This is a genomic window from Gilvimarinus gilvus (genome assembly GCF_030518155.1).
Classification (GTDB): domain Bacteria; phylum Pseudomonadota; class Gammaproteobacteria; order Pseudomonadales; family Cellvibrionaceae; genus Gilvimarinus; species Gilvimarinus gilvus.
In genome coordinates this window covers 1-57,671 of sequence record NZ_JAULRU010000430.1, presented here as the reverse complement: position 1 = coordinate 57,671, position 57,671 = coordinate 1, and the positions used below count along the sequence as shown (strand labels likewise).

The window sequence follows — 57,671 nt, the reverse complement described above, 5'->3', positions numbered from 1 at the left end:
GTGCGATATCTTCAGCAGACGACCCTGAACCGCCATGGAAAACAAAATCGACTGGATTGCGCCCCAAGCCAAGACGTTCACTAAGGTGGTCTTGTGAGTTTTTCAAAATTTCAGGGCGCAATGAAACGTTACCAGGAGAGTATACGCCGTGAACGTTACCAAACGAGGCCGCAATTGTGAACTTATCGCTGACTTCACTTAGCTTCTCATAGGCATATGCGACCTCAGAGGGCTGTGTGTAAAGACGAGAAGCGTCGACTCCAGTGTTATCGACACCATCCTCTTCTCCGCCAGTAACACCTAGCTCTATTTCCAGTGTCATTCCCATAGTGCTCATGCGCTTAAGATAGTGACAGCAGGTTTCGATATTGTCCTCTAAGGACTCTTCTGATAAATCAATCATATGGGAGGAGAAAAGCGGCATTCCGTGCTGTTGGAAAAAGTCTTCACCGGCATCAAGCAACCCATCAATCCAAGGTAAGAGCTTACGAGCTGCATGGTCTGTATGCAGCATTACATTGGCTCCATAGGTAGGCGCCATAGCGTGAACATGTAATGCCGCCGAAACTGCACCTTTAATTGACCCATGATGATTCGCATTCGAAACAGATTTACCGCCGTAAAACGCCGCGCCACCATGGGAAAGTTGAATAATGATTGGCGCACTGATTTCAGCGGCAACTGCCATAACGCTGTTCGCCGTACTAGAACTGGTAATGTTAACGGCTGGTAGAGCCATACGCTGACTCTTAGCATAAGAAAACGTTTGCGTAACCGCATCACCAAGAATTACGTTATCTGGTAGCGTTAGTTTGTTGATCATGGACAAATCTCTTGTAAAAAACTGGATGCGTAAAGCTTAATTAACTAAAAGCTGGGCATATCACTTTCAGCAATAATGGCGCCTTTATGCTGTATCACAGTAGAAGCCAGGGTGTGGCCATTCTGTGCAGCAACAACATGCTCTGCGCCTTGTGAGCGATAGTGCAGGTAAGCTGCGTTAAATGAGTCACCGGCTGAGGTTGTGTCGACTACGGAGACCTTTCGGCCAGTTACCATGAAGCGTGATTCACCACTATCGATACAACAACCCTCAGCACCCATTTTTAGAATGATTTCAAGGGCGCCACATCGTCTAATTCTTTCGATTACAGCATCCTTGTCAGACTCGCCAAAAAGTAGCGATTCATCATCAATGGTGGGCAGGGCTATGTCGCTGATGGCGTAAGCCCGACTGAACGCCTTTTGAGCAAGATCAGTGCTTTCCCATAAAATTGGACGGTAATTGCCATCGAAAACGATCTTCTTTCCCTCAGATCGTAACTCTTGCAGAATCGTAAACAGGCGATCTTGTGATGGAGCATCTAAAATTGCGAGGCTAATACCAGACAAATATATGCAGTCGAACTGTGTAAGCTGAGATTTTAGCTCAGTCATTTTGGCGTCCGAATCCAAGATGTACTTAGCTGCGGAGTCGTTGCGCCAGTATATGAAATGACGCTCACCATTCTCATCATTGCTGATATGATACACGCCCGGTCGCTTGTTAGAGTCGATTTTGACCAAACTAGTATCCACTCCATTGTGACGCCATTGAGATGTCATCCAGCGACTTGCTTGATCTTCTCCCATTACAGTCACAAAGCTAGGCTGTGAACCTAGCCGGGCCAGATACACTGCTGTGTTAAGTGTATCTCCACCATAACCAAGATGAGCGGGAATTTTAGCTTGGTCTGGTGACAAGCTACCACTGGACATCTCCAGCATGCACTCCCCAATTGCCGCAATTTTCACAAACTACCTCGTCAAAGAAATGGCCGGACTTGTTGCCGACCGAATAACTAGAGATTAAGAGAAGAGTAACCCGCCGTTAATATCCAAATTAACGCCCGTTAAGAATGATGCTTCGTCGCTGGCAAGATAAGCGACCGCATCTGCCACTTCACCAGGCGCCCCCTCTCTTCGAAGCGGTGTCGATCCTGCGACGTTTTTCCGCGCCTCGTCTTTGGTGAACGTATCGTGAAATGTGGTGCTGATCATACCGGGGCACAATGAATTGACACGTATTCCTTTAGGACCGAGCTCTTTTGCCATAGAGCGTGTGAAAGTCATCACAGCACCTTTGGCTGTTGCGTAGGCAGACGCACCTGGGCCACCGCCATCGCGACCGGCCTGCGAGGAGAAATTAATAATGACACTCCCACTGTCCATATGGGGTGTTACATATTTGGTTAACAGGAAGGTACTGGTAAGGTTGAGCCGGACGACAAAGTCGAAGAAATCGGGATCCATTTCATCTACTGTTTTGCGTGCAACCAAGCCCCCGGCCACATTGACCAGAATGTCAATTTTTTCACCGAAGGTCGCCTTGGTCTTTTCGACCAATGCCTGAACCTCTTCAGGTTTGCTCATGTCGCCACGAAATAATATGGCTTCGGCGCCTATTGCTTTAACCTCAGACAAGGTCTGCTCTGCGCTTTCTTGGCTACCATAATAGTTAATCACTAACTTCGCTCCCTCTTGCGCGAGCTTGAGAGAGATTGACTTACCTATATCTCGGCCACCGCCAGTGATAACACACACTCGGTTTTCTAATTTCATACTACGCCCACCTGTCATTCAGGATTACATTAATAAAGAGGACCGTCTATTTATTAGCCTTTTTCTGATCTGAAAACTATTGTTAGCTGATAAAATCTGCGCGAATTGGGCTAAAAATATCAATCAGTATGCCGGCCTCAAGACAAACAGCGCCATGTTCTTCATTAGGCGGAACATAAAAACAGTCGCCACTTTTGAGGACTTTCTTTTCGCCATCAATCATGACTTCAAACTTTCCTCGCTCAACATAGGCCACCTGAGAGTGAAAGTGGCTATGCACGTAGCCTTCGCTTCCCTCGTCAAAGGTAACCCGAACAACCATTATCTGCTCGTTGTACCCCATCACACGCCGTTTTACTCCGGGGGCTACCACTTCTTCTTCGATGGTTTCCATTTCAATAAATTTCTTCGATTCAACTAGCATTCAAATCACCTATACAATTTTTAAGGGTGGAATCGTTTACTCAAGCTGTCCGATTAACTACTCATTGATGTCTCGCACAACTGTTGCCTGATATGGTCCTGACCCAGAACTTTTAGTAGTCATAATCAATATGTATTTACCAAACTCTCCCATATCAACAATGAGTTTAGAGTTCAACTTTGAAGCCTGAAACTCCAAATTCTTTACTTTGCTGGATGAGTCTCGAACGTATTCATGAGTGCCGTTGTACTCTCCATGTGGTTCAACGACGGAATAGAAAACAGCATTGGTTGACTTGAGGCGCCTAAGTAGACCTTGCTCGCGTCGTAAGTTATGGTCGGGATCATTTGCACCTAGCTGGAAAAACAGTGTTTTTCCGGAAACTTCGGCTTGCACTGAATGCCCAAAGGTATACGAATAGAAACGATCGTCTAGAAGCCACGTTAAGCGATTATTGCTGACGGCACTCTTGCCTTCGCTGCGCAACAGCATATGCTGATAACCGCTGCTTTCCCCCATGACCTTCCAGGTATCAAAGGCCTTATAATGCGTCAGATTGTGGTCGATGATTTGACCACTGAAGTGAAAAGGTAGATCGTATTGATGAACTTTGTCTGACTCAATGGTCACCACATCTATAACGAAGGGGTTAGCCAGTTCCGGTTTAACCAGAGCCAGCACTCGTGTCAGCATGACGCCTTGGTACGCCGTATTCAAACGGCCAATACTAATATCCGCCACTTTGCTGGATTCAAATGCTACCTGCTCTGCAGGTCTTGCATTAGCCAGCATGAGGTCAGCACCGAACTGGCTTGCCTGATCCACTACCACGGCATTGTGAGCAACGGTTTGCTTGGCCCACGTATCGTTCTCACGCAAGTAGTGGCCGCCATATTTCGCCTCGACATTAAGGTATCGAGCTGCGCCGTAGTCGGTAACCACCTCTTGTCCGTTGTCGTAGAACTGCCAACCTAAACGATCGAAATGGCCGTGCCCCATTCCCTGACTCGTATTTTTTGCGACCACCAACGAACCCGTTTCATTGTCGCCGGAACGCATCAATGCCAGCCCGCCCTGATCTCCATCAGCGCCATCGCTGTATACTTTTGACTGGTACGGATATGGTATGACTTGATCACGAGCAATAATGTTGGATAGAGCTACACCTCCGGCACTGAGACTAACACGCTCTTGTTGACGTGCAACATCACTCAATGATCGGTCGGATGTTATATCGTAGGCAATCGCCAGGGCCTGAACCAACTCTTCCGTTTTAATCCCCTTGTCTTTGATCGCGTCGTTAATAGGGATAAACAGACCGTTGTAGCTTAATTCAATAGTGGTTCTTATGGCCTTTAGCAAAATTCCGTCGCGGTACCCAAAAATGTTTTCATCTGGTTCATTGGTATCAATTGCCTTTGCAAACCAAACAAACGGTAAAAGCGCATAGCGCTGGTAGTATGGCCCCTCTGTATAATAGCCATCGGGTGAAAAAAGCTTGTCCAATTGCTGATAAAAGCCAGACTCTCCGCTCCGATTCAGCCCGGTCAACGCTTGTGCAACGTAATCTTCACGATTCGTCGCATATCCGACCATGCCAACCGCAGCAACGGCCCAAGTACCATGGTTGTGAATTTTGTCGAAAGTCTGCGGCTGGCCAATTGAAAGATAGTCAGCAACCGGGTACAAAAGATCGTTTAATATGCTCTGATTTTGCCCTTCACTTAATGTCTCCGCGATAAAATCATAGGCTTGAACGGTATAGACCAACCAAACTGCTTCATTAAGGCTTTGCCAAAACAACTTTCCTGGAGTTTGCTCTTTTTTCTCTGGATGCAAGCCAAGCTTTGGATACATTTCAGCATAGGCGATTAGCATTTCAACTACGTAGTCACTGTAAGCCTTATCTCCACTTAGCTGATACTGCAGACCCGCCGCATACATCGCTTTGTAATTGCGTTTGTGTTGCTCATGAGTGTATCCCCCCCCTGCGTCTTCCGGCCAGGGTACGATTATACCTTCCCCCAAAGCCATATCAGCCACCCGCTTGTTCTGAGCCAAAGACTGCCCGAGAAGTCCTCCACCAGCACCTTGTAGTGCAGTAATGTCTTTCTCGCTGAGCACCAGGGAGGGTGCGGCAGACGAGAAAGCTGACACACTAGCCAACAACAAACAGACCGCAGCAATGGTTTTTACGACCAAATGGGATATTTTCATGGTTGATCACCCAACAAGGAATTGTTGTTTGCCGTGAATGTGGATTCCATACCAGACACAACACTTTCGACCTTATACAGAGGATTATTTTTGTAGACGTTGTCTTCAATTCGAATTACCGGTCCACCCACTGTGTGTCTTACAAGTATTGGCGCGCTATTATCGAATTTACTATTTTCAATCAAACCACGTTGGACACCGTGCAATAGAATACTGCTACTTGTGCTACTCGCAGCAGGAGAAGATTCCAAGCTAACCCTGTCGACGTGTACATGCGGCCCAAAAGTACTCTCATCAGTGCCACCGCGATAGACCGCCATCAATCCACCCGTTACATTACTGAGCTGACTGTTTTCTACATTTATATACTCTGCGTTATACATTCCGTAGTCGTCTTTTTCTGTATCGAGCTTCAGAACCGTGCCTTTAATATTCACAAAGCTAGATGCTTTAACAACAACATTGTCGGCGAAAGTGCTTTTACGCAATTTGATGACATCAAAGTCTTTGTTTATGTCCAGATCGCGAATTTCCACGCCCAGCAGTTCCAACTGCATATTTTTGTTCATAGGTTTACTGTCAGAGCGAATAACCGCATTGGCTTTGTCGTCTGGTGCACGAAGACCACTCACACTCAAATCCTGCAAGCGCAATGCGCTACCGTTTAACATATCAACCAGAGACTTACGGGCAAAAGTGAGGCGAGTTTTTCCCTTCCCGGCGCCGCGAATTACCAATGCCTTATCTAACATTAGCGTTTTGGAGAAATGATAGTCACCTTCATCGAGCAGTAGTTCGCCTGCACTACTGAGCTCACCGTAAGCCTCAATTACAGTATCTGTACCCGGCGCTACGCTGACGCTTTTACCGTTTATAAATCGATCTGATTTCTCGTATTTCGGGTACCACGCGACACCGACTTCACTCTTTTTCACCGGCAACTCAGGCACTGCAAGTTCAACATTAGAAATTTTTGCAAATCCGCCCTGTAACGCTTCCTCCACCTCGAAGTTGACTCTGTTTTCAGCGAAGTCAATCCCCTTAACACTGTCATGCAATTCAAAAGGCGACATCATCGATTCGTTTATAATGGTGTTGCCAATAAAACGGCTATTGGATGGCACCGCACTGCGCTCTTCATCGCTTCCTGCACCGAAGATGATTCGCTCTACATTTACCAAAGTGTTGCCAGTAATCATAGCGTTATCCACTTGGTGATAGCGGTTGATTGGCGAGTCTGGCACACCATTCATTACCACCAAGCCGCCACCAAAGCGCGAACCCGCCAGCCCTGATAAATAGTTATTCCTAATGACTTGATCGGCATTAATGACACGAATTCCACCGGTATGGTCGACACCATTGCCTATGAAGGCATTCCCCTCAACCAGATTGCCGTTGCCGTGCCTCAGCGTTAGAGTACCTCGTGACTCAAAAAAGACATTATTCTTGAGAACATTTTTACCAGACTTATTTGAGATTATTTCAACTTCACCATCGCAGTGCTCAAAATAGTTGTGCGCCACCGTAGTGAGTGAGTCACTCAGTGAGAAGTGACTGGTCCCAATCCGCAGAGTCTCGCCTCCATTGGAGCCAAGAACTGGGCGCGGCCCGAAATAGTTGTAATCAATAACATGATTATTTTCGCGGCTGTGTACAGTGTCCAGCCTAACCGCCATAGTTACGCCCTTGTTGCGCTTAAAGCTAAAGTGGTTGTGATCAATACGATTGTTTTTTCCATACACGCTCACCCAGTAGTCTGTCTCATAGCGGTCTGGGTTACTGAAGTCATCAATCACTACTTCAGTGAGACGAGTATTAACGGCAACCGTCGAGTAGTCTTCTGCACTCTTGGGCTTCGCTGTACGAAATGAAATTACCGAATCCGTTGGTGTATAGCCGTCTTTGAATACAAGTCCGCGCACAACCAAATGCTCGCCGGCCAACTTAAGATTGGAACGACCACTTATAATCGCTTTGCCAGGGTTGGCTGCCGCAAGAGTAATGGGGTTTGTTTGGGTACCTCTGGCAGAGAAAACAAACTCGACATCGCGCCAGTGGCCATCCTCTAAAAGCACCCGGTCACCCGGCTCAAGTTTAGCTACCACACTCTGATACTCAGCGAAGTCGGCGACCTCATAATCTTTCGCAGAACTCGCCGCACAAATAAACGACAAAACAAGTAAACCAGATATAACCGCAATATTATTATTCATCTTAAGCACACCAAGAATTCATTCAAAAAGTCGGTTGTTCCGCACCACCACGCTTCGACTCAACCCAAAAAGAACAAGGTCGCAACTAAAAACAACAGCCCTTTACCACGCCAGACTAACAGCAGCACTACAATTATGTCAACCAATTATTATTACAGATCCGGTTACCATGAATCACCTGCGCACTAATGTTGCCCACAGCTGATTCGGAGATTTAGGCGTCACAGAAGGAGATTCGGTATCTAGCCAGCCTAAAGAGGCAGAAATCCACGACAATTTGATCAATTTAACACTTCAGATTGACCACTGAAGACATAGCGACACTCTACGGTAGTATTAACCCCCAAAAAAGTTTACCAAAGTGTATTACCAATTGGTAATCTTTGTGCTAGGATTAACGTTATAGCTATAAACATAAGCGATTTCGGCGGAGATAGACCATGACCAAACCCGGCGGCAATAAAAACCAGCGTAGCTACCGCAAGGTTGCCCAAAAGATGCTGGTAGCGCTCGACTCTGGCGCATTCCCTGCTGGCGCACGCCTGCCGCCAGAGAGAGAGCTTTCAGAACGTTACAGCGTGAGCCGACCGACGATCCGTGAAGCGATCATCGCCCTTGAGGTCATGGGGCGAGTGGAGGTTCGAACCGGATCAGGTGTATATGCACTCAAGTCCTTCAAGGCGAGCGGCGGCAACCCAAGAGAGTACAGTCCATTTGAAATTACCGAAGCCCGGGTATTAGTTGAGTGCGAGGCAGCGGCGCTTGCGGCCTCCACCATTACCGCGGATGAGCTAATTGAGCTAACGGACGCGCTCGGTGAAATGATTGCAGAAAATGACAGCGGCAACCTCACCTCTGAAGTGGCCGATAGAAAGTTTCATTCAATTATTGCACATGCTACCCAGAACCGGCCTTTGATAAGCATAATCCAGCACCTCTGGGACATACAGGCTAATTTACCGGAGATTAAAACGGTACACCAGTCAGTGTGCAAAACCGATGGATCGAAACGAATTGAAGAGCATCGTGACATTCTCAATGCACTCAAAAACCAGGACTGTCATGCAGCCAGGGTAGCGATGCGCAATCACTTTTCGCGCTCACTGGATGCTCTGCATACGATGACAGAACAAAAGGCAGTAGAGGAAATTCAGAGACAACTTGTAGAACGAAGAGAGCGGTTCTCACTGAGCCGAATTAAATATTCATCCGAATAATTGCGATGCACGCACTCTAAGTGAGTTAATTTTTCGTATCGCCAACAATAGATGCACAACCTTAATATGGGAGCGGCTGCACAATACTCCCGCACTTAGACGCACCGAATTCGAAAACAACCTCTGATGGAGTAACAATAATGAAGCTTAAGAACTTACGGTGGTGGGTGATCTCGTTAATCGCTTTAGCCACTATTATTAACTATATAGACCGGCAAACAATGAACGTGCTTTGGGCAACAAGTATGGGCGAAGAGCTCTACCCTGATTTAGATGCTGATGGCCGTAAAGCGATTTACGGGACAATCTCTGGATTTTTTATTCTTGCATACGCTATAGGTCAGGCAGTTTTTGGCAAAATCTTTGACTGGATTGGCACCCGTATTGGTTTTGCTCTGTCAATTGGCGTATGGTCTATAGCCACAGCGCTGCATGCGTTTGGCCAAGGCGTCGTCTCTTTAAGTATCTTTCGAAGCCTTCTTGGTGTTGCGGAGGCCGGCAATTGGCCCGGGGCCGCAAAAGGCAATGCCGAATGGTTTCCCTCAAAAGAGCGTGCGCTCGCTCAGGGAATCTTTAATTCTGGGGCTGCTATTGGCGGCCTGGTATCCATTCCCATCATCGCGTTTTTAGCTGTATATTTTAGCTGGCAAGCGATCTTTGTCATCGTGGGCCTTATCGGCTTGCTGTGGCTGATTCCCTGGATGGTACTGGTAAAAGCGCCTCCAGGTAGCCACCCCTGGATCACCGAAGAAGAGCGCGATTACATTCTAACCGGTCAAAAAACAACGCCCGCTACGGACGACAATAACGTCGAAACCGAATACGCCCCCAATACCAAAGAAATGCTATCTCGAAAACAAAGTTGGGGCGTTATTATTGCGTCAGCGGCCATTGATCCAATCTGGTGGCTGTTCGTCTTTTGGATTCCAACGTATTTAGCTGAAGTTTATAGTATGGATGTTAAAGGCATTGCCCTTTACGGCTGGGTCCCCTATGTAGGCGCTATGTTCGGTGCTTGGTTTGGTGGTCTTTTATCACAAAATCGAATTGGTGCTGGCTGGAGCATTAATAAGACTCGTAAGTTTGTTATCACGCTTGGGTGTCTGCTAATGCTGCCCTGTCTTCTAGCTATGGCGAACCCGGGTGGACCAGTCACAGCTGTACTTCTGATGGGCGTCATCTTATTCGGCTTCCAGACCACTATCAGTAGCGTGCAAACTCTCCCCGCTGACATGTTGAGCCAAAAGTCGGTGGGCTCCTTATCTGGCTTTGCCGGTATGGCGGCTAAGTTCTCTGCATGGGGACTGACGGTTTTCGTTCCCTGGTTAACTCAAGGTGGAAATTACACGCCCGCTTTTGTGATTGGCGCATCATTGGCACTAATCGCCCTGGCCGCCATTTGGATTCTTATTCCTACCGTCGAACCGCTCAAAGCTAAGGAGTAAATCTTAACTTTTAGGAGAGCCGGTTATTCCCCCTAAAACCTTTCGCCAAATGCCAGGCATTATGACGAAAGGTTTTTTTAGCGCTTTAATAATCCTTCCTACTTGCAGCCAGCGGTGCATCCGCCACGATCTTCCCTTTAGTGTATTACCATTCCTCTACCCGCCAAACCAAGTACAATCATACACAGGCCTTAGCGGGACAATAGGACAATAGCCATCATCGCACAAGAATGTGGACAGGACGTTAAATATGGGCCAAAAAGTTTACTGTAGGTGGAACGGCAAGGAGAGAGAAATATGCCAACGGACGCGAATCTAACCTGTTTGAAAAGAAATACAAGACATAAAAAAACCGCGCTTCGTACGGTGCCGAAACGCGGTTTTTGTATTCAATACTACCTCAACTCATTTTTCTAGCTTGAGATAATAGTCGAATATTTCAGGCACATTGCCATTACCCATGCCCGCATCATAAGCCGCTTGCAGGCCAGCGGATGTGCCCTCTGCAATGGGTGCTTTACTGCCCAGGTCATCCACCATCTGAATGAAGTAGCCCAAATCTTTATTTGCATTCGCAATTGAAAATCCCAAATCACTAACGCCGTCAACCGCGTAGTTTTTGCAAAAATTCATAAACGGTGACGCAGAAGGGCCAGTCGACATAATGTCAAACAGTTGCTGCCGATCCACACCGGCGCGATCAGCAACTGCGAATGCTTGCGACATAGCACAAACGGTGGTCATTCCCATAAAATTATTGATCAGCTTCGTAGTATGTCCTGCCCCCAACGCGCCTAGGTAGAACACGTTTTCGCCCTGCTGCTCTAGTATCGGCTTGACTTTTTCAAAGGTCTCTTTGTCTCCAGAGGCCATAATGTTAAGCAATCCATCTTTGGCATGAGCTGGTGTTCGCCCTAGTGGCGCATCAACCATTCCAGCTCCCTTCTCGGCTAAATCAGCACCAATCTTGCGTGTAGAGGCCGGTATAGACGTACCAAAGTCAACGAGTACTGCACCTTTTTTGATGCCAGCCAATATACCATCATCACCGTACACGAGCTTTTCAACAACAGTCGACGTAGTGAGACAAAGCATAATAATATCGCTCGCTTCAGCGAGCTCTTTGGCTGTTTTTGCTTGTTTTGCACCACGCGCCAAAACGGCGTTTACAGCCTCTTGATTTAGATCCATAACAACGGGCTCAAAACCTTTTTTTTGCAGGTTTTCAACCATGTTACCGCCCATAAGACCTAAGCCAATAAATCCGATGACAGGTTTGGTCATATCCGACTCCTAAAAAGTGTATATCAATCTCAACTAATTGATTAAACCCAAGCCCCACAGGCCTCAGGTAAATTTGAGCAACAACCGCCTATAAACTGTGCTCTTAAAGTAAATTCGCAACTGGGTAGTTTGTTTCTGCGTTAGCTTAGGAAAACGATAAATATATGATCTCTCAGATCACGTTTTTATTTTCATATCCTTCAAACTACAGCTCTTCGAAAAATCGGCCGAACCCCACTCGCACGCGAGGTCCGGCCCAAGGAGAGCCACACACTAGAACTCAGCGGATCAGCTAATTTCCAGTAAAGTCAGCGTAAATGAACAGCCAGAACAAAAGCCCCTTGTTACGCACCATTTAACAATGCCCAAAGCCAAGCTCAACCGTCACTCATGCCTGAGATTTAAGATTACCAACGGTGCACCCAAAATGTCAACCAATTATTATTACCGGATTGTCTGGAGGGGCGAATGAGTTACCTGCGAGATAAATAACACCGCAAAATCGTGGCAAGTCAACGTACAATGCCGGGCAACCACCCCCGGGGATGATTTATGTGCCAGAAAGCTAGGTGAACGAGGTCAGAGGGTAAGCGTCGACCAAAATGTATTACCAATAAAATGATTTGTGTTACTATTGAGCGCGTATTAGTTAGTTAAAATTATTATCAGGAGCATGCAAATGAGCGATAGTACTAACGGCGGCAACAGACGTACCTATCGTAAGGTAGCGCAGAAAATGTTGGCAGCTCTCGACTCCGGCGAATTCCCCGCGGGTGCTCGACTCCCCCCTGAACGTGAGCTTTCGGAAAGATATGGTGTCAGTCGCCCAACAATTCGCGAAGCAATCATTGCTCTCGAGGTTATGGGGCGGGTTGACGTGCAAACTGGCTCAGGGGTGTACGCGCTCAAATCATTTAATACCAATAGCAACAACCCTCGCGAGTACAGCCCCTTTGAAGTCACCGAGGCTCGGGTGCTGGTTGAATCCGAAGTGGCCGCTCTAGCGGCCTCGACTATGTCCAATGAAGAGCTCGAAGAGCTTCAGGCTGCCCTGGAAGACATGATCAGCGAAAACGAGACCGGCAACCTCACCTCAGAAGTTGCAGATAGAAGGTTTCATATGGTCATTGCCAACTCTACCCAAAACCGTCCGTTAATCAGTATGATTCAGCACCTTTGGGATATTCAGGCAAACCTCCCGGAAATTAAAACCGCACACCAGTCTATCTGTAAGACTGATGGAGCGACGCGTATTAACGAGCACCGAGCAATACTTGAGGCGCTAAAAGCCAAGGACCCGCATGCTGCTCGCGTATCCATGAGAAACCACTTCTCTCGCTCCCTTGATGCCCTGCATGCCACAACAGAGCAACGCGCCGTTGAAGAGATACAGAAGCAGCTCACCGAAAGACGCGAGCGCTTTTCACTCAACCGCATACAATATATGGCCGATTAACTGCAGCGAGCTGGAATTGCCCTTCCCTTACGTGAACAAGGCTGTCTTACCCGCAGCCTTGCTTACTATTTTCACGTCACCCAAATAACCTAGCAGGCTTATGGTAAGCCAATACCAGATAAATCGAATCACTTTTAGATAATGTCGTTTTTGAGGTGATTGTTAACCAATTTTCTCCTAACATCCTCAGCCAATCGCTTAGCCATGTATGAAGGTCAATGGCTAATGTTGCTTTAATGAATTAACGGCTTTCTTAAAGTTGAGGAAATTGACAGATGAGTAAACGCGCTCCTTTTGTAATCGCCAACTGGAAACTTAATGGCGGAATAGATCTAACCTGCACATCTGTGGCGTCGATGCTAAACAAACAATTTGAAGTCAAAATTGGTATAGCGCCTCCTTATGTCTACATTGGTGACATGGTGAGCTTTCTTCGCAATTCCAACATCATGGTAGGCAGCCAGAATGTCAGCAAGTTTGCCTCCGGTGCTTACACAGGTGAAACATCAGCGCAAATGCTCACTGAGGTAGGTTGTCAGTTTTGCTTGATCGGCCACTCTGAACGACGACAGGTTTTTCTGGAAAACGATCACTCTTGTCATACCAAGCTAGAAAAAGCCCTCGCAAACAACCTCATGCCCATTTTGTGTATAGGTGAAAACTTGCAGCAGTACGAACTTGGTCTTACCAACGACATTCTCTATCGTCAGTTACATCAAGCCTTACCGGGCCTGGATCTTAATGGTAAAGAGCTGTGTATTGCTTATGAACCGGTTTGGGCGATAGGTACCGGAAAAGCCGCCAGTACGGAGCAAGTCGAAGCCGTACATAGCTTTATATATCAGGAGCTTGTCGAAATCCTAGGTGTAGAAAAAGCCAACCGAGTGCACGTCCTATACGGTGGTAGTGTTAGCAAAAATAATGTTGCAGAGCTTTTGTCGACACCTCACGTCAACGGCGTTTTAGTCGGCGGCGCTAGTTTAGACCCTGAACATTTCTCAGAGATTTGTACTATTGCCGACAACACTGTTCGGTAACCGGCGAGAGCATCTCCCTTGTGTAGCTCCGTTTTTAGATTCATCAGTCTAGCAGGCTGCCTTTCGAGACTTAAGGCAGCTTCAATCTCCCGGTAATCCCCCCACATTTTTAACCAAGCGAAAAGTAGAAGGTTATGCAGATATACCTGTGCCCCTCCTATCGATTCCCTATTCGGGCGAGCCGATAACGCTTTGCAAGGCCATTCTATCTTCCCAAAGCGCGCGCACCCGAACATTGGTCTGTATTCGGCTGTCTCCCCAACCTTCCCCCCTCCATAAAGCCTGAGACTCCCAGTCAGCATTGATATAGGCAAAAGCACCAATGATGTCGGCATACTGTTCGATATGGGCAAACACCGGACGATACCAGTTATCCCATAACTCGAGCGACTGAGCTTCAGAAAGCTCATCCAGTTGATAACCGCGCGGCGCAGCTTCGGCGATAAACACCGGTTTTTGTTTGTTTCGGGCAAACTGCACAGTGGCGGGTTCAGACATGCCCGAAACCAAGCCTGCATCAAACACCGAGTACCCCACCCACTGCACATACGCATCGCCGGGCCAGTAGCGTTCCCACGCCGCCGCAGAGGTCGCTGGTGTCACGGAACTCATCACGGTGTTGAAGTTGGTCAACTCGTGGGCCAGAAAGGTATCCACGATTCGGCGGAAGGCTTGTTTGAAAGCAGCGGCGTCGTAGTGGTTGTGGGGCCCGTCAAACTCATACCCCGGACGCACAAAGAAAAACACCTTCGGATAATCGCCCATGAAACGGGCCACCTGTTCAATACAGGCGCCTTTGCTGCCATTGGCGGTGGCCACTTCCGAGTCGTTGTAGGCCATATCGATGGACAAGTGTATCCGCACCCCATCGAGGGTGCTCGAATCCAGATAATGCTTCAGATTAATGGGGCCGGCGCCATAGTCTACGGTGGTGGCCAGGCCGGGCAACTCTGGCAGGCAGTCAAACCCAAAGCCGACATACGAGGTGATCCCTGCTGGTACGCCCAGGTGGTCTACATAACCGTTTTCATAGGTGAAGTTGCCCCCGACAGAAGCGTTGTCCTGGCCGATAAACAACCAGGTTTTGTCGATTTCCGGACGATTTAACGGGGGCAGGTCCGAAACCGGGGCCGGCTCCAGCGGAGCGGTGGGCTCGGGTTCAGTGGGCGACGGGGCAGGTGAGCCGGAAGACGGCTCAGCAGAACCACCTCCGGAGCCACCACAGGCAACCAGACTCAGTGCCAACAAGACCAACAGGATCGAGGCGGTTTGGGTAATCATTCTACGCATCATCGGCAAACGCCTCCCGAATCATGGCCATTTGGCGTTGAATGGCCAAGCTGTCCCGCGCGGTCACCACCGAAGAGCCTGCCCTGCCCGCCAGTAGATCATTTGTCATCGCCTGAGCTTCATAATGAAAGCCGTCTGTCGCCCGTTCGTCCACAAAATGATCGACCCGGTCATCCAGAACATGCAAAGAAGCTTCGCGTGCACGCCAAAAATCAGGAATAGCTATATAGCCTTCGTCACCAATAATGTAGGCCCAGTTTTGTAGCTTGCAACGAAAAGAGGTACCGAGGATTGCAACCGACTCTGGATAATTAAATAACACTGACAAGTCGTCCTCAACACCATTGGGCGCGAAGCGTGCCATTACCTGGATGTCAGTCGGGTCCTGCTGCATAAACAACCACGCTAACGCCACTGGGTATACGCCCATTTCCAGTAAGCAGCCGCCAGCGAGACTGGCGTCATAAACACGCTTTTTGGAGTCATAAGGAAACTGGGGGTAACCAAAGTCCGCTTTGATATGACAAACACGTCCAATACGGCCCTCTTGCACCCAGCGCAACGCCTTCTGCACCGGCGGCAGAAAATAAGTCCACATGGCCTCCATCAGGTAGCCGCCTCGATGTTCGGCCACACTCTGCAGCTGCTCGCACTCCTGAGGCGTTACCGTCATAGGTTTTTCACACAACACCGCTTTTCCATGCTCTAAGGCAACTTTCGCATGCTCAAAATGCAAATTGTGAGGAGTACCGATATAAATCGCGTCGATCTCCGGGTCGGCCAGCAACGCCTCGTAGCCTTCGTAGGCGTTGGCGATACCATGCTCTCGGGCGAAGGCGCGCGCGTTTTCACCGTTTCGCGCAGCCACCGCGTGAATCACGGCATTTTCCACAACGCTAAAATCTCGGGCAAACTGACTGACTATATTGCCCGCACTCAACAGCCCCCAGCGAATAACCCGGCTCATGATTGCGCCCCCCGAGTAAAGTCCGCTTCCAGTTCCTCCAAGGTTTTGCCTTTGGTTTCTGGCAGTAACCAATACACCAGCACCAGACCAATCACCGCAAATACACCGTAATTCAGGAAGGTGATCGCGGAGCCCCAGTTGGACAACTGCCACGGAAAGATAAACTGCACCAAAAAACTGACGGCGCTGTTAATCACTCCGATAAGCGCCATACCGACGCCCCGCAAATGATTGGGGAAAATTTCCGACAACAGAACCCACATTACCGGGCCAAGAGAAACCGCAAATGATGCTACAAATCCGAGAATGCCGATCAAAATAAGTGTCGGCTGCATGTCGATAGCGGCCTTGATAATTTGCCCCTGTTTCTCGCGCAGCTCACTTTCACTGAGATGCTCTCGGAGCGCATTCTTGAAAGCCACATCCGTCTCATAAACCACGCCCTCCAGTGGTGCCAACCGAGATTTCAACTCAACATCTTCAATTTCAATAGCCTGGGCATCTCCTAGTACAAAGGTGGCCTGCTTAAATCCATAGGCACACACCACCATACTGAGAATAACGCCAAATAAGCCCACCAAAAGTAGAGGGCGGCGGCCATACCGGTCAATGCAAAACATTGCAACCAAAGTAAATACGACATTGGTCAACCCTACCCATATTGCTTGCGCGAATGCTGCGTTGGTACCCACGCCACTCTGCTCAAAAATCGTAGGAGCATAAAAATAAATAGCGTTCACACCCGTAATTTGCTGAGCGACCCCCAATACCAGCCCCACAACTAACGCGAGCCGAACACTCGGCTTCATTAGCTTCGCGAGTCGCTTGAAAAACGGCTCCAATGCACTTGCATGGCTCGCCCGGATCTCTTGTACTTCGCGCTCAGCATTCACTCCCGGCGTCAGTTTGCGAATGACCTTTAGGGCACGATCTGTTTGGTTGTTCAAGACCAACCACCGAGGGCTCTCGGGAATACGTAACAACATCAACACGTATAAACTTGCTGGTATCAACTCGATGCCCAGCATCCAGCGCCAAGTGTGCGAATTTAAACCGATCGAGCTCACCCAGCCGGCGTCGGAAGCCGCCGTCGACAAAAGAGCGTAGTTGGCAAAATACGCCGCAGAAAAGCCCACAACGATATTCAACTGGTTAATGGACACCATACGTCCACGCTGTGAAGGGTGGGAGATCTCAGCAATGTAAATCGGTGCCAACGAGAGCGAGCCAAAACCCAAGCCGCCGATAAAGCGTGCAAGAGTAATGGTGAGGAAATCAGGTGCCAGTGCCGAAATAGCCGCAGAAACGGTATACAGGATGGCAATCAGCAAGAGAATCGGTTTTCGGCCAAAACGATCACTGAGCGGCCCCGCCGAACCGCCCGCGATAATGCCGCCCAAAGTGGGCGATGCAACCACCAAGCCCATTTCCCAATCCGACAGGGCAAAATCAGCTGCAATGGCATTAATCGCCCCGGAAATAACCGATGCGTCAAATCCAAAAAGAAAACCGCCCAGCGCCACCACAATAGCCAAGCGAAAAGTTTGAGCTGTACCACCTGTGGGGGCGTCGGGTACAGTGGCTGAAAGCTGGCTCATTTAATACCTCCCGCAAGCCGATCTTCTACCACCGAACTGGTTGCGAACTTGTACCGCATATTGCGATAAACACACACATCGGTAATGTCTTCCGGTGTGCCCTGAGGGCAACAGCGGTAATTAGTGGAGACTCGATAGCCGCCGACCACAGGTCGCACCCGATGCCAAGTATGCCCATGAAGCATTACCAGCGTGCCTTTCTTGGGTGTCAGCACCACCTGGTCTGCAAACTCTTCGTTCACCTCGCCCACAGTAATAGTACCCCTGCGATGCGAACCGGGAACGACCAAAGTCTGGCCACCGACTTCTTCGCGAATATCGTCGGTATAGATCAGACGGTTGACGTTGAAGCGTGATGCGCTTTCTTCCGGGTCACAGTCTTGGTGCCAGGCCTGGCCTTTGGTACCTTTGCGAGAAAACATCGTCATGCAGTACAGCGAGTACCAGCCTTCTCCCAGTAGCGCTTCGGTCAACGCCTTGAGGCGCGGATCATTCTCCACTACATCAAATGCATTCTCTCCTTCTTTTTGCGGAAACCAAGGAATAACTTCCGTCGCAGACTTATTCAAAAATTCATCTGTGTGAAGAAATACCGGGCTCGAGCCAAAATGACGAACAATAAGCTCTTGATATTGATCCATCAAGTCGGAATCAAAAAAATCCTCCAGCGCGAGATAACCATCGCGCCAGAATTGTTGGGCTAACGCTTCGTAGTTCATATAACCCCCGACCCTTTAGGGTCTTTCGTTATTGTAAAGTCAGTTATTCAACAGGTGCCGGCTTGTAAAGCCTTACATCTATGCGTAACACCCGACATTTTTTATCACGCTTAAGACTCTCTACGGTACGAGAAATGGCCAAAGTCCGCCGCTCGGGCCGTGCCGGTCAAATCCTGACAAGCCATTCCGATAAACGTCCCGGTAAAGCTGGCTCCCTCCCCTTTCCCCGCCTCGCAGGAGAGGTAGCGATAATCCAGCGCTACCGGCAGCTCAATCCACTCTCTATCGTCATAACGATAAGAGAACGTCAGCTCCGCTCGACGCACAACCGCTTTCAGGTGCACTTGGCAACCGGGCTTCAGCGCAATGGGCTCGACCGGAAAGCTGGCTTCCAAGCCCTGCTCAGCGTGACAGGACATAATAGCCAGCTGCTTGCCTTTTTCTTCATCATGAGAGATGTATAGGTAATGAAACTTCTGTGAATTGTAGTAGCACACAAGACCAGCCATTTGCTGAAAACTCTCGGGCTCAAACTCCACTATGGTGCTGGCTTCACAGTTCAGACTGTCCTGGCGCAGAGCAACAAGAGAGGACTCGTAATGGCTGCCTAGAGACTCGCGCCCAAACAAACGAAGGTAACCTGAACGATCCGTAAAGCTGAACAAACGCTCGTGGCGCGGTGTTCTCAACCATTGAAATGCCGATGGCAGCTCGCTCTGTTCAAAGTCAAAATCAGTCGCCGGTATTGGCCAGGGTTGCTCCGGCAGGTCCGGCGCTTGCACCGAGGTCTCTGGCACCCCTTCCTCATTATCTAGGCGCAGCCACCCTTGCTCGTCCCAGTGGACGCGCTGAATGGCCGTTTCTCTCCCCATAGGACTATGCCGGTCTTGAGGGGAGAACGGGCGCGAGCATAAGTGCACAGCATAATGGTCACGCCCATCGGGGGTATCCACCACCGAGCCATGACCACAGCGCTGCAGAGGAAGATCGGGATTATCTTTAGCGGTAATAAAATGGCCGTTAGGATCCAACTCGTAAGGACCACTTAATGAGCGCGAGCGAGCCAAAGTCATCGCGTGGTTATAGCCCGTACCACCTTCGGCAGTCAAAAGATAATAATATCCATCGCGCTTGTATATGTGGGGCCCTTCCGTAAAACCAAGCTCGGATCCTTTGAATATATTCTGCGGTGAACCGACAAGTTTTCCAGAGGAAGTATCGTACTCTTGCAGCATAATACCGCCAAAAAACGTCCTGTCAGCTCTATGGTCCCAAACCATATTAGTCAACCATTTGCGACCATCATCGTCATGAAATAGTGATGGATCAAAACCACTACTGTTTAAATAAATAGGATCGCTCCACTCGCCATCAATACTCTCACAGGTGGTGAGATAGTTATGCGTATCTTTAAAATTTCCGTCAAAGCGCTTGACGTCGGTGTAGACCAGCCAGAAAACCCCATCAGCCCAAGTCAGACAAGGCGCCCAGACACCACAAGAATCCGGCTCGCCGGTCATATCCAGAAGCGCCGCCCGGTTAAGTGGACGGCTCACCAGCCGCCAGTGCTTTAGATCACGGGAGTGATGGACCTGCACGCCTGGGTACCACTCGAAAGTGGAGGTAGCAATATAGAAATCATCTCCGACGCGTACGATGGATGGATCGGGGTTGAACCCCGGAAGGATAGGATTTTTAATGTGTTTGGGGCTCATGGCGTAACATCTGCCTTATTTTGCTTATTAGTGTCTAATACACAGGGCTCTTCTCAAGGGCCTCTGATTTCTAATGTCTGCTAAGTGAATGCGACTGGCTTGGCGTCGCGGGCGACATAAACTTATACAACCGTACAGTCGTTTTTTAGCCCACCAGTCACCGAGACTTGCATTCAGGTTTATTGCTTTGTTTACAACGTCCGTAGCGAAAAAAAGCTGCCCGAAGGCAGCTAAAATGCACATAAGAGAGCATGCTAAACGGAAACCAATCTAGGAAAAGCCTCAATCCAAATTCACTTCCTCCAAACCAAAGCGAATGACTAGATCCGTTACCGTTAACGTTAACATTTGCACCTAACCAAGTCAATAAAAGTTTTTTACTGATATTCGGCGGAAACCTCTTCGGACTGTAAATCCACTCAAAACACCCCCAACTGAAACACATTGTTTAAGCTCTCGCTGTCAAATTCCGCTCGCTAAACAAGCCAGCCAGTCTTTTTACCTTTGCGACTTGATACCGAGAAGATTGTTAGACTGAGACCAACACTAAATTTTGCGTCGTAACTGGCTGATGGCATGGATGGGCAGGGGAATAGGGTTTTCCAAATTGGTTGTGCCGCAACCATTCAGCGGTAACGGTTTCACCTTGCCCTGCTGAGAATGATGACAGTTGCAACTCTTGCTCGCATCACAGGCGGCACTGGCAAGGCGGACTCTAACACTACGCTATGCGATGATGCACTCCCCTGTGTAGTAAAAACGTTTTATAACTTTATACATTTCGTCGTTCAGCATTAGAACACTATTCGCTTGTACTTCGTTGATCAAACCATGTTCGCTCTGTTTCAAAATTTACGCGCCTGGCTATTAATATCTCCTGACTGTCTCACCTGAAACGTTCGAATACGATTTCAATAAATTTATTTAATATTTGATACGAGAGCTATCTCAGGACCAAGGATAGACGCAAGAATATCGCCTATTCAAAGTTCATACGTTGCTCTAATTGAGATAAACAAACTTTATCCAAGATTGCCCTATATTATTACATAGCGATAAAAAATTACGCCCCCGAAACAAACAGCGAGTTAATTCTTGCTCACCAAAAAGCTATTCGGAGTTTTTAATAGGTTGCGATATAAACATCATTAATCGATCACTGCGCGGTGCTTCGTCAGAGCGGTTAATCTCAAAACTCAAAGTATCGCCTTCGCGCTTCAGGACCTGGTGCAACAAGTCCATCCTAAAGGAGCCCGTGAGGATATCCGCCCTACCATCGCCGGTAAAGTCCTCGATCACCAACGGCACCAGACCTCGCAACTGCTGGCTGATCGGATACGGGTGAAATTGCTGATCCCCCTTATTTTCATACCAAACAAGTGCATTACGTTTCGGATCGTCCCAATAATTAACCCAACTACTGGCAACGATATCCAGATCCCCGTCACCGTCCATATCGGCGGCTTTAGCGTTGACTGCACCGTAGTAACGCCCAACATCACGAGCGGTAAATTTCAGCTTGCCTCTGTTTTCGAGCCATTGTACGCCGTGATATGGCTTAGGGTCGGTTTGCGTGTCAAAAGCATCGCCATTGGTAAAAAGTAAATCATCATCACCATCGCTATCAAGATCTACCACTGTCAAACTGGTAGCCCCAAACATGGGATGACCAGCGCTAACCAGGTCATGACGCTCGAACTGTCCATCTCCAACTCCGACAAATGCAATCAGAGTTTCATGCTCCTGTGCCACCAGTGTAACCAAATCGACAATACCATCCTTATTTAAATCCGTATCCTCAATATTTAGCGCGCCACTCATAGTAAGTAAAGTGTGAGGCTGATAGCCTGTTGAGGTTTTCTCCAACCACAACACCTCGCCTTTGCCCTGCCCCCCAAATACCGCAATAGCAATGTCCGTATCGCCATCCTGATCCAAGTCCAGTGCATTTACATCACTCACCCGCCCCAGTTTCTCTACCAACAGCTTTTTCTCAAAGCCGCCCTTGCCGTTGTTGAGTAACACATACACCTTGCCCGAGGGATTTCCGTTGGGAGGCAACTCCCCTAAATCAGCGACAATATAATCAAGCAAATTGTCGCCGTTAACATCAAGTGTATCCACGGCCACCGGCAGCCCAATCTCGGCTATACTTTGCTCCTGCCACTGCTCCAATTGCCCCACTTCACCCCATAACTTTTTCAACTGACCAGTTTCGGCATCGGCCAATAAAAACTCAAAGCCGTGCGCGCTTTGCGTCACCTTTGTGACCGACATAATTTGCGGCACCTGAGTCGGCGCCGATAGTGAATGTCTGGCAAATTGAACCTGTGAGTGGGGCTTATCAATATAAGGCAGTACCGGCAAGGCTTTGGGAGCGCTGCCGTAATACAAGGCTTTAATATGATGAAGTGCAGAATCGGGAATAAACGGTTTACCAAAGCGCTGCGCGGACAATTCAGCCATAGAGTCGATAACCACAGGCCAACTGGCTTTAGGCAACAATTGAGACGAAGGCGTGGTGTGACAGGCGCCACAATACTGCTGAACAAGCGCCACTATTTGTTCAGGCTTTATTTTTTGCTGTTCGGCGGCCGTTGCCTGCGCAGCACTTAACAACCATACCGTAAGTAGCACCACTACTCGCCAAATTAGCAAAATCCCCTCCAATTTACGCTCAAAAGACCATTATACTGATAGATAGCGTTTTAAAAACTCAGCGTGAGTAGGTAGTTGTGAAACTTGAGCCTGAATGTTGTGAGACAGCTGCCCCAGCATCGTGGCAAGCTCACTCTTCGGCATTTCATCAACAACTGAGTGATAAGTCTTTGGAATTAACCCCTGTCCGATCATGACCTGAAACCAAGAGTCCACAAACAGCTCACCATCTTCAAGAAAAAATCTTCCAGTCTCTTTAAATTGTGTCATACGGCGCGCCAAAGAGTCCGGCACTTTCATATTGCCGCAGTGCTGCCAGAATGGTGAGTCTTGTCGCTCCGTCAAACAGTAGTGCAGCACAATAAAGTCCAACACCTGGCGATACTCGGCATCGGCCCGGCGATTAAATTCCTCACGGTCAATCGCGCAATCAAGACTAGCGGGAAACAGCTTAATCAACTTTAATATATTCTGTTGAATTAAATGAATACTAGTGGACTCTAACGGTTCTAAAAACCCACCCGCGAGCCCCAGTGCGATACAGTTTTTATTCCACTGCAGCTTACGCTTGCCAGTCACAAAGCGAATTTTATTGGGCTCCGATTTCGCTTTACCGACAACAGATTGGCTTAATATCTCGAAAGCTTCATCGTCGCCTAAATGCTCACTGGAGTAGACAATGCCATTTCCGCGACGATGCTGCAGCGGAATCTCCCAACGCCACCCGGCCTTGTGAGCCACCGCACGAGTATAGGGTTTAGGTTCAGCGGTCAACTCAGTTTGCAAAGCAATGGCTCTGTCACAGGGTAATAGATGACTCCAGTCGTCATAGCCCGTTTGCAATGTTTGTTCAATTAACAATGCAGCAAAGCCCGTGCAATCGATAAATAAATCGCCTTCCACGCTTTTGCCGTTATCCAGATCTACCGAGGTAATGTTGCCAGTTGTTTCACATTGCACGACACGGGCAACCTTCCCCTCTATTCGCGTCGCTCCATTGCGTTCGGCTATTTTGCGCAAATACCGGCCGTACTTGGTTGCATCCAGATGGTAGGCGTAGTTCAGCCCACTTTTGGAACCTATAAAAAATTTGTCCGCCTGGGCGGCCTGAACTTCACGGCAATAGCGGCCGAACGGCTCTGCAATACCCTCATCCATACCACGCCGCCAAAAATTATGAAAACCTGCGGCCCAGTAATTCTTACCGGTAGCACCAAAACCATGGAAATACTGATGCTCCTCTGAGCGCCACCCTTCAAACTGGATGCCCAGCTTAAATGTTGCCTGAGTTTCCCGAATAAATTCGCGCTCGTCTATGCCGAGTAATTGATTGAAAAATAGCAGTGTAGGAATGGTCGCCTCACCCACACCCACCGTACCGATTGAGTCGGACTCAACGAGTGTGACTTTTAACCTATTGAAAACTTTACTTAAAGCCGCCGCGGCCATCCACCCTGCAGTACCGCCGCCAACAATGGTTAATTCGCGAATTCTCTGACTCATACCCGACCTCTTTTATTGTTCTCGTATAACAAAAACAGCCGCTATCGTATACACGATAGCGGCTTACAAAACTAACAAAGAACGTTAGTAAATAACACGACTAGAACGAGTAGCGAGCACCTAACGCGTAACGCGCGCCCTGCTCACCGTAGAATACCAGCATATTGTCAGTACGACCGTGAACACGAATATCTTCTTCAGTTACATTCAGCCCTTCAAAAACGACCGACAGGTTGTCTGTAAAGTCGTAGCTGACAGAAATATCTACCTGACCATAGGCTTCGGTATACACTGGTTCTTGCTGACCATTGCCTTGAGCCGTACCACTTAAGAACTCATCGCGCCAGTTATAAGCAATTCGGGCCTGAAGGCCATAGTTATCATAAAACGCAACCACATTGGCCGAATCACTCAAACCCAATAATGCAAATTGGTTTTCATTAATCACATCATTATCGTAGCCAATATCGCCATCGACAGTGGTGAAGTTAACTATGCCCCCAAATCCAGACTCGCCAAACATATGTTGCAAGGCAAATTCAAAGCCGTCAATAGATGCTTCTTTTTCGTTTACCGGAACACGGATGGTATACATCAACGGATCGTAGCTACTGCGATCACCCAAAATTTCACCACTGGTTCCGTCAATCCAGCCCTGAGCCACATAATAATCGCGAACATCCTGACCAAAATTATCAACAGAAGCCTGTGCAGCAGCTTCATCATAGTGCACACCAGTTGCGGGATTAACTACCGAGGGAAACAGCACTTCGTTTTCAATACTGGTACCGATAAAATTCTCTACATCTTTTTGGTAGTAGCCCAAAGAAACGTAGCTGCCTTCGCCGTAATACCATTCACCAGAGAAATCGAAGTTGGTGGACTCAAACGGATCCAGGTCCGGATTACCAGAGCCCGCTGTACTGTTATCGAACGTACGCGCCTGAGGGCTATCCGGAATCGCTGTACCTTGCAAATTGCCGTAGTTAGGGCGCGCGATAGTCTGGCTAAACGAGGCCCGCACTACAACATCGTCTATGGGATGAAGGGCAAAATCAATATTGGGCAGCAAGTTATCGTAGGAGCCTGTCCCCTCACGGAAAATTCCACCATCGGCTTCCAGCAATAGTTCGTTAGCTGTTTTCCATTGACCATTGAAGTAATTCGGCAGAAGAGAGTTAGACGTCACTTCAGTTTCTTCGTAGCGCAAACCGATAGCCAAATCGGTTGCCATTCCAGCGGTATCCCACCCTAAGCTCACCTGAACATAGGCAGAAGATTGCTCTTCTTTCATACGGTTGTCTACGGCGTATTCAGGGTTGATGCACAAACTGCCCGGGTCACAGTGAGTAAAAACATTTCCGCCAGCACCTTGGCCGTCAGGGTATTGCTCATAGAAACGTGCAAGATCTCCAGAAAACTGATCGTAGTTTACGTCGACATATTGACCATGAACACCACCAGATGAAAGCTCTCCAAACTCACCAGACAAGCTTGCAAACTCGAAAGCTGCGTCATCATAATTGTTATCACCATCACCGGCAGCGGAGTTCCAGTCACCACCAATATTGGTGTAACCCACGCCACCCCAGTTACCGCCTTGGTTTAGGCTAAACGCGGTACGGTTTTCAATTTTAGTGGCTGCCAAGCCAAAGTCTATGCTTTTAACGACGGACTCGTCGAACTCATAGGTGCCGTCTAGTTTGACCTGATCGATTTCGGTTTTCTGGTAAGAGTTACGATGGCTGGTACCAGTAGATATAATATCGTCTGCCGTCAACGCCCCATCATCCAGTTCTACACTCATTAGCGGTAGGTCCTGACGGAAATCTACGGTAGTTCTAGTCCGGATAAAGGCCGCAGCGGTCACAATGTTGTCACTACCGCGGTAATCTTGGGGTTTGGCTTCAGCTTCAGAGGAGTGAGCATCCAACGCCAACGTAAGGTTATCCGTCGCTTGCCACTCAAGGTTAATACCTAAAGAGTCCATGCGGCTATCGGTTCCCCAGCTGCCAACACCGAAACCCACATCGCAGCAATCGGTAGCCACCAGGTAAGAAGGAGTTACCACATCGCTGCCAGCATACACATCGCTGTCGCCTTGCGAGCTAAAACCACCGCCAAACCATGCCGAAAGCTCTTGGCGCTCCCGGTCTACAGACTGCTCAGTATAAGTGTAATCGGCGGTAGCGGTAATACTGTCAACAGGCTGCCACTGTAAAGTCGCCTGGGCATTAGTACGTTCGCGAGAGTAATCATCAATGCGATACATGTAGTTTTGCGGGGTAGACATTAAATCACCCGCCGCTACAGGGTAGGCATCGATCAGCGGGTCACCCTCAGCCACACGCAAGCTGTTCCAACCGGATGATACGTTCCCAGAAAGCTGTGCTGAGTCGCGTTGTTGATAGCTCGCCGATACTGCTACACCAATGGTGTCATCAGCAAAGGTGTTGCTGTAAATACCGGAAATCTCGGGGGTTACATCATCGCCAATACGGTTGGTGCTGTCGGCCACGGCCTTTACCCCAAAACTCGCATTCACCCCGGCGTTTTCCAGCGGGCGGGTGGTTTGGATATTAATAGTCGAACCGATACCACCAGTGGTTAAAGTTGCCTTACCCGTTTTATAAATCTCCACGCCACTGACGCTTTCAGCCGCCAGCTGCGAAAAATCAAAAGAACGGGAGTTGTTGGTAGAAGTTTCGCCTAGATTAGCCGTAGGCATTTGGCGCCCATTGAGGGTAATCATGTTGTAATCAGGGCCAAAACCACGCACGGTCACACGGGAACCTTCGTTATTTTGACGATCGATGGACACGCCAGTCACACGCTGCAGTGACTCTGCTAAGTTAGTATCAGGAAAATCACCTATATCCTCCGCGGAAATGGCATCGACCACCCCTTGGGAGTCGCGCTTGATATCCATAGCCCGGTCCAGAGAGGCACGGATACCGGTGACGATTACTTCCTCCAACATGCCGATATCGGCTTCCGCGCTTTGCGCTACAGTATTTGCGGCCGCGCCCCCCATTACCAAAGCAATGGATGACGATAAAAGACGTTTTTTTAATGTTAGTTGACTCATTATTTTTTTACTCCAGGTTGTCTGCTTAACGATGGGCTCTAGTTAACGCAACTGCACTACATTGAGTGCTCGTTATCGTTAACGTTAACAAAAACGTTATCAGGCCGTCAACAGGATTTTTTCCTGCGCGTTAATCAATCAATTTGCGGTCTTGTATTTAGTGGCGAGGATCAGGTCAGGCGATTGGTATTCAGCTGATGAGCGTTGAATCTCGCTCGATAATGGAGTGGGCCAAAATCTCTTTTTTCTGCAGCTTAATGTCTAGAAGACTGTCGGCCCTGATCACCTCAATCAACAGATTAACCGATTGGCCGGACAATTCTTCGATAGGTTGACGCACTGTCGTAAGCTGAGGGTAGATTGAGGTGGCGATATTGGTATCATCAAAACCAGCCACTGCCAACTCTTCCGGCACCCGAATACCACGGCGATGAGCAGTGGCGATTACCGCGCTGGCCATATCGTCATTACTGGCGAATATGGCGCTTACGGGTTTACCGGCTCCCAGTATTTGCTCGCAAGCCTCCATGCCACTAGCGAAAGAGAAGCTGCCTTCCGCGACCAGCGCTGCATCTACGGGCAGCTCATGCTTGTCCATCGCATCCCGAAACCCTTCGAAACGAGTGACCGCAACTCCCTGATGTATATCACCTTTAATAAACCCTATCGCCCTATGCCCTTGGGCAATTAAGCGTTCAGTCATCTCGAAGGTGGCCCGGTAATCATCAATGGAGACATACGATGAGCGCTCCAACTCCAAACCCGGACCTACCCGTACATAACGAACCCCCGCCTTATCAAGTGCATCCAGAAGAGGAGCGTATTCGCAAAGGGGCGGAGGGAGGATCACACCATCAAGCATGTAACGCCCGGTCAAGCCTTCAACTATGGAGTCCACATCACTCTCGCCGTAAGAACAGGACTCTATCACTAGATGATAGCCCAACTCGTTACAACGCTGGAGCACGCCAATTAGGTACTGGCTGATGTAACCCCCTAAAGAGTTATCGTAAAAAAAGCCCATTAAATAAGACTGAGCACTCGATAAGCTGCGAGCCGAGGCATCGAGACGATAATTCAAAGCGCGAACGGATTCCATCACCTTGTCGTGGGTCGCTATCGCCACCCGATCGTTATTTAGGACTCTTGAAACTGTCATCAAAGAGACGCCCGCTCGCTCGGCGACATCTTTCATAGTGACCCTGGTCGATTTACCAGAGCGTTGCTTTTTATTCATCTAATATCCACATTGTCTGCTGCAACAAGCCAAGTTCCGCGCTCCAAGCAGATCTCGAGCGGGTTTCTTAGTATCACAAACGCGAACAATTTACCATGCAAGACCATAACTATGGTATTCGATGATGACGAATAAAACGCCACCAAAAACACGAGCGAATCACTTAGTTGTCCAGCATGTTGATGTCTATATGTTCTTTCGTTGTAACAATAGGTACTCAGTCTTAGCAGGCTGTTGAAAAACCCCAAGCGTACTCAGGCTGGCTCATAATCTAGGCGGCCTTTTGACCGTGTGTGTCCACACATCGAAAAAGGGTAACGACGAGTGCGGGCCAGCCTGAAAGCCCCACAGGGCGTGACCTGAAGCGCACACCTGCCGCGCCTTGCCTCTAGCAAAGGGAGCCACCCTGTCCGTCGAGACAAGACATCTGCACGCTTCAGGCAACGCTGAGCATGCATGGGGTTTTTCAACAGCCTGCGAGCCCTACAGCGGCACTCCGCGTCACGATAACAAAAATCGAACTCTACCTGTCGTAATAACGAACCCCAAAAGATCCCACTTACCCTCTATATACAAAACTATCGATATTGCTGAGTGGCATACTGTGGCATCAATATTCACTCCATTATTTTAACCACAACCCGATACGAATTAAGGCAGGATTGATTGTGACAAAACGACCTATTAGCACTCGTATTTATCTATTCATCACGGCTCTCGCCCTTCCACTTTTTCTTTCCAGCTGCCAAGTCGGTCCCCAGCCAACCCCACGCACCTACCATGTCTCGCCCCAAGGCTCGAATGGTGCCAGCGGTACCGCCAACGCACCTCTAAATTCCATTAATGCCGCGGCGCAAAAAGCGCAACCAGGAGATACTGTGCTGGTGCATGCTGGAACCTATAGAGAATGGGTCAACCCACCCCGCGGCGGCAACGTCGAGCAAGGCCCCATTGTTTACAAAGCCGCCAGCGATGGCCAAGTTCGCATTCTCGGATCTGAGCGAGTTAGCGGCTGGCAAAGACAGAACAACGGCCTTTACCGAGTCTCACTCGATCCCGATTTTTTTGGCGATTTCAACCCCTTCTCTCAACTCACTCGCCATCCGGAATATGTCGAGGCCGATGAAGAAGGTGACGGCTGGGGCTGGTTAAAATACGGCCGCTGGACACATCGCGGCGATATTATCGCGGACGGTAAAGGGTTAACCGAGCGCGAAACCTTGGAAGATCTAGCCGACCATCCTATGAGCTGGTTCGTGCGCGAAGACAACGGCAACACCATTTTATGGGCCAACTTAGCCGACCTGGATCCCAGCCAGGCTTCGGTAGAGGTTACCAGTCGCCCCTTTGCTTTCTTCCCCAGTAAGCCGGGTCTAAGTCATATTACCGTTGAAGGGTTTTCCTTTGAAAATATCGCCACGCACTGGGCGCCCCCCACGGTTTTCCAGCCCGGTGCCATTGGCCCCAATGGCGGCAGTCATTGGGTGATCAAGAACAACACAGTGCTCTACAGCAAGGCAGTATGTATTTCTATTGGCAACCCTAACGGCGCGGCGGACAAAGCGAACAGCGGTTATCATCAAGTCATAGATAATGTGTTACTTCGCTGCGGCCAGGGCGGCATTGCCGGCGAAACCTGGAATAAACACTCGCTGATAGCGGGCAACCATATAGAGGACATAAACTACCGCGAAGAGTTCGGGGGCTGGGAAACAGCCGGGATAAAACACCATAATACATCGAACCTGGTAATCAAAAACAACCTGATCCGTAATATCTATACCTTGGACCCCGAGCGCGGAGCAGCCCACGGCATCTGGAACGACTTTAAAAACAAAGATTGGCGCATCGAGAGCAACGTAATTATCGGCGCAGAGGCCTCATCGATTCTATTTGAAGCCAATTGGGACGGCTACCCTAACGTTTTCGCCAACAACGTCATTGTCGGGGGGCAGGTCTCGGCCTACTCATCTCGCGGGGATGTAATGCTGCACAATTTGTTTTTGGATATCGAGCACGCTTGGGGAAATCAAGACTGGCAGGGCCGCCCCACCCTAGCGGACAGCTATTGGTTAAACAATCTGTTTATTGGCAAAGGGCTGGATCCAGAGATAGAAGCGACCGATTTTCACTATCGTCACAACGCCTACCTTGCCGGTGCGAAACCGCTACCGCAAGAAGCTGACGCAACAACGCTCTCGGGCGAAGTCGAGTGGGCGCTTCACGAGGACGAAACGGGCCTGAGCTTGCAGCTGACTCTTCCGCAGAGCGCAGAGGGGCTCAATGTAACACCGGTAAAAGCGGATATGATTAACCTGTCGTTAACTATTACCCCCTCTGTACCGGAAGGGTTCGCTGGAAGTCCTCGTCCAACCGATTACTACGCCCCCGGCCCATTTGTTCACTTAACACCTGGCCGCCATAGCTACCCGCTACTACCTTTGAGCGAGCGATATCAGAAAGCCAAAGCGTTTATCGAAAACTCCTCTGCACGCTAACCCTAGGTTTGCACAAAAAAAGGGCTCACGATTGTGGGCCCTCCAATTGCCGCAGATCAAGTCACTTCGTTTTCGTACACCCGAATAACCTGCGTCCCGGTACCGATTCCACAAACATCAACAAAGCCACTCTTAATGCAAGGCTGCAGATCTTGCCCAATTAACTAGCACCTGAAAAATAAAGGCGAGGCCAGTTTTATTACTGCGACCGGCTCACAGTCGACAAACATTAATTGTTGAAGTGTCACACTGAGGTAAACCCCGATAAGCCCTGAGAATCACCACCACTACGAATGTTACAACAGTCTGAAATAACACTAACTCAAACGTTTTCTTAGAAGCGTAAATCCTATTGCTACAATAGCAAAGAGCCGGCGAGATCGCCGGCTCTTTGGACGCTCCCCTATCGGGGCAGCTCGGGTTTTACAGAGTTTCTACAAATGCCTGTACGGCCTGCTGCTCACTTGCACTGAGGCTGTTGTAAGCCGCGCGCGAGTCTGCTGCATCACCGCCGTGACGGCTAATAGCATCGGCTACGCTGCCAGACGCACCGTCGTGCATATACAGCATCTCGTGGCCATTGCGCTCTAACAAGTGAATGTTCTGACCAATACCCCACAGCGGCGCTGTGCGGAACTCACCTTCGCCCAGATCCCAAAGTTTCATGTCGGTATAGGGACGAATGGCCAGGTTACGCAGGTGCGTCGGCGCATCGGCGCGAGTCTTTTGCTTCGGCGTGTGACAGCTGGCACAACCGATATTATCAAACGCGACTTCACCCTGGCTCACCGCCGGATCACTGTAAGTGCCCGGGTCGCGCGCCGGTACGGTTAACACCTCAACATAGGTGGTTAACAGCTCCAGCAAACGAGGTGGCATCTCGTCAGGCTCCACACCATGATCCACCCTCAGTGCCGATTTAACCTGATCGGCCACAGTAGGTGCCGAGCCATCCCAGGCAAAACCAGCTTCGCGGCCTTCAATGGCTTCGAGCAGTTTTACGCCGTATACCGGTGGCGGCAAGCGCATACCTTTACCTGGCACGTTGACAGGCTCGGTACCACGACCATCACGGAAGTGACAGTTACCACAGGTGTCACGACCAATTTGTACATCCGGATCGTTAAACTCACTGGAGCCTAACTTGTTGGGATCCACACCGTGGAACAGGTGATGCCCCAGGATAAAATCATCCACCATGTCTTCTTTGTGCAAGGTCACCATGGGCTGAGTGAAGATCGCGTTGTGCTCCAGATCGATGTAACCACCCGAGTCAGAGAACACCTGGCTGGTACCGGCTTTACCGGCTGGGTTTAATCGCGGATCACCGTACTTACCACACCAACCACAGCCCACTACATAGTGGGAGAAGTCGTTGTAGGTTTGTGCACCGGTGTTACCGGCAATAGCGGTTACTTCAAAGCTGATCACCTGACCGTAGCTGTAAGCCGAGTCAAAACCGGGGTTTTGAGTCAGGGCAAAAAACTGCTGGCCGTTTGGCCCACCGGCGGTGTTGCGCATCGATTCGTTACGCAAAATGCTGCCGTTGATACCAAAACCTAAGTGCACATCACCAGGGCTGTCTTCGGTCCAGATGGTGTAACGGTCAAGGTTACGCAGACGATCATTATTGTGGTGCGCATCCAGTACGGCTGCGGTGGTTCCGTCTTGGGTAATCGGGTGACGGAAACGCATCCAGTTGGAGGAGCCATCCACAAACGGCTCGTAGTTATGGGGGTTAACCCGCGCACCTTCGGTGGTAAACAAACCTGTCCAAATCCACTGCGTAGCCGGATTATTGTTTAGCGCCTGAGGATGCAAATAGCGGAAGAAGTAATTGTAATCACCACTACAGGGGATGGTCGCTGTACCACCGCTTACCGCTACTTTCTTAAAGGTTAAGTCGCCATCGTCCGAGCAGTGCATCTCAAGCCCCGAATCACCGGCTCCCTTGATAATGTAAGGCCCCCAGCGCCATGTTAACTGGTTCCCGTCCACATCAAAGGCAAAGCCGTGGCTGGTAGGTGCATGGCCATTTTCAGGTGTGGCCAGCGCATACACGGGGTTTGCCCGCGGTGGAGGTCCCACTTCACCGTCAGTGAGTGAATTGCTTGTCCAGTCGAGGTGGGCAAAGGGTGAGTCTGGGTCGATATTATCACCCGGATCACCGTTGCCGCCGTCGTTACCGCCATCATTGCCGCCGTCGGCGCCATTGGTAGTGTAGTCATAACGGGGGAATTGATCAGCGCCCATGCCAGGCACCTTTAACTGTGCGGTAAAGCTACCGCCAGGCAAATTTGCGAAGGTGTGCTCGTAACGATCGCCGTTTTGGCTCGCGGTGTAACAGTCGGCTTCCAGATCACGACACAAATAGTAAGTGCCGGAGTCGGGCCAACCTGGCTGCACGGCAAACCACAGGGTGCTGCCGCTAACGCCAAACGGCTCATCGCCGTTGCCGCCGTCATCTCCGGGATTGCCATCATCAGCGGCCGCCACTTGTACACTCACCTCATCGCGCACACCGGTCAGGGTATGATCGGCTTCGGCCAGTTCAACCGCGAGGGTATGTGTGCCCACAGCCAACCCATCTATAACCACGTCGGCGCTGCTGTATAGCGGCCCCTGATCTTCACCATTAACAAAGTAATGCACATGACCATCGTTTTGCGCCAGCGGCCAGTTGTTTACCGCAAAGCCCAGTGTAACGCTCTCACCCTCGCTAAAGCTCGCACCATTGGCCGGTGAGGTGATACCCACTGTGCCTTGTGGGGCTGGTTGATCGCTCACCTGAACCTGCACGGTATCAGACTCCACAGCGCCGTCGTTATCCGTGGCCTCGACACGAAATTGCCACGTACCCACTTGATCGGCGGTAACGCTAAAACCGTAGGGTGCATTGTTTTTTGTGCTCACCAAGGTCTCAGACATACCCGGAGCTGTCGCGTAAAGGGAAACACTGACCACATTACCGTCGCTGTCTGAAGCACTTGCCGTCAGGTTAACTGTGTCCCCTAGGGTTGCAGCGGCCGGTTGGCTTAAGGTGACCGAAGGTGCCTGATTCTCGACAGGGTCTGTACTGCCACCTTGCAGAGTAAAGTCCAGCAAATCAACATTCATAGCCGCATCGCCATTTTCGTAGCGCACTTCTACACTGGCGCCTTCAGGCACCTGAACGTCTACATCAACGGTGTTATAGCTACCAACCCAAGAGCCGGTGCTGGCAAAAGGCACAGCCGTATCGCTACCGTTTACCCGCAACGTGATACGCCCTGATACTTCTGAGGCGTAGGTAATGCTGACGGTATCGGCCTGCGGTGCGCTCTCAATGCGAAAGCCTGCGCCATTGCTGCTGATGTAAGCCACACCCTCGCCACCACTGGCCGCTGTATCCGGGTATAAGCGCGCGCCGCCAAACACGGTGGCGGCTTCGGCCTCCAGTGTCAGGCTGGTGGGGTCGCCACTACTGCTGTTATCTTGCACCACGGTTTTGCTGGTGGTGGCCTCTGCTGTGGCGCCTTGATCGTCCACAGCCACGGCACGGAACTGGTAGTTGCCTGCCGTATTAACGGCGACGTCAAAGGTGTGAATATTACCAGAAACCTGATCTACCAATGTCTCGCTACCGCCGGGAGCAGTCATGTACAAGGTTACAGATTCTACGTTGCCATCACTGTCATCGGCGCTCACCGCCACCGAAATAACACCGCCCTCGATCACCACGCCTGCATTCGTGCTGGCGGACACCGCGGGTGCGGCATTGGGGTCGTCCACAGGATTGGTACTGCCTTTGGTAAAGATCGCCTGATCCTGAACCATGTACTGCCCGGTTTCGTTGTCCTGAACCTTAAACTCAATAGCGTAGCTTTGATCTAACGTCCCGCTAAAGTTTCGGGTAAATAAACCATTTTCTCGGGTCGCTGACAAACAGTAAGCGTCTAAGCATAAGTAAGCGAAACCACCTTCCCAGTCGGGGTTATCCTGATGGAATACTTGTAAGGTAGTGTCGTCGATATAGCGAATACCAAACTCAGCATTCGGCGCTGGGTTGGGCTCGCCACCGTCTTCAGTCACCACATTTTTATTGCTTATCGCGTCGTCAGTGCGGCCATCGTTATCGGTGGCGACTGCGCGCAAGGTGTAACTACCTGCCACTGACGTATTGACGGTAAAGGTAGCCGTCGCACCTTGCGAGGTCCCGACCAGCACCTCACTGCTGTTGGGCGCGGTAACATACAAGCTGACGCTGGTTACCGAACCATCGGCATCGCTGGCGCTTACGTCAACTGTAAAGCTCTCGCCGGCCACCACTTCTGAATTTTGCGCCACTAAGTTGACGCTAGGGTTTTGCCGATCAACCGAACCCTGATCACCAAAATTGAGCTTGCTGAACAGATTGGCCCCAGCTCGAATAAAATCGGTGCCGCCGGTAGTGTTTTCCCAACGGTTTAAAATAGTGCTGTTGGCCTGAACCCGGCTATCGCCCCAGTAACCCTCTGGGCCATAGACGCCGTCGTTAGGGTTCCAGCGTGGCTGGGCGTCCCAGTTAGCGTTGATATAAGTGATCGCGCGCAGAACATCTTTACTGCCGCTAGAGTATTCCGCAATAAAATCAAAGTACGGCTGATACCACTCATTCCACACTTGGTCGGCGGTTTTGTTGACCTGGTTATTGCCAAAAGCCGCGTCGGTGGAATAGGTTAACGCGCCGGTTTTATAGCGCTGCGGAGTGGATTCATTAATAAACAGTGGCTTATTGTGAGCAACGGCAAAGTCTGCCACCTTGCGCACTTCAGCCCAGTTACAATCCTGAGGCGCAAAATACGAGATACCCACCCAGTCGACTACGTCATCGCCGGGGTACCACTCATCAGGGTTAATAGGCACTGGGCAGTAGGTGGCGGTTTGCCATACAAGCGCGATGCGGTCGTCATAACCCAGCTGCTCAATGCGGTTGTGTACGTAAGCGAATGTGGATTTAACCGCGGCGGGGTTGTGGTTGTTCCAGGGGCCGTCCACCTCGTAGGCCCAACGCAAGTACACGGGGCGGTTATAACCACCTAGGGTGTTTAACAGCGTATCGATATTAGCGTTGTAAGTGCCGGCTGCAACCTGATCGATTACACCGTTCATGGATACTCCAACCACCAATGCGCGATCGGGGTAGGTGGTGGCAAGCTCGGCGACGTTATTGCGCCCGGCGCCAGCGTCTGCGCTGTTGTTCAAACCGTCCAGATTTGTGATACCAACATAATTGGTCACGCCTGCAGGCTGTGTGCCTACCGATGACACATAATCACCGATACTTTCGATGTCTTGCCCCACCGACAGCATAACGCCATCGTCCGGAACAAGCGTACCGCTTACCGCAAACGCCTGTGAGGCGCTGAGAGCAATACCCAGCGTGAGACTATGGCGGCGAAAGTCTTTCCAAGAGCTACTCATGGTTTACCCTACCTTTATTGTCTATTGTCTTAATGAATACGCAGCTGGCATATAACCAAGCGTTAACCATAAAATCGCAGATTAAATATAGGGACAAGTTCTAGGTTAGGCATTGGAGGGGTGAGTAAAACGTACTGCAAAGCGACAGAACGTCTGAGCAACTAAATAGAAGTTCGTTTCAATCCCGAACACAGTGTGGGTAACATATGAGCGCCCGTCCTGAGAGCAGTCAGTGAAGTTTGTTACCATTTATCTGCCGGTAACGGTAACGTTACATATTGCTAATTTCGATGTTTACGAGCTTATAAAATGATCGTTCGACTTTAGGAAAATAAATATGAACTCAGCATGATAATGAGTTATGTGCCACTTTCCGGTTCTGGCTCTTGAGGCAAAATTGCATCGCGGTACTGACTCGGTGTCATACCCACGTATTTTCTAAACAATGTAAAAAAAGAAGATCGTGAACGAAAACCTACTGACTCATAGATCTCCTGTATCGAAGAATCGGCCCACTCCACACTTCTTAACCGCTGCTTAACTTCTTCCAAACGATAGTCGTTGATAAATTCGAAAAAGTTTTTACCGAGCTCACGATTGATAATCTGAGATAATTGGCGCGGAGACAAAGACAGCTCTTCAGCCAAGCGTTCAATATTCAGACGTGGCCGACAATACAATTTTTCCTCCGTCATCCGCTTGGCTATATAGGACTGATGTGATTGACTTTCCTCTTGAGAGGCGTCATCACGCCTTGTCACTTTTTCCTCCTCAGTCACAGGAATCTGGCGGGTGGCACGCGCGTAAAACAATCCCGCGAACACAATAAAATAGATTAAGGCCAACTCCAGTACGCCCGGCAAATGGACCACCGTTTCCATTAGTGGCCAGGGTGCCCAAGCGTAGAAAAACGGTGGTAAAACCTCCAACACCCAGACCAGTAAAAATCCCCACACCATAAGCCTTAGCCAGCCATACTCCATAAGCTCAACTGTACAGAAGTGATTCTTGAGATGTTCGGAATAACGCTCGATATGAAAAAGAGTGGCGATTGCAAACCCAACGGAAATAACAAACCCCAGAACGCACACGAGAACAAACTCACGCCAAAACATCAGCTCTACCAGCGAGTGCCAGCCGAGGGGTTCCAGCACAATAACTGCGAAGCCGGGTGCGAGCGGCCACAGAAAAGCCCAACGCCAGGAGTAAGACTCTGAGGTCAAAGCGCGCGTATAGTGATACAGCATAGGACCGTGAGTGCTATAAACCAATGCCCAGAGTGCATACCCTCGATCACCCCACAAAGGATGAAAGGTGCTAAACAAAACGGGGTTATACGTCAAAAGAAAGACCAATTGGCCTACAGCTAACGACATTAGAAAGACAGACAAAAGTCGCTGGCTTAGTGGGCGCGGGGGCCGGATCAGCATCAAGAAACCAAATACCGCGCATTGAACCATCAACATGATCAAAATCAGGTCATAGGCATTAAATTGAGCTTTATTGAACCAAACGTAAAATTGTTGCATCACGGTACCTGTAGTCGATATCACCTCAGGAAAATTATCGTTATTGTTGAGTTCCGTGCTCTGCTCTAGCTTCAACTATCGAATTTTATAGTAATCTAGAAAGTTAACGTTAACAACCGCTATTGGTGAATCATCGAAAATCGTCCCACTTTGACAGTTTGTGCCTGAATCTGCCGCACCCCGACTGCCCCCCCCATGTCGTCAGAGACTAAGTGCAAACACACAAGTCGAGCCTCAAAGCACATGTTGAATCAATATCTGCGTTACTGTGGCTTATACACTAGGAAGTAATCCATCGGTCTCATCATTCTTCCTTAGCGGCACCCGTAAACAGATCGAATTTTCAAGGGGTTATACAGCTATAACGCTCTTTTGCTCAAAGCGATCATGGCTGCAGACACAGGCAAGAATACACGATCGTATATGTCTTCAAGGTCGAGAGGATAAAACACACGGTTCACTTGATAGCGTTGATAACCTGTAAGATAAAATAAATGTACCATCTTAAAATCAATCACGTCCGCAATCGTGTGGGCGGTCGTCGGGCAGTCCAGCACTCCCAGCTCGGAACGCCGATTACTCAGCAGTCGATCCACATTTTCATTTTCATTGCGAAGGTCATTAAACACCTGCAACATTAACAAATCATAAAGATCAGCCCGCCCCAGGCTCCAATTCGTATGGGGCGGCTCAAGACTGTGCAGGGTTGCCAGTGAAAACGCTTCATGAGGATCGACACCCAACCCCTCTAGCAAAGCATCTAAGGTAAATTCATTGGCGCCCAGTTCACGAGCGAATTTATCGGCCTTTTTTTGCTCGTTATGCGAGAGAAATGCATTCCCTTTTCTTAAGTAATAGGCCAATATCAGCGCGCTTTTCGCTGTATCGTATTTGTGATGGTTCTTTAAGCGGGTAAACGCCCCTCGGGCAGTGGCACTGCCCATAGCGATATTGGAAAGCAGAAGCTCTGCGCCAAAATCATGGTGTGCAATTTGTCTTTTTCCTCCGCGCTGTAGAAGCTCATCGCGCCAGAGCAGAAAAGAGAACCGGCCAGAGGCCCCTTCGCCAGCCATAATAGAGTTCATAGCGCGTGCATGGCGGTCATCGAGCGCCTCACCTTGTGGACCTTCGGCGATATTGTCTCCAAAAACCCCTGGCCAATCTAGGTTTGTCCCCCATACTGGCCGTGAATTCTTACCACCATGACATTCTCTGCAACTTTCGGCGTTACGAGTAAGAACAGGCTCTTGCTGAGTAAAATCAAACACCGAGAACTCCCAAGCCCCCGTCTCTTTATGAAGTTGCGCAATGTCCAACTTGTGATAGGTTGGGTCATCGGGCTTCGTACCGATATTCATCAGCAACATTCCGTCTGAGCCAAATAGAATAATTCTGGGCCGCTCCAGACTTGACTGTCCTGTTGCACGGGTATGCTCGACCAACGAAAAATTAGTACGGTAATGCACAGGCAACCGGGTCAACAACTCATCAATAGAGCGAACATTGTTTTCTTGAATGTAACGGTTAACACCAGCGATGGTCATATCAGTAATAGACTCGCCAGCAGATGAATCGCTCAGAGGGACGATAGTATCGAAAGCACTCTTGGGGCAAAGCCGAAAATTACCGGCCACGCCTCCTGAGTGGAATAACCGCTGCTCGAAATCATCAGACGTCAGTGCGCCAACCGGGCTACCGACCAGAACAAAAAAGATGCTTATCGTAAACAAAGAGACACGGTTTCTTGCATTATCACTCAAGGTAATTAACCTCCACGCTCTCCATTAAATGATCAACTGCCTGCACTTCCAGAAAGATGTAGTCACCTGTTGTTTCAACAACGGAGCAAAGATAATAGAAAACACGAACTATATCCCCATGCCTATCAATCAGAGCAACAGTCGTTTGCCCGTCGACATAATATCCAGCGGCTGAGCAGCCTTGCAAAGATTCCAACAGCTGCCCCTGATTGGGATAAAATAGAGGGCCATCAGAGATAATTTGCTGCCATTGCGAGCGGTCTTCAATATAAACTTCCGAGCGGAAGTTTCCGTGATGGTCCTGCCAAATTGCTCGTCTTTTGCGTTCGACAAACTCCTCTGAAGATATAGAGGTGCTCGCGTTTTGGGGTAAAGATTTAACTGGCTTTGTCACAAGTGAAGATAGAACGTCATCCACTGCAGGCGTTGGTATAAGACTCTTTGAAATAGCAGAGGAAACGGAATCCTCAGCCATGGGAGTGAGAGAAATAGAAATCTCTTGCTGCTTAGGGGGCGTCACTTTCAACAATGTATTAAACACCAACCATGAGAACCCCAGCACAATAAACATGGAAAATAAAGTTAGAGATGGTTTTAAATTCATAACGTAGCGTCGATTAATCCCTGCGACAGCTGGAGAAACTGTCGCAGAGGCCCTACTTACTATTGAGAACAACCTGCCGATGCCGCTTGAGCAGCATCGGTAAAGCACTGTGCGCAGCTTTGCGACCACAGTGGATGTGAAGCTGGGCAGTTAGGGTTACCCGGGGAGCTCGAACTTGCGCTGGAGACCGAGCTTGAGCTGGACGACGATACACTGCTTGAGCTCGAACTTACCGGGTTATTGCCATTACAGCCACCGCGATACTCGCAAGCCTGCGCGTCTACGCCTGGCTGCCAACTGCGTGTAAACTCAAGCATGGCGGCTTTGACTGAATCATCCAAATCGCCAGCGTATTTGTCAATCGCTCCATCTCCGACATACAGCCCCACGTAGGCCATTATGTCATCGGTCGACAAGCCGCAACCAAATCCTGTGTTTAATAGTTGGCGCGGATCAGAACCTTTCGCCTGGCTGGCCTCGTTACGGGTAACTATATTGTCACCATTAGTATTCAGCAGACTCACTAGCTCTACGCCTTTCTGCTCGCCAATAAGAGCGCTAAAATAAGTCTCTGCATCGGCCACTGTCATGGTAGGATTAATAGAGGGCGGCGCGCCCTGATAACCAGACATTGCCTGAAACTGATCGTCAATCTCGATACCCAGGTTGTACTCAATATCAATGATAGCCTCGCGAGCATTGGCCGGATCGCTGCAGATACTGGCATTGCTGACAAAAGTACCAGCGGCATTTAAGCAACCGGTGCCATTACCCACATAAGTGACACAAACGGTATCACACCATGGCTGGGTGAATTGCTGGCGACGGCCCGAAACAACATGCGAAGGGTTTTCATCGCTTGCACACGTAAGATTGTTACCGGCATTATTGCTATTGTCCGAAGAATTGCTCGATGATTGACCGCTACTACTCGATGTCGATGATTCACTACACCCACCTGCTTGTGCTTGGGCCGCGTCTACATAACAGGCTCCCCCGCATTGAAAAGGATGGCTTGCCGGACACGATTGGGAAAACCCCATATGACTCAATAGCAATAGTGTTGTACCCGCAACAGGGGCAATTAGTATTCGACTTAGGTATCGCATAATACTCTCCTTGGTAGAGATTTGGGGTGCTAAATATTATTGCACTAGCACGGATGTGAACGTTCGACATTAATGACGAGCGCTTATTATTAGTATTCGCCGTCTAAAAATTGCGCGCCTGCTAGTGACTAAAACACGTAAAGCGCATCATTGAGACTACAGTCCTCTCAAGCTGAAATCACTCAGCCCTACCTATGGAGAAGATCGCCAGTCGGTCGATCGAGACTAACACTTAATTTCGTACCGAAGAGTTCAAGATTCAATATTTGAAGAAAACAGAACCGCTGTGCATTCTCAAACTCCGAAAACGAACGCAGCAAGTCGAGTTCGTTTTCGCGAATTCAGAAAGAGAAACACTCCAGAGTGGACATCGGAAACTTCAATGTATCGCATTGATTTTTCTGCTACTTTTAACATTCATCACTCAATAAAAACCTAATCTACTTATGGCTATGAATCCAAAAGAATGAATTTGTACTGCCATACCTTTTAGCCTTAGAGTATCTTTATGCAATAAATTACCTCGCACCGCCCGATAAATAGTTTTAGTATTTGCCGGCACGCGTAGGTAGGAAGCCATCATCTAGCCTTAACTAAAAAATGCAAATACATTGAAATATATTGCTTTTCAAAAACGACACAGCGAAATTTGGTTGCATCTCTTGTCAGTTCCCAAGTATTCTTTCTCGACTAACAATACACGCGGGTGTAACACATAGATTATGGGCAGATGGCGACCACCTCGACCGAAAGGCTCGGCGTATATTACCCCCGAAGGAGCCTCTGCGTTGCGCGATGAGCTGCGCTACCTGTGGAAAGACGAACGGCCGAAGGTAACGGAGGTTGTGCACGAGGCCGCCAAAAATGGCGACCGGTCTGAAAACGGGGACTATATTTACGGCAAGAAGCGATTGCGTGAAATTGACTCCCGGGTACGCTTTCTCACCAAGCGCCTGGAAGCTTTAACCATTGTCGACCGCATACCCGATGACAAAAGCCGGGTATTTTTCGGCGCATGGGTGACCCTGGAAGATGAAGACGGAAAACAGGTGCGCTACCGAATTGTCGGCCCCGACGAGTTCAATGTGCGCGAAGGCAAAATCAGCATGGATTCACCACTGGCGCGCGCTATGCTAAAAAAGCAAATCGACGATGAGGTAGTCGTGCGCAACGATCAGGGCGAGCGGGTTTATTACATCGAGAAGATTGAATACGAAAAGTATACTAACCTTTAAAAACCAAGCCTTTGTTGCGGAACTCTTGTACAAATATACCGTGACTACCGTCGGGCATGGTGTCACGAATGAGGTGTTCTTTACTGAGCTTACCGGCTTCAATTTGTGCTAAATCTATTATTTTTTCTTTTTGCAGTGGTTCACTGCCTTGGTTGAGCAATATCACCTTGGGAAGGTGGCGATACCGCTTATTCCCCTCAAGCACTAACCCTATCAGCCCATTTTTAAGCTCCACAATACTGCCCGGTGGATAGAGCCCTACGCTTTTGATAAAAGCGAGTGCCAGTCGTTCATCAAAATGAGTGCCACGATCTTTATATATGATTTTCAATGCTTGAGTAGTGGGTATAGCCGGCGCGTAACAACGATTGGCCGTCATCGCATCATAGGCATCGACAATTGATATGATTCGAGAGAATTCGGAAATACCTGCAGACTTAAGTTTGCGGGGATAACCTTTGCCATCCATTCGCTCGTGATGACTGTAGGCCACATCGACGGCTGCGTTAGCTACCCCTGGGGACGCAAGCAGAAGGTTTCTGCCATGGATGACGTGGGCGCTCATTTGCTTCCACTCTTTTTCCGTTAACTTGCCAGGCTTATTGAGCACCTCTGGGGGTATTCGCATCTTGCCAACATCGTGCAGTAGGCCGCACAAACCAAGCTTTTCCAGCTCAGCTTCACTCATCCCCAAGTGCCTGCCAAAGGCTATGGCCAGAATACACACATTGAGGCAGTGCTCAGCGGTATAGTTGTCCTGATTGCGGATTTTGGTCATCCATAACAAGGCGTCTGGGTTGCGCAAAATACTGTCAACGCACGACTTTACCGTCGCTTTCGCTTCGTCATTGTTGATGGTGCCGCCGAGCCGAATATCATCCACTAAGGTTTTGGTCAGGCGGCGCGCCTCGCGAAATACGCCCATGGCCTGGCGGTGCTCATCCTGCGCAGATATCTTGTTGATATAGGTTGTTTTACGGCGTGGGCCCTCAATGTTGCCTCGCTCCTCCGGAGGTACCCACTTAGGCTGTACCGCATCAATCCAAACGTGCTCACAGTAGTCGATGACGGTATCTATATCGTCCTGACTTTCAAGCAAAAAGCCCTGCATGAGAAAGGGCGTTTCCAGCCAATCGCGATCGAGCCTTGACACAAACATGCCGACACGGAGTTCGCCCACCGGGACTTTAACGCTGCGCTTACTTTTATCGTAAAAGCCTGCCTTTACTTGCCGAAAGTCAGTCACTCAGCTCCCCTTGCACCGTTTTATTGTTGCCACTTACACTATAGCTAATCCTGCCCCGAGCACGAGCTTACAAAATCAATAAAATAAGCTCGGCTCATAGATTGGCACAATTTTCAACATCTGGGCGAATCCATATTTCTGATGAGCATCCCTTTGGTTACCCACCCTGCATACTCTTACCCCTTCCCTGGTAGGCATCGGTTCCCGATGGAGAAGTTTGCTTTATTGACCGAATGGCTGCGGCATCTGGGCATTGCCACGCCCACCAATCTGATTCGGCCAGGCAAGGCGCGCACCGACGTATTAAGTACAGCCCACTGTTCTGATTACATACGCCGATTTAGCCAGAACCAGTTAACCTCCCAAGAGTTAAGACGAATGGGCCTGCCCTGGAGCGAGGGGTTGGTGAAACGCACCTTGATTTCCCCCAACGGTACTCTAATGGCAGCACACCTGGCATTGCAGCACGGGATAGCCTGCCATCTGGCCGGGGGCACCCACCACGCTCATTACGATTTCGCCTCGGGGTTTTGCATCATCAATGACCTTGCGGTTACCGCAGCGACACTGCTGGCTCAGGGCAAGGTGGGCAAAGTACTTATATTTGATTGTGACGTGCACCAAGGCGACGGTACGGCCAGTATTTTAGCTAATGAGACCGGGGCATATACCTGCTCAATACATTGCGACAAGAACTTCCCCGCCCGCAAAGCCAAAAGTGATCTAGACGTAAGCCTTGCCCCCAACACGACAGATGCCGACTATATCGCCACAGTAGACACCCACCTCCAACAATTGCTGGATGATGAAAGGCCAGAACTTGTACTATACGATGCCGGTGTAGACATCTATACCCACGACCCGCTGGGCCTGCTGAATGTCAGCGAGCAAGGCATCTGCGAGCGTGATCACTTAGTTTTAAAGCACTGCCGAGACAAAGGCATACCTGTGGCGACTGTGATTGGCGGTGGTTATGATGACGACCGCAAAGCACTGGCCAAGCGGCATGCTTTTGTAGTGGAAGAGGCGCACAAGCTTTTCGCCCAAGGTTAGTTCAACGAGCCTTGCTATTTACGGCGGTAAATAACCGCCTCAGTGGACAGTATTTTAGTGACTTGCCCGTCAAATTGACGGTCGATTAAATCACCAACGGCATTCAACAGCTTGTCTAGAAGATCTGGCCCTAAAGCAATATGACTGGAAAAAGTACTTAACAAACCAAGATACGCCTGCGTCGAATAGTCAAAACTCCTTTCGAACTGCGCGGCTCCAACCCTTTCCAAACCAATGCCATTCGGCAACTCAAGCCGTTGGGGGCTGGCGGCTTCCATTTCAGGTGTAAACTTACTGTAGACGGACTGAACCTGGTGAAAAAAATCCCTTTTCTTTATGTGCCTGTCGGTGATAAGCAAAAAAATACCAGCCGGGTTAAGCAGCTCAGCGACTTTCTTAAAGCCAACCCTGGCATCTAGCAGGCTGTTGAAAAACCCCTTACGTACTCAGACTTTCAGGCTGGTTCGTAATCTAGGCGCCGCTTTGAAGGTCTGTGCCCACCCATCGAGAAGTGGCAACGACGAGTACGGACCAGCCTGGAAGTCCCGCAGGGCGAGGCCTGAAGCGCACACCTGCCGCACCTTGCCTCTAGGAAAGGGAACCACCCTGTCCGTCGAGACAAGGCACGACAGCTGCACGCTTCAGGCCTCGCTGAGCATGCAAGGGGTTTTTCAACAGCCTGCTAGCCAATGGAAACTCGTGGCGGCATAGATGACATCGAACGCACTATTCGCGTTAAGCGCTTCAAAGCTCACATTCTGAAATTGGTAGTGGGATCTGTCGGGAAAACGCTTCTCACTTAACTTAAGCAACCTCGCACCTGGATCTATGCACAGCTGGCTCGGGGCCAGAGATTGAAATAAGTTCGTTGCTTGGCCCGCGCCGCAACCAATTTCCAATATCTTTAACTCGCCTGCAAGGCCGCAATGCTCCAACACCCAAGGCAATATTCTACTATCAACGTCTGGACGGTATCGAAGGTAATTTTCTGCGTTTTTATCGAACTGAGGCATACTCAAAGCATCGATTTTAGGCGCTCTAGCTCTTCGCTCAGACTGTTATCGGGAAAACTCTCCCCTGCCCTTCGGTACCAATAACCGGCATTGCCTATATCCCCTTCATCGCGGTGTAAATAGGCGTGCAGCAAGCAGGAGAGTGTATCGCTCTCATCCTGTACCAGGTTATGAGCGCCCTCCCAATCCCCATTTTCGATTAGCCCAATGGCTTGACGGTGCATCCGTTAACTCCTGTACCAGTAATTCGATCAGTGTAGCTCGCTCTGCCAGCAACTCAGAGAAAGTAGCGGCAGAAACGTTAAGGGCAAAGTATTGTCTATCGGTGCCACGGTCAAGCCACCCCACATACCAGCCTATCGCCCCGCCTGCGGGCAAATTGCCCGCTCCGGTTTTGGCATAAAGCAGGTAATCCTCACGCTTCTCGACCAACATCATTTCTTGCAGGGCGGCCAACGATGCCTCTCGTACGTTGAATTCACCTGCACGCAGGCGGCGCAAAAATTGAATTTGCTCGCGGGCGCTTATTTTCAGGCTGGCGCCAAGCCAGAAGGTATCAATTCCGGCACTGATATCTTGATTGCCGTAGTCGAACGTTTCCAACCACTTAGCCATTTTCTGTGCGCCTACCTCAGAGGACAAACTACGGTAGATGGGCACAGCGGATCGCTGCAAGGCCTGCCTAAAAGTCATAGGCGTGCGCTGCCACGATTCTGGCCACCAGCCCTCTGGTGGGTACTGGGCACGGTCGAAATCTAACATTTGCGAGAAAGAATTCACTAGCCCTTCTTCCAGAAAAATAACGCTATTGGGTACTTTGAATGTCGAAAAAGGTGAGAACCGCTCTTGGCTACGCTTCGTATTATAATATTGACTCGTGTTAGATGATTCATGGTAAATAATCGCTGTACATTGCGCTGCAGGCTGCTCACACAACCGCAATGTTTGTGCTGAGGTAATGCTGGAAAACGGCATTATCAGAAGAATGCCCGGCAACCACAGCGAACCTTTGAATTTGTGAAAAGCACTCAACAGCATCACAATTGATCGCCTCCCTGAACGACCTGCTCCTGATACTTGCCCCAATTGGAGCAAAGAATTTCTTCGGCCCCCAACTCTTGGTCGGCAAGATTCATCTTATCAATCAAAAGCATATAGTCCTCATTGGCATCAATTTTGATAAAAAAGCTCGCTATCAATGAGTCATAATCGGCTAAGTCGCTCAAACAAAACCCATTAATATTGAAACCGACGTAGCCACTGCCCTTAATGTCTGAGTCTTTTTTGATAGTGATTTCTTTTTGCAACTGGCGCATGCGCTCAATTTCTTCTGGCGCAAATGAAACGATAATTAAACGCTCATCATGTTTTAAGTTGTAAAAAAGGTCGGCCGGTGGTCGCTCATAGTCCTGCAGGGTGAACTTTAGTTGTTCGTGTATATCCGACTGATCGTCCTCGGCATCAAACCCCATTAGCATCACTACATGGGCAAGCGTTAAATCGATACTTTTGGGGATGACAACCGCCAGCTGAAGTGCCTTTGGGTCTTGAGTAAGCGGGTCGAACTTACGCAGTTTGTACATGGTAGAAAGTGGCATCGAGCTACAACCAGACAGAACCATCAAAAGCACAATAACAGTTAATTTTATTTGCATGTACCATTTCCTTGGTGCGTTCGAAAGTCTGACTGACAACAACTGTTTTGGTTCAACACTAAAAATGCATTTGCACTTTCTAACCGCACTGAGCGTCCACACACCCACGGCAAACTGATCACAGCAGGCGAAAACTTGCACCTCTAAAGCATTAATAGCTTCCCCGTGCGAAGACTCGGCCAAGTTGATAGTTCGATCATTCAATAATTCGAATGACGTGCATTGCTAGCCTCATTCGCCATGTGTATTTGCGTGCCAGGCTGCCCTGAAAAACCGCAGCGCCACTGGTGCCATCACAGCAACGCCCCCCTGTCTTGGTACTTTTCAATCAAGCCATCCACCAATTCAGGTGTCGAAAATCGCGAGTGCGACACTCTTGAAAATAGTAATACAAATAGGTTATGGTAGCGCTACCACTTATGGTCAACAACACCATATGATCAACAATAGGAGCGGCATATGAGCGTTACCGGAAACCTCTACTTTAACGGACGCTGGCAATCTGGCGAGGGGGGTCAATACCAAGCGGAAAACCCTGCCACAGGCCTTCCGATTGACCCTGTACTCACGAAAGCGAGCGAGGCGCAAGTCTCTGAAGCCCTTGCCGCCGCGCAACGTGCCCTAGCCCCCTATCAACAAACATCTCCAGTCGACCGCGCTTCCTTTCTGAATGCCATAGCCGATGAGATTATGGCTCTTGGCGACCAACTCACCGAACGGGTTTGTCAGGAAACCGGCTACCCTAAAATGCGAGCGGAAGGGGAGCGTGCGCGCACTTGCGGACAATTACGGATGTTCGCAGACTTTGTCGCCAAAGGCGATCACCTGGATGCCCGTATTGACACCGCTGATGCCGCTCGTAAGCCAGCGCCCAAGCCCGACACTCGCTACTGCAATCAAGCTCTAGGACCTGTCGCTGTTTTTGGCGCAAGTAATTTCCCGTTGGCATTTTCGGTTGCCGGTGGAGATACTGCATCGGCACTAGCAGCTGGCTGCCCGGTGATTGTAAAAGGTCATTCATCTCATCCTGGCACCTGCGAGCTGGTCGCTCAGGCAATCGCCCGTGCCGCTCTCAGCTGTCATATGCCTCCCGGCGTTTTCTCACTGGTAATGGGAGAAGGCCGGCAAGTCGGCAGTGCTCTGGTTGCCGCTCCCGAAATTAAAGCCGTGGGTTTTACCGGCTCTCTTCAGGGCGGTATGGCTTTACACAAACTTGCCAATACACGCCAGGAGCCCATCCCAGTCTTTGCCGAGATGGGTAGCCTGAACCCGGTTGTATTATTGCCGCAGGCACTGGATTCAAACTGTACGGGTATTGCCGAAGGTTTTGTTGGTTCACTTACGCTTGGAGTTGGGCAGTTTTGTGTAAACCCCGGCGTTGTGCTGGCATTAGATACACCTGAGCTTGAGGAATTTTTTACAGCCACCTGTAGCGCTCTGGCACAAGTCGATAGCGGGATCATGTTGAATCAGCGAATCTGTGATGCCTATACACAAAGCACAGAAGCTCTGCAGAACACAAATGGCGTGACGATTTTGGCTTCAGGTCAAGCTACGGGTAACTCAGCGGGCTATCCGGCGCAGGCCATGCTTGCCAGAACCAGTGCTGAAAATTTTATTAGCAATGTATCACTACGAGAGGAAATCTTTGGCCCTGTGTCACTGGTAGTGGTATGCCGCGACCAAGACGAGCTGATGGCGGCCATTTCTTGCCTTAGCGGCCAGCTAACCGGGACGATTCATGCGGCAGAGGGTGAACTTGACAACTATCAGGACTTAACTGATTGCTTGCGTGCTCGCGTTGGCAGACTGGTCTTTAACGGTTTCCCCACCGGAGTGGAAGTATGTCCCTCTATGGTCCATGGAGGACCTTTCCCAGCGTCCACTGACACCCGTTTTACATCCGTGGGGACCGCCGCAATTGAGCGTTTCCTACGCCCCGTTTGTTTCCAGGATGCGCCCAATTGTGTTCTGCCAGACGCGCTTAAAGACGATAACCCGCTAAATATTGTAAGACGCGTCAACAACAACCTGACCCAAGACCCGGTAACGCGTTAAAAACCCTGTAGGCGAGCGAGACATATTATGAAAAAAAAGAACAATAAACTACGCAGCCAAGATTGGTTTGGCAGCAACGATAAGATGGGTTTTGTTCATCGATCATGGTTGCGCAACCAAGGGTACCCCGATGACTATTTTCGCGGCAAACCGGTAATCGGAATCTGCAATACATGGTCGGAGTTGACGCCCTGTAATGGTCACTTACGCGACATAGCGGAAGTCGTTAAACGCGGAATACTCGAAGCGGGAGGCGTGCCTTTTGAATTTCCGGTTATGTCGCTCGGGGAAACCATTATGCGCCCTACGACTATGCTTTTCCGCAACCTCGCCAGTATGGACGTCGAGGAATCTATCCGGGCCAACCCCCTAGACGGCATTGTATTGCTGACAGGCTGCGACAAAACCACCCCCTCACTCATAATGGGAGCCGCCAGTGTCGGCCTGCCGACACTCGTTGTACCAGGCGGCCCAATGCTTAACGGTAAATTTCGTGGCACAGAACTTGGATCGGGGTCTTTCAACTGGAAAATCAAAGAAAAAATTGAAACTAACGAGTTTTCAGATGCCGACTTACAAGAAGCTGAGATCTGTGCTGCACGCAGTGCCGGACACTGCAACACCATGGGTACAGCTTCTACCATGGCAACCATGGCCGAAATGTTAGGCCTCACACTGCCCGGTGCTTCAGAGATTCCCGCCGTTGATTCACGTAAGAAATTAATGGCGCAACTTTCGGGACGCCGAATTGTTGACATGGTAAAAGAAAACCTAAGCATGGACAAAGTTTTAACCCGAACAGCGTTCGAAAATGCAATAGTGACCAATGCGGCAATTGGCGGGTCCACAAATTTTATTATTCACTTACAGGCCATTGCCGGGCGAATGGAAGTACCGTTAGAACTGGCGGATTTCGATAAACTGGGCAGTCAAGTGCCATTGCTAGTAAACCTGATGCCGTCAGGAAAGTACCTAATGGAAGACTATTTTTACGCTGGGGGGCTGGGAGTCGTAGTCAATGAGTTAGGAGATCTGCTGCAAGACAATCTGACCATTAACGGCCAATCTATCAAGCAAAATTACCCGCAAGCTACCTGTTATGACTCTGATGTCATTCGAACCCGAGAGCAACCGCTGCACCCAGCCGCAGGCATTGCGGTGCTCTCAGGTAACCTCTGTGAAAATGGGGCGGTAATTAAACCCTCTGCCGCCACCGAAGCTCTTATGAAGCACAGAGGTAAGGCTGTGGTTTTTGAAAGCATGGAAGACTATCACGCGCGTATTGACGACCCTGATCTCGAAATTGATAAGGACAGCGTAATGGTTCTTAAAGGCGTTGGCCCTAAAGGTTACCCTGGCATGCCCGAAGTCGGCAACCTCGACTTACCCAAAAAGTTGATTCTGGAAGGCGTTACTGACATGGTGCGGATTTCTGATGGCCGTATGAGCGGCACAGCTTACGGTACGGTCATCTTACATGTATCCCCTGAATCATCAATCGGTGGAAACCTAGCTCTGGTTTGCAATGGTGACGAAATTTCTCTGGATGTGGAGAACCGGAACTTAGCCCTCCATGTAACCGATGAAGAGCTAGAGGCTCGCCGGGCACAATGGCAACCACCTGAACCACTTGCGACACGCGGATACGTAAAAATTTATCTCGACCATGTTGAGCAAGCACACAAGGGCGCGGACCTTGATGTACTTGTGGGCAAATCCGGATCAAACGTAGATAGGGATTTACACTAGAAAAACACTCTAAAAAAGCCAGCGAGCAGCTGTTGAGCTACCAATAAAAAGCAATAAATACGTATTTTTCAGCCCCAAAATAGTAGGACCGCTGACTGTCCTACTAGCTGTTTTTGGTTAAACATCACGATAAGCCAACCGGCAGGGAAAGTCATGCTAGTAGCCTACTTATTGGGTTGTATTGTACTCATTGTCGTCCTTACTTCGCGACTACGCATCCATCCATTCATTGTATTGCTACTTGTAGGGTTAACCTATGGGTTTTTAGCTGGGATGCCGAGCGATCAAATCGTTGCGTCCGTTAACGAGGGGTTTGGTAAAACTCTAAGTGGCATTGGTTTGATCATAGTGCTGGGGGTCATAATTGGGGTATTTTTGGAAAATACCGGTGGCGCCTATGCGATAGCCGAAAAAATTCTTCGCTTTCTGGGTAAAAAAAATGTCACACCAGCCATGGGCATTATGGGATATGTGGTGTCCATTCCAGTGTATGCCGACAGTGGATTTTTACTCTTATCACCGCTAAAAAAATCCCTTTGTAAAAGCGCAGGACTGACCCTATCCGGCGCAACGATTGCTCTCAGCCTTGGCCTTACTGTCTCGCACACTATGGTACCGCCAACCCCTGGACCTATTGCTGCCGCCGGCATACTGGACGCAAACTTAGGTCAGGTTCTGCTCATTGGATTACCCGTCAGCTTGATTGCGTTAGCTGTCAGCATTCTATTCGCGATGGCGTATGTTTCACGTATACATATAGATCCATCAAGTACAGGCGCTACAGACGCCGCCCCCGCACCATCAAAAGATTCACCCAGCGCACTCAAGTCACTTTTGCCTATAATTGTTCCAATTGGACTCATTCTCAGCAAATCTGTTGCACAAATGCTGCAACTGCCAGCCACCCCTTTACTTTCTATTATCAATTTCTTGGGGACGCCGTTTATTGCACTGCTGGCTGGCACTTTTTTGGCTTTACTTTTGCCGAAAAAACTAGAACTTAACATGCTTTCTTGTGACGGATGGATTGGAAAAGCCCTCACCGGCTCGGCTTCTATCATACTGATTACTGGTGCAGGAGGTGCATTTGGAAAAATCCTGCAGAACTCCGGAATCGCGACAGGACTCGGCACACTGATCAGCGAATGGAGTCTTGGGATTTGGCTACCGTTCCTACTGGCCGCAGCCATTAAAACGGCTCAGGGTTCCTCTACCGTTGCTCTGATCACAACGGCTTCAATACTAGCACCACTAATGGGTGAACTTGGGTTTGTATCGGAACTTGATAAAGCGCTGGTTGTAATTGCAATTGGCGCAGGCTCAGCAGTTGTTTCACACGCAAATGACAGTTTTTTTTGGGTAGTAACCCAAATGTCTGGCATGGATGTCCGCACGGGATACCGTACCCACACACTTGGCACTTTAGTAATGGGCACCAGTTCCGCACTTGTGGTATTCGGCATATACAGCACCTTTTCCTAATCCCTTATCATTGCAACAGGTAGAATATGAAAATTTACAAACTCAACTCATCTATTTTATTGGAGTATCAAGACAATTTTTATCAGCTGGAAGACGAATCTTGGGATAGCTTCATTAATGACGATTATCTGGACGAAAAAGTTAAGCAAATTGCTTCGAATCTATCACCTATCAGTAACAGTGACGCCTTGCTGAAACACGAGCTAGATGCGCCAGTTGTTGGACAGGAATTGTGGGCAAGCGGCGTAACCTACATTAGAAGTAAACAAGGAAGACAGGAGGAAAGCGCAAAAGCTGGAGGATCTGACTTTTATGCTCGGGTCTATGAGGCAGATCGCCCAGAGCTTTTCTTTAAAGCCACTCGCAATCGTATTGTCGGGCACGGTGGAGAAGTGCGTATTCGGCGAGATTCGAATTGGGATGTTCCGGAGCCAGAACTAGTTCTGCTTATGTCCAGCAGCGGTAAGATTATTGGCTATACCATAGGTAACGATATGAGCTCCCGCAGTATTGAGGGGGAAAACCCATTGTACCTACCTCAGGCGAAAACTTATGACGGCTGCGCTGCGTTAGGCCCATGCATTTTGGTTGCCGAATCTCCGTTAAAAGGTGATACAAACATAAGACTTACTATTGAGAGAGACAATGAAGTTGTGTTTAACGACAGCATTGCGATTAATCAAATAAAAAGGGGGATGGAGGAATTGGCGGGATTTTTATTTCGTGAATGTAGCTTCCCTCAGGGTGCTCTGTTGATGACCGGAACGGGCATCGTACCAGGCAATGATTTCACACTGCAGGCTGGCGATTGCATATCAATTAGTGTCGACGGCATCGGCACCCTGACTAACTGTGTCGCTCGCAACACTTAAATCACCTTTAGGTCGCCAACTGGCGGCCTTTATTTTATAAGCCTTTGGTTTTTGCCTCATCCCAAAGTGTGTCTAGTTCTGCTAATGTCATCTGTTCCAGCGCTTTACGAGCATTATTTTCAATGTAATGAAAGCGACGTTCAAACTTGTGATTCGCCCTGCGCAGAGCGCCTTCCGGATCTTGTTTGAGACTGCGACTAATATTTACTACGGCAAACAGTAAATCGCCGATTTCTTGATCTACGGCGTCCATATCCCCACTGGCCAAGGCTTCTTCAACCTCTAACAATTCCTCGCGAACCTTAGCGATAGGCCCTTGAATATCATCCCAGTCGAAGCCCGTGCGAGCAGCGCGCTTTTGCAGCTTTGCGGCGCGTGTCAGCGCTGGTAGATTTACGGGAATATCGTCAAGCATACCCTTCACTCCCTTAGCGTTACGCTCTTCCTTCTTAATATCTTCCCAGCGCTGTTTAATGTCGGTCTCATCGGCAGGCCGGTTACCGAATCGCTCCCGAAGATTTTCGTTGGGGAATACGTGCGGGTGGCGCCGCACCAATTTACTTACTAAAGTATCCACCACCTGATGAAAATCAAAGCGCTTTTCCTCGGCGCCAAACTGACTGTAGAAAATAACCTGAAACAATAAATCACCTAACTCTTCTTTTAGATGATCAAGATCCCCGCGCTCAATGGCATCCGCTACCTCGTAAGCTTCCTCAATGGTAGAAGGTACAATTGTTTTATAGGTCTGCTTTACATCCCACGGGCACCCATCAACCGGATCGCGCAAGCGTTGCATTAGGTAGATTAGGTCGTCGAGGGTGTAGTTTGGGGGGGGCATTGATTCGTATCCTGTGTGTTTGTGTTAGCGTCGGATGTCGGATGTCGGATGTCGGAAACAAAGGAAATCAAAAAGCTCTCGCAACCTAAAGCTGCAATACACCAGAAAAAGTATATTTCCACTCACTGGGTTTTAATGGCCTATAAAGTTTTAAAACCTAAAATTAGGTCAGAGTTTCTGCAGCAGCAACGTTCAATAGCGTTGGCTGTAGAATCACTTTGATTTCCATCCGACGTCAGACATCTGACATCTAACGTTCGGTTACAACTTCCTCCGCGCTGAGGCGATATTCGGCAGCTGATTAAGCCGCGTCAGTACCCGGCTTAGCTCTTCAAAGCCGCGAATTTCGACGGTGATTTGCATATCCACGGTGTTTTTGCGCTTGTCGGATAAGGTTTGCATGGCGCTGATGTTGATATGCTCGTGGTCGAGTAGCGAGGTGACATCGCGCAGCAAGCCGGAACGATCGTAGGCTTCTATCATTACATCCACGGAGTAGCTGCTTTGCGGCGCGGCGCCCCAGTCAACTTTGATAATACGTTCGGGCTCATCGGACTGTAACTGCAGTAAATTGCTACAGTCTGAGCGGTGAATGGAAACCCCGCGTCCCAATGTTATGTATCCGGTAATGGCATCGCCCGGCACCGGATTACAACAGCTGGCAATTTGCGTTAATAAATTGCCCACACCTTCGATAAATACATCCGAGTCTTTTTTCTTTTTCGGCGAGCGCGCCTTAAACGGAATAACATCCTGCTGCGGATTCTTAGCATCTATCAAGCGCTGCGCTGCGCTTAGCACCTGCCCTACACCAATATCACTGGCGCCCACCGCGGCGTAGAGATCATCCAACGAATGCATATTAAGTTTTTGCGCCAGCGCTTCGTAATCAAACTCGTGTACCGCCAGGCGCTTAAACTCGCGATCGAGCAAAGACTGACCTTCGGCAATATTGTCGTCGCGCGCCTGTACTTTGAACCAGTGCTGCACCTTGGCCCGAGCGCGGGCGGTATTGACATAACCGAGCGCCGGAGACAACCAATCCCGGCTGGGCGCTTCGCGCTTACCGGTCAAAATTTCTACCTGATCGGCGGTGTTTAGGTGGTAGTTAAGCGGCACAATCCGGCCATTGACCTTGGCACCACGGCAGCGGTGACCAACGTCGGTGTGGATACGATAGGCAAAATCCAAAGGCGTCGCGGTGTGCGGCAAGTCGACTACGTGCCCCTCAGGGGTAAACACATAAATGCGATCTTGATCGAACGATTTTAAATCGTCCTGTAGCTGCTCACTGTCACCACCAAGTTCATCGTGCCACTCAAGCACCTGACGCAACCAAGCAATTTTTTGTTCATAACCGTCTTGCTCGCCTTTGGTATCAGTGCCTTTGTAGCGCCAGTGGGCACACACCCCAAGCTCTGCCTCTTCGTGCATGGAAAAGGTACGCACCTGAATTTCCAGTACCTTGTTTTCTGGGCCGATAACGGCGGTGTGCAACGAGCGGTAGCCATTTTCTTTGGGCGAGGCGATGTAATCGTCAAACTCGTGGGGAATGTTGCGCCAAAGACTGTGGACAATACCGAGCACGGTGTAACAGTCACGTACACTCGGTACTAAAATGCGCACTGCTCTTATGTCGTAAACCTGGGAAAAACCAATGCCCTTGCGACGCATTTTGCGCCAAATACTGTAGATGTGCTTGGCACGGCCAGCGACTTCGCCCTCAATCGTTGCATCGGCTAATTCGTGACGAATTAACTCGAGCACCTTTTCAATGTATTCCTGTCTGGCGATACGCCGTTCATCGAGCAGTGAGGCAATGCGTTTGTAATCGCTGGGCTCAAGGTACCGAAACGAGAGGTCTTCGAGCTCCCATTTAATATGGCCGATGCCCAGTCGATGGGCGAGCGGAGCATACACATCGGCGACCTCACGCGACACCTGCCGGCGCCTGGCCGGAGCGGCCGTTTTAACCGCGCGAATGGCGCAAGTGCGCTCGGCAAGTTTGATCAGGGCGACACGAACGTCATCGACCATAGCCACCAGCATTTTGCGAATATTTTCAGCCTGCTCGTCGGACTGTTTACCAAATACACACTCCTCTGACTCATTGCGCTGGTAAGCAATCGCGGCCATTCGCAACACCCCCTTGATCAGCTTGGCAACCATATCACCAAACTGTTTTTCGACATCGGCTAAGGAGAGTTTTTCTTCGCGCACGGCGCGGTAGAGAACGGCGGCTACCAGAGTGTCTTGGTCCAGCTGCAAGTCGGCGAGAATTTCTGCCATTTCCAGGCCGATGCGAAAACAGCTGACGCCCTCCCCCCAGCGGTGGGAGGCGACACTGGGCAAGACATCCACGCTCTGACATAGCTCGCAGGCACGCTTGATCTCGGTCATGGCAGCGGGTGATTGCTGCTCAATGCCTTCTAGTCTGAGCAACCAGGCATCAATATCGACACTGCCGTCATCGGCAATGGGATGGTCTTGGCGGACTTTAACCATAATATTTTCGCTTTTACTGCGTCTGGTTGTCGTTGATTGTTTTCCGCAGTCCCGGTCAGGTCAGCCTAAACGGGGTTCCGTAACCTCTATTCGACGTCACAGGCGGTCAAAAGTTGCATTCCAGATCGTGTTGCCTAACCTAAGGCTAGCAGGCTGTTGAAAAACCCCTTACGTACTCAGACTCTCAGGCTGGTTCGTAATCTAGGCGCCACTTTGACGGTGTGTGCCCACCCATCGAAAAGTGGCAACGACGAGTACGGGCCAGCCTGGAAGTGGTAAGCGAGGCTATGGTAGCCATTTCGGAAGGTTAATCAAGCCCACGGCGACTGCCGCAGGCTGATTAAAAGC

The 57,671-nt window shown here is 49.5% G+C and carries 40 protein-coding genes (1 of these 40 running past the window's edge); 11 read left to right on the top strand and 29 right to left on the bottom strand.

Annotated features, from left to right (window positions below; genetic code table 11):
- From fbaA to QWI17_RS08680, 6 genes are all read right to left on the bottom strand, one after another.
- On the bottom strand, nucleotides 1-823 hold the 5' portion of the coding sequence (gene fbaA, locus QWI17_RS08705) for a class II fructose-bisphosphate aldolase (RefSeq protein ID WP_302722134.1). The gene continues 251 nt to the left of window position 1, outside the view; the window shows 823 of its 1,074 coding nt (coding positions 1-823); its start codon is at nucleotides 821-823; its stop codon lies off the left edge, out of view.
- Nucleotides 824-867: 44 nt separating this feature from the next.
- Nucleotides 868-1,794 (bottom strand): sugar kinase, encoded by a 927-nt coding sequence (locus tag QWI17_RS08700; protein ID WP_302722133.1) that lies wholly within the window; start codon nucleotides 1,792-1,794, stop codon nucleotides 868-870.
- A 54-nt stretch (nucleotides 1,795-1,848) separates the two neighbouring features.
- Nucleotides 1,849-2,601: an SDR family NAD(P)-dependent oxidoreductase gene (locus QWI17_RS08695; protein ID WP_302722132.1), complete on the bottom strand. Its 753-nt coding sequence runs from the start codon at nucleotides 2,599-2,601 to the stop codon at nucleotides 1,849-1,851.
- An 82-nt stretch (nucleotides 2,602-2,683) separates the two neighbouring features.
- Nucleotides 2,684-3,025 (bottom strand): cupin domain-containing protein, encoded by a 342-nt coding sequence (locus tag QWI17_RS08690; RefSeq protein ID WP_302722131.1) that lies wholly within the window; start codon nucleotides 3,023-3,025, stop codon nucleotides 2,684-2,686.
- A gap of 57 nt (nucleotides 3,026-3,082) precedes the next feature.
- Complete coding sequence (locus tag QWI17_RS08685) at nucleotides 3,083-5,242, bottom strand: heparinase II/III domain-containing protein (protein WP_302722130.1); 2,160 nt, start codon at nucleotides 5,240-5,242, stop codon at nucleotides 3,083-3,085.
- Nucleotides 5,239-7,458 (bottom strand): polysaccharide lyase 6 family protein, encoded by a 2,220-nt coding sequence (locus tag QWI17_RS08680; protein ID WP_302722129.1) that lies wholly within the window; start codon nucleotides 7,456-7,458, stop codon nucleotides 5,239-5,241. The genes QWI17_RS08685 and QWI17_RS08680 overlap by 4 nt, the downstream gene beginning before the upstream one ends.
- Before the next feature lie 440 nt (nucleotides 7,459-7,898).
- On the opposite strand from QWI17_RS08680, the gene QWI17_RS08675 reads away from it, so the two are divergent.
- Entirely contained in the window at nucleotides 7,899-8,675 is a 777-nt protein-coding gene (locus QWI17_RS08675) for a FadR/GntR family transcriptional regulator (RefSeq protein WP_302722128.1), read from the top strand.
- Nucleotides 8,676-8,815: 140 nt separating this feature from the next.
- Nucleotides 8,816-10,120, top strand: a complete 1,305-nt coding sequence (locus tag QWI17_RS08670) for an MFS transporter (RefSeq protein ID WP_302722127.1) — start codon at nucleotides 8,816-8,818, stop codon at nucleotides 10,118-10,120.
- 405 nt (nucleotides 10,121-10,525) lie between these two features.
- Here the strand turns inward: QWI17_RS08670 and QWI17_RS08665 are convergent, their stop codons facing one another.
- The gene (locus QWI17_RS08665) at nucleotides 10,526-11,404 is read right to left on the bottom strand and encodes an NAD(P)-dependent oxidoreductase (protein WP_302722126.1); all 879 of its coding nucleotides are present in this window, start codon (nucleotides 11,402-11,404) and stop codon (nucleotides 10,526-10,528) included.
- A 679-nt stretch (nucleotides 11,405-12,083) separates the two neighbouring features.
- On the opposite strand from QWI17_RS08665, the gene QWI17_RS08660 reads away from it, so the two are divergent.
- Entirely contained in the window at nucleotides 12,084-12,860 is a 777-nt protein-coding gene (locus QWI17_RS08660) for a FadR/GntR family transcriptional regulator (RefSeq protein WP_302722125.1), read from the top strand.
- Nucleotides 12,861-13,135: 275 nt separating this feature from the next.
- On the top strand, nucleotides 13,136-13,897 hold the full coding sequence (gene tpiA / locus QWI17_RS08655; RefSeq protein ID WP_302722124.1) for a triose-phosphate isomerase: 762 nt from the start codon (nucleotides 13,136-13,138) through the stop codon (nucleotides 13,895-13,897).
- 168 nt (nucleotides 13,898-14,065) lie between these two features.
- On the opposite strand, the gene QWI17_RS08650 is transcribed toward tpiA, so the two are convergent.
- The 9 genes from QWI17_RS08650 to QWI17_RS08610 form a co-directional block, all read right to left on the bottom strand.
- Nucleotides 14,066-15,190 carry a glycoside hydrolase family 26 protein gene (locus QWI17_RS08650; RefSeq protein WP_302722123.1) on the bottom strand — a complete coding sequence of 375 codons (1,125 nt, stop codon included), beginning with the start codon at nucleotides 15,188-15,190 and terminating at the stop codon, nucleotides 14,066-14,068.
- The gene (locus QWI17_RS08645) at nucleotides 15,180-16,154 is read right to left on the bottom strand and encodes a Gfo/Idh/MocA family protein (RefSeq protein WP_302722122.1); all 975 of its coding nucleotides are present in this window, start codon (nucleotides 16,152-16,154) and stop codon (nucleotides 15,180-15,182) included. The genes QWI17_RS08650 and QWI17_RS08645 overlap by 11 nt, the downstream gene beginning before the upstream one ends.
- Entirely contained in the window at nucleotides 16,151-17,752 is a 1,602-nt protein-coding gene (locus QWI17_RS08640; protein WP_302722121.1) for a sugar porter family MFS transporter, read from the bottom strand. The genes QWI17_RS08645 and QWI17_RS08640 overlap by 4 nt, the downstream gene beginning before the upstream one ends.
- Complete coding sequence (locus QWI17_RS08635; RefSeq protein WP_302722120.1) at nucleotides 17,749-18,471, bottom strand: phytanoyl-CoA dioxygenase family protein; 723 nt, start codon at nucleotides 18,469-18,471, stop codon at nucleotides 17,749-17,751. Before QWI17_RS08635 ends, QWI17_RS08640 begins: the two co-directional genes overlap by 4 nt.
- Nucleotides 18,472-18,581: 110 nt before the next feature.
- A complete protein-coding gene (locus QWI17_RS08630) occupies nucleotides 18,582-20,186 on the bottom strand; it encodes a glycoside hydrolase family 43 protein (RefSeq protein WP_302722119.1) in 1,605 nt (534 codons plus the stop codon).
- A 1,110-nt stretch (nucleotides 20,187-21,296) separates the two neighbouring features.
- On the bottom strand, nucleotides 21,297-22,844 hold the full coding sequence (locus QWI17_RS08625) for an FG-GAP repeat domain-containing protein (protein ID WP_302722118.1): 1,548 nt from the start codon (nucleotides 22,842-22,844) through the stop codon (nucleotides 21,297-21,299).
- 30 nt (nucleotides 22,845-22,874) lie between these two features.
- Nucleotides 22,875-24,347 (bottom strand): tryptophan halogenase family protein, encoded by a 1,473-nt coding sequence (locus QWI17_RS08620; protein ID WP_302722117.1) that lies wholly within the window; start codon nucleotides 24,345-24,347, stop codon nucleotides 22,875-22,877.
- Between the two features lie 100 nt (nucleotides 24,348-24,447).
- Complete coding sequence (locus QWI17_RS08615; RefSeq protein ID WP_302722116.1) at nucleotides 24,448-27,435, bottom strand: TonB-dependent receptor; 2,988 nt, start codon at nucleotides 27,433-27,435, stop codon at nucleotides 24,448-24,450.
- A 190-nt stretch (nucleotides 27,436-27,625) separates the two neighbouring features.
- On the bottom strand, nucleotides 27,626-28,672 hold the full coding sequence (locus QWI17_RS08610) for a LacI family DNA-binding transcriptional regulator (RefSeq protein WP_302722115.1): 1,047 nt from the start codon (nucleotides 28,670-28,672) through the stop codon (nucleotides 27,626-27,628).
- A gap of 668 nt (nucleotides 28,673-29,340) precedes the next feature.
- Here QWI17_RS08610 and QWI17_RS08605 point away from each other — a divergent pair.
- Nucleotides 29,341-31,170 (top strand): right-handed parallel beta-helix repeat-containing protein, encoded by a 1,830-nt coding sequence (locus QWI17_RS08605; RefSeq protein WP_302722114.1) that lies wholly within the window; start codon nucleotides 29,341-29,343, stop codon nucleotides 31,168-31,170.
- Between the two features lie 423 nt (nucleotides 31,171-31,593).
- On the opposite strand, the gene QWI17_RS08600 is transcribed toward QWI17_RS08605, so the two are convergent.
- The 5 genes from QWI17_RS08600 to QWI17_RS08580 form a co-directional block, all read right to left on the bottom strand.
- Entirely contained in the window at nucleotides 31,594-36,612 is a 5,019-nt protein-coding gene (locus tag QWI17_RS08600; protein WP_302722113.1) for a family 31 carbohydrate-binding protein, read from the bottom strand.
- A gap of 359 nt (nucleotides 36,613-36,971) precedes the next feature.
- On the bottom strand, nucleotides 36,972-38,141 hold the full coding sequence (locus QWI17_RS08595) for a helix-turn-helix domain-containing protein (RefSeq protein ID WP_302722112.1): 1,170 nt from the start codon (nucleotides 38,139-38,141) through the stop codon (nucleotides 36,972-36,974).
- 359 nt (nucleotides 38,142-38,500) lie between these two features.
- Complete coding sequence (locus tag QWI17_RS08590; protein ID WP_302722111.1) at nucleotides 38,501-39,901, bottom strand: hypothetical protein; 1,401 nt, start codon at nucleotides 39,899-39,901, stop codon at nucleotides 38,501-38,503.
- Nucleotides 39,894-40,505, bottom strand: a complete 612-nt coding sequence (locus QWI17_RS08585) for a hypothetical protein (RefSeq protein WP_302722110.1) — start codon at nucleotides 40,503-40,505, stop codon at nucleotides 39,894-39,896. The genes QWI17_RS08590 and QWI17_RS08585 overlap by 8 nt, the downstream gene beginning before the upstream one ends.
- Before the next feature lie 59 nt (nucleotides 40,506-40,564).
- A complete protein-coding gene (locus QWI17_RS08580) occupies nucleotides 40,565-41,614 on the bottom strand; it encodes a hypothetical protein (protein WP_302722109.1) in 1,050 nt (349 codons plus the stop codon).
- 722 nt (nucleotides 41,615-42,336) lie between these two features.
- Between QWI17_RS08580 and greB the strand changes: the two genes are divergently transcribed.
- Nucleotides 42,337-42,849 (top strand): transcription elongation factor GreB, encoded by a 513-nt coding sequence (greB, locus tag QWI17_RS08575; protein ID WP_302722108.1) that lies wholly within the window; start codon nucleotides 42,337-42,339, stop codon nucleotides 42,847-42,849.
- Here greB and QWI17_RS08570 read toward each other — a convergent pair.
- Nucleotides 42,839-44,095 carry an HD-GYP domain-containing protein gene (locus QWI17_RS08570; protein ID WP_302722107.1) on the bottom strand — a complete coding sequence of 419 codons (1,257 nt, stop codon included), beginning with the start codon at nucleotides 44,093-44,095 and terminating at the stop codon, nucleotides 42,839-42,841. The genes greB and QWI17_RS08570 overlap by 11 nt on opposite strands.
- Before the next feature lie 207 nt (nucleotides 44,096-44,302).
- Between QWI17_RS08570 and QWI17_RS08565 the strand changes: the two genes are divergently transcribed.
- Complete coding sequence (locus QWI17_RS08565; protein ID WP_302722106.1) at nucleotides 44,303-45,148, top strand: histone deacetylase family protein; 846 nt, start codon at nucleotides 44,303-44,305, stop codon at nucleotides 45,146-45,148.
- A 14-nt stretch (nucleotides 45,149-45,162) separates the two neighbouring features.
- Here QWI17_RS08565 and QWI17_RS08560 read toward each other — a convergent pair whose 3' ends face one another.
- The 5 genes from QWI17_RS08560 to QWI17_RS08545 all read right to left on the bottom strand — a co-directional run bounded on the left by QWI17_RS08560 (nucleotide 45,163) and on the right by QWI17_RS08545 (nucleotide 47,816).
- Complete coding sequence (locus QWI17_RS08560; RefSeq protein WP_302722105.1) at nucleotides 45,163-45,426, bottom strand: hypothetical protein; 264 nt, start codon at nucleotides 45,424-45,426, stop codon at nucleotides 45,163-45,165.
- A gap of 393 nt (nucleotides 45,427-45,819) precedes the next feature.
- Entirely contained in the window at nucleotides 45,820-46,161 is a 342-nt protein-coding gene (locus tag QWI17_RS23635; protein ID WP_368045332.1) for a class I SAM-dependent methyltransferase, read from the bottom strand.
- Between the two features lie 2 nt (nucleotides 46,162-46,163).
- On the bottom strand, nucleotides 46,164-46,385 hold the full coding sequence (locus tag QWI17_RS08555) for a hypothetical protein (protein ID WP_302722104.1): 222 nt from the start codon (nucleotides 46,383-46,385) through the stop codon (nucleotides 46,164-46,166).
- Nucleotides 46,330-47,199, bottom strand: a complete 870-nt coding sequence (locus tag QWI17_RS08550) for a penicillin-binding transpeptidase domain-containing protein (protein WP_302722137.1) — start codon at nucleotides 47,197-47,199, stop codon at nucleotides 46,330-46,332. The genes QWI17_RS08555 and QWI17_RS08550 overlap by 56 nt, the downstream gene beginning before the upstream one ends.
- Nucleotides 47,199-47,816, bottom strand: coding sequence for a hypothetical protein (locus QWI17_RS08545; protein WP_302722103.1), 618 nt, complete (start codon nucleotides 47,814-47,816; stop codon nucleotides 47,199-47,201). The genes QWI17_RS08550 and QWI17_RS08545 overlap by 1 nt, the downstream gene beginning before the upstream one ends.
- A 459-nt stretch (nucleotides 47,817-48,275) precedes the next feature.
- Here QWI17_RS08545 and QWI17_RS08540 point away from each other — a divergent pair, with 459 nt between their 5' ends.
- From QWI17_RS08540 to QWI17_RS08525, 4 genes are all read left to right on the top strand, one after another.
- The gene (locus QWI17_RS08540; RefSeq protein WP_302722102.1) at nucleotides 48,276-49,874 is read left to right on the top strand and encodes an aldehyde dehydrogenase (NADP(+)); all 1,599 of its coding nucleotides are present in this window, start codon (nucleotides 48,276-48,278) and stop codon (nucleotides 49,872-49,874) included.
- 27 nt (nucleotides 49,875-49,901) lie between these two features.
- Nucleotides 49,902-51,623 carry an IlvD/Edd family dehydratase gene (locus QWI17_RS08535; protein ID WP_302722101.1) on the top strand — a complete coding sequence of 574 codons (1,722 nt, stop codon included), beginning with the start codon at nucleotides 49,902-49,904 and terminating at the stop codon, nucleotides 51,621-51,623.
- A 153-nt stretch (nucleotides 51,624-51,776) separates the two neighbouring features.
- Nucleotides 51,777-53,105 (top strand): GntP family permease, encoded by a 1,329-nt coding sequence (locus tag QWI17_RS08530; RefSeq protein WP_302722100.1) that lies wholly within the window; start codon nucleotides 51,777-51,779, stop codon nucleotides 53,103-53,105.
- 26 nt (nucleotides 53,106-53,131) lie between these two features.
- Entirely contained in the window at nucleotides 53,132-53,977 is an 846-nt protein-coding gene (locus tag QWI17_RS08525; protein ID WP_302722099.1) for a fumarylacetoacetate hydrolase family protein, read from the top strand.
- 34 nt (nucleotides 53,978-54,011) lie between these two features.
- Here the strand turns inward: QWI17_RS08525 and mazG are convergent, their stop codons facing one another.
- Together mazG and relA are read right to left on the bottom strand one after the other, a co-directional pair.
- Complete coding sequence (gene mazG / locus QWI17_RS08520; RefSeq protein WP_302722098.1) at nucleotides 54,012-54,818, bottom strand: nucleoside triphosphate pyrophosphohydrolase; 807 nt, start codon at nucleotides 54,816-54,818, stop codon at nucleotides 54,012-54,014.
- Nucleotides 54,819-55,079: 261 nt separating this feature from the next.
- Nucleotides 55,080-57,323: a GTP diphosphokinase gene (relA, locus tag QWI17_RS08515; RefSeq protein WP_302722097.1), complete on the bottom strand. Its 2,244-nt coding sequence runs from the start codon at nucleotides 57,321-57,323 to the stop codon at nucleotides 55,080-55,082.
- Between the last annotated feature and the right edge of the window lie 348 nt (nucleotides 57,324-57,671).

Coding starts and splice junctions, on each gene's coding strand:
- QWI17_RS08695 (WP_302722132.1), bottom strand. CDS start 2,601: ATGAAATTAGAAAACCGAGTGTGTGTTATCACTGGCGGTGGCCGAGAT.
- QWI17_RS08690 (WP_302722131.1), bottom strand. CDS start 3,025: ATGCTAGTTGAATCGAAGAAATTTATTGAAATGGAAACCATCGAAGAA.
- QWI17_RS08685 (WP_302722130.1), bottom strand. CDS start 5,242: ATGAAAATATCCCATTTGGTCGTAAAAACCATTGCTGCGGTCTGTTTG.
- QWI17_RS08680 (WP_302722129.1), bottom strand. CDS start 7,458: ATGAATAATAATATTGCGGTTATATCTGGTTTACTTGTTTTGTCGTTT.
- QWI17_RS08675 (WP_302722128.1), top strand. CDS start 7,899: ATGACCAAACCCGGCGGCAATAAAAACCAGCGTAGCTACCGCAAGGTT.
- QWI17_RS08670 (WP_302722127.1), top strand. CDS start 8,816: ATGAAGCTTAAGAACTTACGGTGGTGGGTGATCTCGTTAATCGCTTTA.
- QWI17_RS08665 (WP_302722126.1), bottom strand. CDS start 11,404: ATGACCAAACCTGTCATCGGATTTATTGGCTTAGGTCTTATGGGCGGT.
- QWI17_RS08660 (WP_302722125.1), top strand. CDS start 12,084: ATGAGCGATAGTACTAACGGCGGCAACAGACGTACCTATCGTAAGGTA.
- tpiA (WP_302722124.1), top strand. CDS start 13,136: ATGAGTAAACGCGCTCCTTTTGTAATCGCCAACTGGAAACTTAATGGC.
- QWI17_RS08650 (WP_302722123.1), bottom strand. CDS start 15,190: ATGATGCGTAGAATGATTACCCAAACCGCCTCGATCCTGTTGGTCTTG.
- QWI17_RS08645 (WP_302722122.1), bottom strand. CDS start 16,154: ATGAGCCGGGTTATTCGCTGGGGGCTGTTGAGTGCGGGCAATATAGTC.
- QWI17_RS08640 (WP_302722121.1), bottom strand. CDS start 17,752: ATGAGCCAGCTTTCAGCCACTGTACCCGACGCCCCCACAGGTGGTACA.
- QWI17_RS08635 (WP_302722120.1), bottom strand. CDS start 18,471: ATGAACTACGAAGCGTTAGCCCAACAATTCTGGCGCGATGGTTATCTC.
- QWI17_RS08630 (WP_302722119.1), bottom strand. CDS start 20,186: ATGAGCCCCAAACACATTAAAAATCCTATCCTTCCGGGGTTCAACCCC.
- QWI17_RS08620 (WP_302722117.1), bottom strand. CDS start 24,347: ATGAGTCAGAGAATTCGCGAATTAACCATTGTTGGCGGCGGTACTGCA.
- QWI17_RS08615 (WP_302722116.1), bottom strand. CDS start 27,435: ATGAGTCAACTAACATTAAAAAAACGTCTTTTATCGTCATCCATTGCT.
- QWI17_RS08610 (WP_302722115.1), bottom strand. CDS start 28,672: ATGAATAAAAAGCAACGCTCTGGTAAATCGACCAGGGTCACTATGAAA.
- QWI17_RS08600 (WP_302722113.1), bottom strand. CDS start 36,612: ATGAGTAGCTCTTGGAAAGACTTTCGCCGCCATAGTCTCACGCTGGGT.
- QWI17_RS08595 (WP_302722112.1), bottom strand. CDS start 38,141: ATGCAACAATTTTACGTTTGGTTCAATAAAGCTCAATTTAATGCCTAT.
- QWI17_RS08585 (WP_302722110.1), bottom strand. CDS start 40,505: ATGAATTTAAAACCATCTCTAACTTTATTTTCCATGTTTATTGTGCTG.
- QWI17_RS08580 (WP_302722109.1), bottom strand. CDS start 41,614: ATGCGATACCTAAGTCGAATACTAATTGCCCCTGTTGCGGGTACAACA.
- greB (WP_302722108.1), top strand. CDS start 42,337: ATGGGCAGATGGCGACCACCTCGACCGAAAGGCTCGGCGTATATTACC.
- QWI17_RS08565 (WP_302722106.1), top strand. CDS start 44,303: ATGGAGAAGTTTGCTTTATTGACCGAATGGCTGCGGCATCTGGGCATT.
- QWI17_RS08560 (WP_302722105.1), bottom strand. CDS start 45,426: ATGGAAGCCGCCAGCCCCCAACGGCTTGAGTTGCCGAATGGCATTGGT.
- QWI17_RS23635 (WP_368045332.1), bottom strand. CDS start 46,161: ATGCCTCAGTTCGATAAAAACGCAGAAAATTACCTTCGATACCGTCCA.
- QWI17_RS08555 (WP_302722104.1), bottom strand. CDS start 46,385: ATGCACCGTCAAGCCATTGGGCTAATCGAAAATGGGGATTGGGAGGGC.
- QWI17_RS08550 (WP_302722137.1), bottom strand. CDS start 47,199: ATGCTGTTGAGTGCTTTTCACAAATTCAAAGGTTCGCTGTGGTTGCCG.
- QWI17_RS08545 (WP_302722103.1), bottom strand. CDS start 47,816: ATGCAAATAAAATTAACTGTTATTGTGCTTTTGATGGTTCTGTCTGGT.
- QWI17_RS08540 (WP_302722102.1), top strand. CDS start 48,276: ATGAGCGTTACCGGAAACCTCTACTTTAACGGACGCTGGCAATCTGGC.
- QWI17_RS08535 (WP_302722101.1), top strand. CDS start 49,902: ATGAAAAAAAAGAACAATAAACTACGCAGCCAAGATTGGTTTGGCAGC.
- QWI17_RS08530 (WP_302722100.1), top strand. CDS start 51,777: ATGCTAGTAGCCTACTTATTGGGTTGTATTGTACTCATTGTCGTCCTT.
- QWI17_RS08525 (WP_302722099.1), top strand. CDS start 53,132: ATGAAAATTTACAAACTCAACTCATCTATTTTATTGGAGTATCAAGAC.
- mazG (WP_302722098.1), bottom strand. CDS start 54,818: ATGCCCCCCCCAAACTACACCCTCGACGACCTAATCTACCTAATGCAA.
- relA (WP_302722097.1), bottom strand. CDS start 57,323: ATGGTTAAAGTCCGCCAAGACCATCCCATTGCCGATGACGGCAGTGTC.